Consider the following 56,519-nt stretch of genomic DNA (forward strand, 5'->3'; position numbering starts at 1 on the left):
TGAGCGTTTTCGGATTTCAGTTGGGTAATGAGCTCGCGGTATTCAGGGAACATAAAGGCCTCTTGAGGAACCGGTTGACGGGACCGACGATGCGCCTGGCTCGACGCCCTCATCAGCGTCAAGCCCATGACACGCCAACGCCAACGGCTTGTCAACCTCAGGGACCGCGGCGCGCCTCCCGCCCGTTGATGGGGCGCAAGGGCTGCCTTGAAATGAGTCATTCTGTCGCGTACGTTCACCTTTCATTACAGGACGCCCTGTCCCCGGCGATACACTCGCTTCCCTTTGGACTGTCCCAGAACACCCATGAAAGAGCGTGCCCCGGTCTACCGCAGAGTGATGGACCTTTTCAAACAGGATGGCCGGATCCACCCCGGCACCGGCATGATGAGCGGCGTGATCGCGCTTTTCCTGGCGATCCTTTCGGTGCTGGGCGTGCTGGCGTTCCACTTTCCCGCCTATCTCACCACCCCGGAGCTGCGCAGCTTCTATTCGGTGGAGGCAATGCGCACGCTGCTGTTCAGCGCGCTGCTGGTGTCGGGCTCGATCGCGCTGGCCAATACCGTGCTTGGCCGTCAGCGCTGGCTGAATATCTCGGCCTTCGTGCTGGTCTGCTGCGCGGTGGCCGCGGGCGGCAGCCAGGTTGCCGTCACGGCATCGAACGCAGGCGGCCACCCCTATCTGGGACTCGATTGGTTCATCCTGGACCTCTTGGCGTCCAGCACCGTCTTCATCATTTTCGAAAAGCTGACACCGCTCTATCCTGGCCAGCCCGTATTCCGGGGCGAGTGGCAGGTGGACATGAAGCACTTCCTCTTCAATCACCTGTCGGTGGGGGCCGTGCTGCTGTGCATCAACTTTTTCATTCACCGCCTGTTCTCCTGGGCGGCTTATGAACCGCTGCAGCAAGCCATCCAGTCCATGCCGTATCTGCTCGAGCTATTCGTGGCGGTGCTGGTGGCGGACCTGGCGCAGTACGCCGCGCACCGTATCTATCACGAGGTGCCGTTCATGTGGCGCTTCCATGCGGTGCACCACAGCACGCGCACGCTGGATTGGCTGGCCGGCTCGCGGCTGCACATCGTGGAACTGCTGATCACGCGCGTGGCCGTGCTGGGCGTGCTGTTCGTCCTGGGGTTCTCCAAGGCGGTGCTCGACGCCTACATCATCATCGTGGGTTTCCAGGCGGTGCTGATCCATTCCAACGTGAAGCTGCCATGGGGTTGGCTGCGCTACATCATCGTCACGCCGGACTTTCACCACTGGCACCATTCGTCCGATACCGAGGCGATCGACAAGAACTACGCGGCGCACTTTTCCTTCATCGACTACCTGTTCGGCACCGCGGTGCGCGGGGTGGGCAACCGGTTGCCACAGCACTACGGCATTCTGGACAACGACATGCCAGGGACCTTCCTGGCGCAGCAGGCGTATCCCTTTGCCCGCAAGGCGAAATGACGAAGGCCCAGGCATATCGCCTGGGCCTTTTTCATTGCCGTCTCAGCGGGTTACGGCCGGCAGTCCGGCCGCGCGCCTTACTTTGCCGCCTTGAAGGCCGAATACGAAGCCATCAGGTTGCGGTAGTCGGGGATGTGGTTGGCGAACAGGGTGCCCAGGCCTTCCACGTCGTTGCGCCAGTCGCGATGCAGTTCGCACGCCACGCCGAACCACGACATCAGCTGTGCGCCGGCCTGCTCCATGCGTCGCCACGCCGCATCGCGGGTGACTTCGTTGAAGGTGCCCGACGCATCGGTCACGACAAACACGTCAAAACCTTCTTCGATGGCCGACAGCACGGGGAAGGCGACGCAGACTTCGGTCACGACGCCGGCGATGATCAGTTGCTTCTTGCCGGTTGCCTTGACCGCCTTGACGAAGTCTTCGTTGTCCCAGGCATTGATGTTGCCGGGGCGGGCGATGTACGGCGCGTCGGGAAATTTGTCCTTCAGCTCCTGGACCAGCGGGCCGTTGGGGCCGTCTTCGAAACTGGTCGTCAGGATGGTGGGGAGCTTGAAGTATTCGGCCAGGTCGGCCAAGGCCAGCACGTTGTTCTTGAATTGATCGGGTTGGAAATCGCGCACCAGGGACAGCAGGCCCGCCTGGTGATCCACCAGCAGAACGGCGGCTTGGGACTTGTCGAGCTTAACGTAGGGCTTGGTCATGGCTGATTCCTTTGGTCGATTCAGTTTTGCGCAGTGGTGCGCGGTGTTGAGAACAACGCTGAGTGCGTAGAAGGAATACTAATTTCAGGACGATACAGCCGGTAGTCGGGTGATTTGCACCTCAGCGTTCTATAAATTGAACGCCGGCGATAGCGCGTTCAGCGTGGGAATGCCGTGGCGCGCCTGGGTTTCAGCCTCTCGGCGCGCGTTTTCACGATACTCCGCGCCCATGAAATCCAACAGTTCGCGCACGGCCGGCAGCAGGCCGCGGCGCGACGGAAAGACGGCATGCACGCTGCCCGGCTCGGGTTGCCAGGGGGCGCCAACGGTCACGAGCGTGCCCGCGTCAAGTTCCTCGCGGATCATCAAGAGGGGCAGGGCCACGACGCCCACACCGCGCAGCGCGGCCTGCTTGAGCGCCAGCATGTCGTCCGTGACCAGCCTGGGCATGAAGGGAACGGCAAGGCGCGCGTTGCCAGGGCCCAGCAGGCGCCATTGGCATTCGCGCTGTTCGGTCCCAAGCGCCAGGGTGGGTTGCCGGCTGATCGTCTGCAAGTCGGCGGGGTCGGGCAACGAGCGGGCCAGCGCGGGGCTGGCGACCAGGCTCTGGCAGCTCATGCCCAGGTTCTTCATCACGAGATCGCTGCTTTCGATGGCGCCAAAGCGCACCCGCACGGCCAGGTCAAAGCCTTCACGCAGGACGTCCACGGGCCGGCTGAAGCTCTTCAGGTAGACGTTCACCTTCGGGCACTTTTCCATGTAACGCGCCACCACGTTGCCCAGGAAGTAGTAGATGAGCGCGGGCGGCGCGGCGATGCGGATGGTGCCTTGCGGTTCAGCGTGGGTGCGGTCGATGACATCCTGCGCCGCTTCGGCGCCCGCCAGCATTGCCAGGCACTGGTCGTAGTATTCCTGTCCAAGTTCGGTCACGGCGAACGTCCGCGTGGACCGCTGGATCAGGCGCACGCCAAGGCGCTCTTCCAGTTGGGCAATGCGCCGGCTCAGGCGCGATTTCGGGATGTTCAGCGCCCGGCCGGCCGGCGCGAATCCGCCATGCTTGACGACCTCCACGAAGAAATAAAGGTCATTCAGGTCGTGCATGCAAAATCCTCTCAGGTCGTCGGTGGGCCGCCGAGCATATTAAGGCGCGCGGCGCCGATTCCCTAGAAATGCGGCATTACGCGGACAAATCCCGGTCGTCTTCGAGGCTTGGGGGGAGATCGGCTTGGGACCCGCGGGTCGGGGCAGCGCTCAGGCGGCCAGCGCGGTCTCGTCCTTCCAGCGCTGCTTGTCGCGCAGCGGCGGCGCACCGAAAAGGCGGCTGTACTCGCGGCTGAACTGCGAGGAACTCTCGTAGCCCACGGCATGCGCGGCCAGCGCAACGCCGGCATCGTCCGTCAGCATCAGCCGCCGCGCTTCCTGCAGCCGCAGGTGCTTCTGATATTGCAACGGGCTCATGGCGGTGGCCTGCTTGAAATGATGATGCAGCGACGACACGCTCATGTGCACGTCGCGCGCAATCTCTTCCACCCGCAACGGTTGCGCGAAATTGTCGCGCAGGATGCGGATCGCCTTGGCCACGCGGTTGAGCTGGCTGTCTTGCAGCACCGTCTGGCGCAGCACGACACCCTGGCCGTTCATGAGCAGGCGGTACAGCAGTTCGCGCTTGATCATCGGCGCCAGGATCGGAATGTCGCGGGGCGTGTCCAGCAGCCGCAGCAGACGCAGCACGACGTCCAGCAGGGTGCTGCCCAGCGGGTTGACGCACAGCGCGCGCGAGGCTTCCAAAGAAACCAGCGGCGGCAGGTTTTCATCGCTGATGAGCGCGGTGATCTCCTCGGGGTTCAGGTCCACCCGCAAGCCCAGATAGGGCAGGGTGGGACTGGCGACGGACACCTTGGCCACCACGGGCAGGTCCACCGACGAGATCAGGAAATGGAAGGGATCGTATTCATAGGTCTCGTCGCCGATGAGCAGGCGTTTCGACCCCTGGGCAATGACCGCCAGCGCCGCCTTCTGCAGGACCGGCTTCGCCCCGGACGGCTGCGACAACCGGTGCAGGTACAAGCCTTCGATCGGCGTATCCAGCGCCCCTTCCAGGTTGCCGGTCATGCGTTCCAGCATGCACAGCAGCTCGGACCGCGCCAGTTCGCAGGCGGCGTCGTGACCGGCGCCGGTGGGGGCGAGCGATCGGGCAGGATTCAGGGACATTGACGGGCTCTCGCAGGCGCACCGTTCGTCACCTTGAGAGGCGACGACGGCGGAGGATTGGGTGTCCGCCAGTGTATTGCCATCTCGGGCCTCAGGTGGCGTGTTCACTTGGGGGAATGGAGAATCAGGCAGGAATTCCGGAGAAAACGACGGGTCGGTCCGGCCTGGCCGCCGTGCCGGAGAATCAGGCAAAAAAAGGGCAGGATCAAGCAGCGCGTGCCGGGCCCGCAGGTCGCATACTGTCCGCACCCCGGCAGGCTGCCGCAGCGGCGTTCCGTCCCGGAACCCGGCGCGCCCGCCAGCCCCTGAAGGAGCAAACATGCGATACAAGAAATTCGGCAGCACGGGCCTGTTCGTCTCGGAGCTGTGCCTGGGCACCATGACCTTTGGCGGCGAAGGCGAGCTCTGGAGCAAGATCGGCAGCCTGCAGCAGGAGGACGCCAACCGCCTGGTGGGACGCGCGCTCGACGCAGGCATCAATTTCATCGATACGGCGGACGTCTACTCCGAAGGACGCTCGGAAATCATCACGGGCCAGGCCCTGCGCGATCTGAACATCCCGCGCGAAGATGTCGTGATTGCCACCAAGGTCTTCGGACCGACCGGCGCGGGCGTGAACGCGCGGGGCAATTCGCGCGTGCACATCCTGGACGGCGTGAAGAAAAGCCTGTCGCGCTTGCAGCTCGACCATATCGACCTCTATCAGATCCACGGCTTTGACCCGGCCACGCCCATCGAGGAAACCCTGCGCGCGCTGGACACGCTGGTGCAGCATGGCCATGTGCGCTATATCGGCGTGTCGAACTGGGCCGCCTGGCAGATCATGAAGGCGCTTGGCATTTCCGAACGCCTGGGGCTGGCGCGCTTCGAGTCGCTGCAGGCCTATTACACGGTTGCCGGGCGCGATCTGGAACGCGAGCTCGTCCCCATGCTGCAAAGCGAGGGCGTCGGGCTGATGGTGTGGAGCCCGCTGGCCGGGGGCCTGCTCAGCGGCAAGTACGGCCGGGACGGCGAAGCCGAGGCGGGCAGCCGCCGCGTGGCGTTCGATTTCCCGCCCGTGAACCGCGAACGCGCCTACGACAGCATCGACGCGCTGCGGCTGATTGCGGATGCGCGCGGCGTGTCGGTGGCGCAGGTTGCGCTGGCCTGGCTGCTGCACCAGCCGGTCGTCACCAGCGTCATCATCGGCGCCAAGCGCGTGGATCAGCTCGAGGACAACCTGGCGGCCACGGACATCCGGCTGACCGGGGTGGAACTGGCCGCGCTGGACAAGGTCAGCGCGCTGCCGCCGGAATACCCGGGCTGGATGCATGTGCGGCAGGGCGAATACCGGCGCCAGCAGTTGCGCGAATCGGGCGAGGCCTGACCCGCACCGCGCTAGGGAAATCCTCGCGGGCCGGCGTCCTGCCGCCGGTCCGCGCCGGAGGGATGCCGCGCAGCCTCATGGAGAAGGCCCAGGACAAACGCCGTAAATCAACGGCGGTCGGCCATCTTGGCCCGGCGACGATTCACCGCTCGCTAGTAGAATCGGACCAGTCCCTTTTTCCTTGAAGCATCACCATGAGCGAGTTTTTCACGTCGGCCGAACTGCAGGCCTTGCGCGAGCACGGCATCGCGGTGTTCGCGGACCGCCTGCTGATCGATGTGCAGCCGCCATTGCCCGACGCCCGTATCGCCGAGATCCAGGCCCTGTGCGAAGGGCCGCTCCCGCCCGCGCTGCTCGACCTGTGGCGGCTCACCGCCGGGGGCGAACTGGCGTACGACCTGCGCGCCCAGATGGATGGCAATGAAGAGGCCCTGAGCTGGTCCGAACTCTTCTATGACGGCAGCGATCACTATCGTGACCTGCAAGGCTGGATCGAGCACGAACAGGAGTGCGCCCAGGACGCCGCCGCCGAGGACGGCGCCACCTGGAACGGGAAGTTGCGCTATCTGCCTATTGGCGGCTTCGAATACTGCGACCGCATCTACGTCGCCGTGGAGCCAGGCCCGCAGGCCGGCAGTGTGGTCGCGTGGAAGCAGGGCCTGCCGGGCTGGACGCACGCCTTGCAGCAGGACGGCATCGCCACGATCGCCCCGGACCTGCACGCGGCCTTTGCCGCGCTCCGCCTGGAAACCGACCCCGGCGAAGACGAGAACAGCACCGGCCTGCGCGTGCTGGAGTATCTGGATGAACGCGTGTCGGACCATGGGATGCCGCAGGCGCTTGCCGACCGCGTGGCCGCGTTCCACCGGCGGGCGCTGGTGGACTGGCGCGGCCCGCTTGAGGCCGGCACGCTGGCCGGCACCCCCAGTCTTGCCACGCTGGCCTTGCAGCACGCGTTGTCGCACGACGACGCCGGGCTCGTGCATCGCCTGGCGGCGCAGGGCATGCGCTTCGATGCGCCGCTGCTCGGCAGCGCCCAACCGCTGGACGTGGCCCTGATGCAGCATGCGTACTCCGCGGCCCAGGCGCTGCTGGACGCGGGCGCGCCGGTCAGCCCGACGGCCCTGCACCGGTTCGACCGGCAGCCGCCCGTCGCGCTGGTCGCCGCGCTGCTGGCGCACGGCGCCGTGCCCGATGCGCTGGGTATGGCGCGCTGCGTTGCCTGCGGATCCCCGGAGGCCGCGCGTCTGATCGCCAAGGCGTGCGGGGATGGGCTTGCCGACGCCTATGCCCAGGTCCGCGATTCGATGGCCAGCCGCTACCAGGAAGACATCAAGCGCGTGCGCGCGGGCTCGCTGGGGCACTACCTGGGCGCGGAAGGCCTGGCTGAGCGGGTCGCCAACCTGCGGGAATTTTCGCTATGAATCGCCGCCTGGCCGCGCTGGCGCTGTGCCTCTCGCTGGGCAACGCGGCGGCATGGGCGGCCGGCACGGCCTCCTTCGATTGCGCCAAGGCGCGCACCGAGGTCGAAAAGGCGATCTGCGCCGATGGCGCGCTGGCCGGGCAGGATGCCAGCATTGCCAGACACTTCGGCAAGGCCAGGATGACCTTCGATGCCGCGACGGGCAAGGCGCTGACGCAAGATCAGGGCTGGTTCGTTCAGGTGCGCGACGAGGCGTTTGCGTCGCCGCCCGGCAACGATCCGCCGCAAAAGGAACTTGCCGACCGCCTGAAGTACCGGGATGCCTTTCTTGCGTCGCTGGTGCTCAAGCGGCGGCAGGGCTTCGAGGGAGACTGGGAGAACCTCGCGGGCGGCGTCTCGATCAAGCGGCAGCCCGACGGCAGCCTGTCGTTCGACGGCTCCGCGGCGCATCCGGAAAACGGCCGTTGGGTGTGCGATGTCCGGGGCACGGGCGCCATCAAGAACAAGGTGCTGGTCGTCGAGACCGTCGATGCCGAGGGCTGGACGCTGACGTTGTCGCGCAAGGGGTACGGCCTTGTGGTGTCGGAAAACCCGCCGGCGGGGGTGGCCGATGCCGCGGGCCGGCCGTACTGCGGTCTGAACGGCGCGCTGGGCGGTGTTTACTATCCCGTATCCAGGCCTTGATCGACCCCACCCCGGCGCGTCTAGAATGTTTTCCGAATCGCAGTGAATACGCTCTTCTGTTGAAAGGACTGGCGTGACCATCCCGTATCTGCGCCGGCTGACCGCCGTCAGCCGAAGCCCGCAAGCCAACCGCCATCTCGCCTATCTGCTGACCTTTACCGCCGGCGCCGTCAACGCGGGCGGTTTCCTGGCGGTCCAGCAATACACCTCGCACATGTCCGGCATCGTCTCCATGATGGCGGATCACATGGCGCTCGGCGGAGTGATCGTGGTGCTGCAAGGCTTGGCGGCGCTTTTGTCGTTCATGGCCGGCGCCGCCAGCTCGGCCTTTCTGATCAACTTTGGCCGCAGGTCCCGGCTGGCCAGCGAATATGCGTTGCCGCTGCTGCTCGAGGCCGTGCTGCTGCTCGTCTTCGGCCTGTTGGGCGCCAACCTCGAAACGCTGCGTTGGTTTTACGTTCCCGGCACGGTGATGCTGCTGTGCTACATCATGGGCCTGCAAAACGCGATGATCACCAAGGTGTCGCGGTCCGAGATCCGCACGACGCATGTCACGGGCATGGTGACCGACATCGGCATCGAGCTTGGCAAGCTGTTTTACTGGAACGTCGCCAAAGGCGATCCGCAGACGATGCCGCGGGTGCTGGCCGACCGCGGCAAGCTCATCGTCCTGAGCCTGATGGTGACCCTGTTCTTCGTGGGCGGCGTGACCGGCGCGTATTCGTTCTACAACTTCGGTTTTGGATCGACCTGGCCGCTGGCGCTGTTGCTGATGCTGCTGGCCGCGGTGCCGATCCTGGACGACATCCGCAGCTTCATGCACCGCGCAAAGGGCGCCTAACGCTGCCGCTTCGGCTTGGCGGCAGCGGAATGGCGCAGGAACACCTGCAACGCGGCAAGCGTTTCGGCATGCAGCCGTGCCAGGCGGGCGTCCTTGGCGGGTTCGGTGACCGCATAGCCCCTGGCATCCAGCGGATAAGGCGCTTTGAGCAACCGCGCCATGTCGATTTGATAGAAGCTCGCGCCGCCGTACGGCCGCTTGCCATCGATGTAGGGCATGGGCCAGAAACGATCGCCTTCGCCCAGCACGGCCTGTAACGCCGGCCCCTCGGCCTCGCGCCAGTCGGCGGCGCGCAGCAGGATCAGGTGCGCATCGCGCAGCGCAAACGTGCCGTCCGCGCCCACGCCGCTTTCCGGAAAGTCGAAGGCCTCGCGCATTTCGGCCGGCACGTCATAACGGCCCGGCGACAGCTTGCCAATCGCGCGCACATAGCGCGGCACCAGCCGGCAGACTTCGGCCATCCTGCGCACCGCCAGTGCATCGTCGGCGGTATCGAGCGTGCGGCGGACGATGGCCAGCGTATCGTCGCCGCCCAGCAGGGGCTGCTCGAAATCGATGGCGGGCGCCCCGGACTCGACCGGCATCCACTGCACGCGCAACAGGCGCATCAGCGCGGCGTGCTGCGCGGTGTAGGGCAATCCGTCTGCCGGCGCCGAAAACACGCCGCGGATGATGGCGTCTCGGCTGGGCGATGCCAGGGCGCGCAACGGTGCGGCGATCAGGCTGGCCAAGGTCAGGAGCAGGGGGCGGCGTTGCATGGGGCTCAGAGAAGTGAACGCGAGGGGACATAAGATACCGAAAAGCGCGGCGCGCGGGGAAAAGCGCGCGGGTGCCGGGCCGGGAATACAATCCAGCGATCGTCCTGCGCGCAACGTGTGCGACACGGATCCTTTGGAGGAGCAGACAAGTCATGGACGCGGAATTCTGGCTGGAACGGTGGCGCGAAGGGCGCACGCATTTTCATCAGACGCGGGTCACGCCGTTATTGCAGAAATATTGGCCGTCGCTGGACGTGCCCAAGGGCGGCAAGGTGCTCGTGCCGCTTTGCGGCAAGTCGCTGGACATGGTGTGGCTGGCCGCCCAAGGCCATCAGGTGCTGGGCGCGGAACTGTCCAAGCTTGCCGTCGAGCAATTCTTTGACGAGAACGAGCTGCGGCCGGTGATTCACGATTCGGTGTACGGGACCCATTACGTGGCCGGCAACATCGAGATCGTCTGCGGCGACATTTTCAAGCTGGATGCCCAGGTGCTGTCGCATTGCGTGGGCGTCTATGACCGCGCGGCGCTCGTTGCGCTGCCCGACGCGATGCGTGCCGACTACGTGCGGCACGTCTACGGTCAGCTGTCGCCGTCTTACCGGGGCCTGCTCATCACGCTGGACTATCCCCAAGAAGAGATGGCCGGTCCCCCGTTTTCCGTGGTGGACAGCGAGGTGCAGGCGATCTTTTCCGGCGTTTCGCCCGCGGTCATCATCGACCGCCGCGACATCCTCGACAAGGAACCCAAGTTCCAGTCGGCGGGCGTAAGCCGCCTGGACACCGTGGTCTACCGGCTGGGCGTGCAGGCCTGACCCCGTGCGCCCCGGTAAAAGGCCCGTTCGATTCGAACGGGCCTTTTGCTAGGTCATGAGCCAGCCGCCGGCCACGTCCAGCACCTGGCCGGTCACGAAACGGGCCTGATCTGACGCGAAGAACAGGCACGCGTCCGCCACTTCCTCGGGCGTGCCCAGCCGCCGCAGCGCGGTCACGGACGCCACGGCGTCGTTGATTTCCTGCGGCACGCTTTTCAGCAAGGGCGTGCTGATGCGGCCCGGCGCCAGCGCATTCACCGTCACCTGGTGCTCGCCAAGCTCCGCCGCCCAGTGGCGCGTCAGCCCGATCAGACCGGCCTTGGTGGCCGCATAATGCGCCGCCACGATATCGCAATACGCCCTGCCGGCCACCGACGACATGTTGATGACGCGCCCCTGCCGCGCCTGCACCATGTGCGGCGTGGCCAGATGCGTCATGTAGAACACGCTGTTCAGGTTCACCGAGACGACGTTGTTCCACTCTGCCGGCGGCATTTCCCAGACCTTGAGCGCGCGGCCGTTGGTTTTGGGCGAGATGCCGACGTTGTTGACCAGGATGGTCGCGGGGCCCAGATCGCGCGTGATGCGATCATAGGCCGCCTGGCACTGATCGAAATGCGCGACATCGGCCGGCACGAAGCACGCGTCGTGGCCGCGCTGGCGAAGTTCCTTTTCGTACGCCTGGCCCGCCTGCGCGTTGAAGTCGACAAGACCGACACGCCCGCCTTCGGCCAGGAATGCCTCGACGATGGCCGAGCCGATGCCTCCCACGGCGCCCGTGACGATGACGGTCTGGTCCGCAAAGCGTGCGCTCATGGCTTCACCTGCAGCATGATCTTGCCAATGTGCTTGCTGCTTTCCATCAGTTCGTGCGCGCGCGCGGCCTCGGCCAGCGGGAAGACTTCGTGGATCAGCGGCAGGCACTGTCCTGCCTCCATGAGCGGCAGCACCTTCTGTATCAGCGATTGTGCGATGGCGGCCTTGTCCTCGTCCGAGCGCGGGCGCAGCGTGGACCCTGTGAATTGCAGGCGCTTGGTCATGATGGGCAGCGCGTCGATCTCGGCCTTGCTGCCTTCCAGGAAGGCGATCTGCACCAGCCTGCCGTTCAGCGCCAGCAGCCGCAGATTCTTGTTGATGTAGGCGCCGCCCACCATGTCCAGGATCACATCGACGCCGGCGTTGCCGGTGCCCTCGCGCACGGCGGCCTCGAAGTCCGCGTCGCGGTACAGCACGGCATGATGCGCCCCGGCCTTGAGGCACGCCTGCGCCTTTTGCGCGTTGCCCACGGTGGTCCAGACTTCGGCGCCGAACGCGCGCGCGAGCTGGATGGCGGTCAGGCCGATGCCGCTGGAGCCGCCGTGAACCAGGAATTTCTCGCCCTGCGCCAGGCGCGCTCGGTCGAACACGTTGGTCCAGACGGTGAAATAGTTCTCCGGAATGGCCGCGGCTGTCAGGAGGTCGATGCCGCGCGGCACCGGCAGGCAGTGCCGCTCGTCGGCCAGGCAGAACTGCGCATAGCCGCCGCCCGGCGTCAGTGCGCAGACCTGGTCGCCCACCTTCCAGTCACGCGCCTCGGGCCCGGTCGCGACGATGGTGCCGGACACTTCCAGGCCAAGATACGGAGAAGCACCCGGGGGCGGGGGATACGAGCCGGAGCGTTGCAACACGTCGGGGCGGTTCACGCCCGCGTAGGCAACTTCGATCAGCACCTGGCGTCCCGTGGGCGCTTCCATGTCGCGTTCGGCGACGCGCATGCAATCGGGCGCGCCGCCCTTGCCATGGTCGATGAATGTGCAGCGTTGTGACATGAGACGATGGTCCTTGGATTTCAGTGGCCCAGGTAGGCCTTCTTGACATGGGGATCGCTGAGCAGCTCGGCGCCGGTGCCCGTGCGCACGATCGCGCCGTTCTCAAGCACGTACCCGCGATCGGCCAGGCGCAGCGTGCGGAACACGTTCTGCTCCACCAGCAGCACCGTGACGCCATGCGAGGTGACGTCGCGGATGATGTCGAACATCTGTTGCACCAGCAGCGGCGACAGGCCCAGCGAGGGCTCGTCGAACACCAGCAGTTTCGGATCGGCCATCATGCCGCGCGCGATGGCGACCATCTGCTGTTCGCCGCCCGACAGCGATCCGGCGTACTGGCTCAGCCGTTCCTTCACGCGCGGGAAGATGCGCAGCACTTCCTCGAGCTTGCGCTCGACGATCGGGCGGGCCGCCCGCTTGTACGAGCCCATCAGCAGGTTGTCGCGCACCGTGAAGTGCGGAAAGAGCTGGCGGCCTTCGGGAATCATCGTGATCCCGGCATCCACGATGTCGTAGGGCTGGAGGTTGGTCAGATCCTGGCCTTCGAATTCCACCTTGCCTTGCGTGGCGGCGATCACCCCGCACAGCGTTTTGAGCGTGGTGGTCTTGCCCGCGCCATTGGCGCCAATCAGCGTGACGATCTCGCCCGCGTGCACCTCGAAATTCAGGCCGTTGAGCACCTGGCTCTTGCCATAGCCCGACGTCAGATTCGACACCTTAAGCATCCTGATACTCCTTGCCCAGATAGGCTTCGATGACGGCCGGATTCTCGACCACGTCCTTCGGGGCGCCGCTGACCAGCACGCCGCCTTCGTTCAGGACGATGATGCGGTCGGACAGCGCCATCGTCGCCTGCATCATGTGTTCGATCAGCAGCACCGAGACGCCGGAATCGCGGATGCGCCGGATCATCTGGATCGATTTCTCGATGTCCGTGGGATTCAGGCCCGCCATCACTTCATCCAGCAGCAGGATGCGCGGCTTGATCGCCAGCGCCCGCGCCACCTCCAGCCGCTTCATGCCGCCCACCGTGAGGCTGCGCGCCTCGGTGTTCAAGTACTTCACCAGGTCGGTCTGCTCGGCCACCTTCAGGGCGATCTGCTCGGCTTCGTCGCGGTCGGACGTGTGAATGAAGGCGCCCAGCATGATGTTCTCCAGCACCGTCAATCCCGTGAACGGTTTGGCGATCTGGAACGTGCGGCCCAAGCCCTTGTGCGCAAAGGCGTCGGGCGTCTTGCAGCTGACCCAGTTGCCTTGCTCGTCGCGCATCGTGATGTCGCCCTTGTCCGGCGACAGAAAGCCCGACAGCAGGTTGAACACCGTGGTCTTGCCGGCGCCGTTGGGGCCGATCATGCCCAGGATTTCGTGCTGGTTGAGGGTCAGCGACACGTCGTTGGTGGCGCGCAGGCCGCCAAAGCTCTTGAACAGGCCCTCCGCTTTCAGCACGGGCTGCTCGCTGAGCGTGGCGTTGCGGATGCGGATCTCGTCGGCGAGCTTGCGCTTGGCCGGGGGCGTGCCCAGGTAGGGCAGGCGCGCCAGCATGCGCTCGATGAAGGGCCCGAACGCGCCGGCCAGACCGCGCGGAATCGTCAGCACCACCGCCACCAGGATCAGGCCGTAGATCAACCCGTGCATGCCGTTGCCCACGCTGCTGAGCCAGCCGCGCGCCAGTTCCGCAATGGGCAGCACGAGGAAGGTGCCCGCGATGGGGCCGGACACGGTGCCCAGTCCGCCGATCAGCGCAAACATCGCGACCTGGATGGACAGCTCGAGCGAGAACGCGGAACTGGGGTCGACGAAGGTCAGATACGTGATGTGGAAGGTGCCGATGATGCTGGTCAGCACGGCCGACACGACGGCGGCGATGATCTTCACGCGCACGGTGTGGATGCCCACCGCCAGCGCCGCATCCTCGCGTTCGCGGATTGCGATCAGGTAATGCCCGATGCGTGACTTGCGGATGTACCACGAGACCCAGGTCACCAGCACGAACAGGCCGAACGCGATGATGACGTAGTTGATCTTCTCGCGGAACACGATCCAGGCCCAGCCGATGTTCAAGGGCAGGCTGATGCCGCTGGAACCGCCCGTCCAGCTTTCCTCGTGGATGACCAGGAGGCGCACGACTTCCAGGATGGCGATGGTCGCCAGCGCAAAGAAGGGACCCCGCAGGCGCAGCGTGGGATAGCTGATCAGGATGGCGACGGCGGCGGAAATGGCCGCGCCCGCAAACATGCCTATCCACGGCGAGATGCCGAAGTTCTGCGTCAGCAGGGTGGCCGTGTAGCCGCCGATGCCGTAGAACACTGCGTGGCCAAGGGACAACTGGCCGGCATAGCCGCCCACGATGTTCCAGGCGACCGACAGCGCGGAAAACACGAACAGCAGGACAAAAGGTTGGTCCAGAAAGGCGTGCCCATGACGACGGGCACGAGGAACATCGTGATCAGCAGAATGAGGCTGACGTAGGCTTTGGGATGTCGAAAGTCGGGAAACACGTCTTGCTCCTTGTTGTTCTGGTCACTCTGTGCCGATGCCGAACAGACCGTTAGGCTTCAGGACAAGGATCAAGAGGAAGATCCCGAAATAGACGACCTCCTTCAGGTCGGGCGCGATGTAGAAACCCGCCAGCGTGTCGACGATGCCGATGATCATGGAGCCGGCGACCGCGCCGTACAGGCTGCCCAGGCCGCCCAGCACCACGATGACAAACGCGGTCAGCACGAAGTACGTGCCCACCGTCGGGAACACCGGATACTGCGGCGCAAGCAGACCCGCGGCGATGCCCACGAATGCGGTGCCCAGGCCAAAGGCGATGGCGTACACGTTGTTGACGTTCACGCCCATCAGCGTGGCGGCATAGCGGTGCTGCGCCACGGCGCGCAGCGCGCGGCCAAGATAGGTGCGGTGCATGAACAGGTGCAGCAGCACGGCCAGGGTCAGGCCGATGACGAAGGTGACGAGCTGGCCGGTGACCATCGAGAACGGGCCGACGTCGATGGCGTTGGTGCCCAACTCCACCGGCGCGCGGTACACGTTGGCCCCGAAAATCACGAGCGCCAGGTTCAGCAGGATGGTGGATACCCCCACCGTGGCGAAGATCTGGATGTGCTGGTCGGCGTGCAGCAACGGCTGGATGATGCCCTTCTGCGTCAGCGCGCCCAGCGCGAACAGGATCACGGCGACAGGAATCAGGCCGGCGTAGGGGTGGATGCCGAACTGCGCCGCGATCAGATAGACCATGTACATGCCGATCATAAGGAACTCGCCGTGCGCGAAGTTCACGACGCGCACGACGCCGAAGATGAGTGTCAGCCCCAGGCTGATGATCGTGTATGCGCCGCCCAGCAACAGGCCATTGATGACCAGTTGAATGAATAATTCCATTGTGCAACCTCTAAGTGCGGGAGGCGCCCCGTCCCCGTCCCGCAGCTTCCAGGGACGGGGCGCTCGAACCCCGGGTAATGCCGGACGCGCGCCGGGGCTGCAAGCCCCCCGCGTCCGGCCGCTGGCATCGCGCTTTATTTCTTGAAGATGGGCTTGCCGAGAGCGAGGTTGTCAGGACCGATGGTGACGAGCTTGCCGTCCTGCCACTGCATCACGTAGAAGGTGGACGCGTTGTTCTGTCCGTCTTCGCCGAAGTCGAATCCCCAGCCATTGGCCGTCTGGCCCGCGGGCTTCTTGTAGGCCAGCACCGCGGCGCGGATCTTGTCCTTGTCCGTGGACTTGGCGTTGCCGATCGCTTCAAAGAACGCCTTGGCGCCGACGTAGTTGGTCAGGCTGTGGCCGGATTGCGGATCGCTCTTGTACGTGTCCTTGTAGGCCTTCAGGAACTTGTCCAGCCCCGGCGCGCCGGCCGGGTTGATGGACGCTTGCGGGAAGTCCAGGTCGAACACGCCGTTCATGTCGGCGCCGACAGCCTTGGCGGTGTCGGCAAGCGAATAGCCGCCGCCCGCGCCGATCACGACCTTGGGCTTGAAGCCCGCCGCGCGCGCCTGGCTGAAGAACAGGATGGCGTCGTTCTGGTAGGCCGTCTGCAGCACCACGTCGGCCTTGGCGCCCTTGAGGCGCAAGATCAGCGAAGACAGGTCAACGGTCTTGGCCGAGTAGGGCAGAACTTCGACGACGTTGTAGCCAAGTTCCTGCGCGCGCTTCTTTTCGGTGGCCGCCACGTCGGTCCCATACGGGCCGTCTTCGTGAATGATGCCAATCTTGATGTCCTTGGGGTTCAGGCCCATGCCGGGCGCGATGGTCTCGTGCAGCGCATTCACGACCGACACGCCGTACAGCGCGGTGTTGGGATTGCTGCGGAACAGGTACTTGTAGCCGCGCGTGGTGATCTTGTGCGCGGTGGCGCCCAACTCGAAGTAGGGCACGCCGGCCAGCTCGGTCACCGGCGAGGCGGCGTACGAAATGCCCGACGCGTAGCTGCCGAAGACGCCGACCACGTTGGCCGAGATCAGACGCTTGGTTTCCGACACGGCCTGCGTGGGATCCACGGCGTCGGCCTTGATGATTTCGATCTTTTCGCCGTTCACTCCCCCCGCGGCGTTGATCTCGTTCACGGCCAGTTCCAGTCCGCGATAGCTTTCCTGTCCAAGCAGCGCAAGCGCGCCGCTGAACGGGAACAGGGCGCCCACCTTCATGTCGGCTGCTGCGGTGCCGCTTGCCAGCGCGCCGCACACACCCAGCGCCAAAACAATTTTGTTGAACTTGAACACTGTCTACGCTCCTTTGTCGGTATGGGATGCGGACTGGATCCTGAGGTCCGTCCGTCTTTTGCTATATGATATATGTGCCGGCGGGGCGTGAAACCCTCGCCTTGGATTCTAGTGGCGGTCGCTGCATGCCGAATCAGGGAATTCCCTGAAACCGCATGAATAAAGCCTTAGCGGCCGATATACAAGAAAAAACCACACTTGATTCCGTCTGGCGGACCACGCCTTTTGTACGAGGTTAGGGCCGCTTGGCGGATCACAGCATAGCCGGTTTTATCATATATCGTATATGATGATTCGCGCTCATAAGAACGATCCGAGGAGACAAGAGCATGTTCGAGGAAGTCGATTTCAACGGCAAGAAAGTGCTTATCACGGCCGGCGCCGATGGACTGGGTCTGGAAATGGCCAAGGTCTTTCATCATGCCGGCGCCACCGTGTTCGTGTGCGATGTCAATGAAGCGCGGCTGGCAGCCTTGCCCACCGAATTGCCCGGCGTGCACGTGGCGCATGCCGATGTGTCTGACGAGGCCAGCGTCGAGCAGCTCTTCGCGGCGGTCCGCCAGACGCTGGGCGGCCTGGACATCCTGATCAACAACGCCGGCGTCGCCGGTCCCACGGGCTTTGTGGAAACGCTTTCCAAGGCGGACTGGGATCGCACCCTTGCCGTCAACATCACGGGACAATTCCTGTGCGCGCGCCAGGCCATTGCGCTGCTCAAGGAGTCGAAGGCGGGCGTAATGATCAATCTGTCGTCGGCGGCCGGGCACCTCGGGTTCGCCGGCCGGTCGGTGTATTCGGCATCCAAGTGGGCGGTGATCGGTTTCACCAAGTCGCTTGCCATCGAACTGGGTCCCCATAACATCCGCGTCAACGCCATTCTGCCCGGCGCGGTCGAAGGTCCCCGCATTCGCGCGGTGATCGCCGCCAAGGCCGGCACACTGGGCCGGCCGGTTCAAGAGATCGCGGCCCAATACGAAAACCAGGCCGTGCTTGGCCGCATGGTCACCGCGCGCGATATCGCCAACATGGTCCTGTTCAACGCCAGCGAAGCCGCCCGCAGCGTCACCGGGCAGGCCATCGTGGTGGACGGCTTCACACAAAAGCTCTACTGATGGGCACGGAAAACGCCGTGCGGCGCGCCGCCATCATTGGAACGGGATTGATCGGGCAGGGGTGGGCCATTGTCTTTGCGCGCATGGGCTGGGAAGTGCGGCTTCACGACGTCAATGCCGCCATGCTCGCCGAGGCGCGCACCCTGATCCTGCAGCAGCTGCGCGTGCTGCAAGCGCAGGGCTTGCTGGACGACGCCGATGCCATCGTCGATCGTGTGCAGGTGTCTTCCAGCCTGCAGGAAGCCCTGGCCGGCGCCAGCTACGTCCAGGAGAACTCACCGGAAAAAGTGGAGATCAAGCGTGCGCTCTTTTCCGAACTGGATGCCTTGGCCGAACCGCACGCCATCATCGGCAGTTCCACGTCCAGCATCCCGGCAAGCCAGTTCACCGAGCATCTTGCCGGCAGGCGTCGGTGCCTCGTCGCTCATCCCGTCAATCCGCCTTACCTGATTCCTGTGGTCGAACTGTGTCCGGCGCCCTGGACCAGTCCCGAAGCGCTGGCGGGTGCGCGGGAAATCATGATCGGCATCGGCCAGAAGCCCGTGCTGGTGCGGCGCGAAATCGAAGGCTTCATCCTGAACCGTCTGCAAGGCGCGTTGCTGCAAGAGGCCTTCCGTCTTGCAAGCCAGGGCATCGCCAGCGCGCAAGACATCGACACCACGGTCAAGGACGGACTTGGCCTGCGCTGGTCCTTCATGGGCCCCTTTGAAACCATCGATCTGAATGCGCCGGGCGGCATCGCGGATTACTGCCGGCGTTACGGCGGCCTGTACCAATCCATCGGCGCCACGCAAGGCGATTGCGTGGCCTGGGAAGGCGCGCTGGTCGACTCACTGTCCGACGAGCGGCGCGCCTTGCTGCCCGAAGAGGATCTTGCCGCACGCCGCTTCTGGCGTGACGAAAAGCTGATGCGCCTCATGCGTCACAAACAATGCAACGGAGACAACAATGGCTAAGCCCAAATCGAAAGTCGTCATCACCTGCGCCGTGACGGGCGCCATCCACACGCCCAGCATGTCGCCGCATCTGCCGGTCACGGCCGACGAGATCGCCGAGGCCGCCATTGGCGCCGCCAAGGCCGGCGCTGCAGTGCTGCACCTGCATGCGCGGGATCCCCAGACCGGCAAGCCCTCGCAGGACCCGGCGCTGTTCAAGCCCTTCCTGGAACGCATCAAGCGCGAGACCGACGCCATCATCAACATCACCACGGGCGGCAGCCCGCACATGACGGTGGAAGAGCGCATGCGGCCCGCCACCACGTTCCAGCCGGAGCTGGCGTCGTTGAACATGGGTTCCATGAACTTCGGCCTCTTTCCCATGCTGGACCGCTTCTCGGAGTTCAAGCACGACTGGGAGCGCGAGCATCTGGAAAACAGCCGCTCGCTGATCTTTCGCAACACGTACCAGGACATCGAATCCATCCTGACGCTGGGCAATGCCAACGGCACGCGGTTCGAATTCGAGTGCTATGACATCAGCCATCTCTACAACCTGGCCCATTTCGTGGACCGCGGTCTGGTCAAGTCGCCGCCCTTCATCCAGTCCGTGTTCGGCATTCTGGGCGGAATCGGTCCGCATCCGGAAGACCTGATGCACATGAAGCGCACGGCGGACCGCCTGTTTGGCAACGACTACGAGTGGTCGATCCTGGGCGCCGGACGCAACCAGATGCCGCTGGCGACCATCGGCGCGGCCATGGGCTCGAACGTGCGGGTTGGGCTGGAGGATTCGCTGTGGATCGGGCCGGGTCAGCTGGCCGAATCCAACCGCGTTCAGGTCGAACGCATCCGCGGCATTCTCGAAGCCTTGAACCTCGAGGTCGCCACGCCGGACGAGGCGCGGGCCAAGCTGGGGTTGAAAGGAAAGGACAACGTCGCGTTCTGACCGGGCAAGCGGCGCGGGCGGGCGGTCAGCGCCGCCCGCTTTTTTGCGCTAAGCCGGATCAGGCGTGGCGCCGCAAGGCCTCAGCCAGCGTGCTCACATCCAGCGTGCGATCGAAGTTGGCGGCATGCCTGGCTTTCAGGCTGAGGTCCGCCGCCATCGTCAATTCCGCGTCCGTCGGCATGCCGGGCGCGCCGAGTTCGCGCAGCGTGGTCGGCAGGCCGACCTGGGCGTACCACTGTTGCAGATCGGCCAGCATGCCATCGCCGCGGTTTTCCAGGTCCAGCTGCACCAGCAGGCCCACCGCGACTTGCAGGCCATGCAGCGCCGTCGCGATGCCGTTGATCTTAGGCAGCCCGCGCGTCAGGGCGTGGGCAATGGACAGGCCGCCGCTTTCGAAACCGAGACCGCTCATGAGGATCGTCGCTTCCACCACGCGCTCGAACGCGGGCGTGGGCTGGCCGGTTCCCGCCACGGCCACGGCGTCAGCGCCGTCCGCCATCAGCGTGCGCAGGCAGCCGTCCGCGATGAGCTGGGCCGTGAGCAGCGGCGCCGCGTCATACATGTTCTTGCCGCCATTGCGCTGGCATTGCTCGGCTTCGAACTTCTTGGAAATCGCATCGCCCAGTCCGGCACGAAAGAAATGCACCGGCGCGGTCGCGATGATCGCGGTGTCGACCAGCACGATGGTGGGATTGAACAGCATGTGCTCGACGGCAAGGAGATTGTGATGCGTGTCGTAAAGCACGTAGTTCTTGCTGGTGGGCGCGTCGTTGGACGCCACCGTGGGAACGGTGATCAGGTGACAGTGGGACGACTTCGCAACGGCCTTGCCCGCATCCAGCGACTTGCCGCCGCCCACCGCAATGACCATGTCGATGCCCGCGGGCGCGGCCTGCGCGCGCAAGCCGTCAATGACCTCGGGCGTCAGGTCGCCTTCCACGATCAGCGGGACAAGCGTCACGCTGTGCCCGGCGCACAACGCCTCGATTCTTGGACCCAGCACGCCATGGACATAGCTGTCGATGACGAGCGCGGCGCGTCTTCCGAACAGCGCCGCATATTGTCCCAACGTTTCCAGGGCGCCCGATCCCTGGATGTAGCGGCTGGGCGCTCCAAAAATCTTCAGCATGGCGTCTTCCTATTTGCGGGCCCCGGGGGGGCGGTAGTCGAGTTCTTTTTCCCGTTCGACCAGCCAGTCGATCATGATCTTTCCGCCCCAAACCAGGTCGGCCTGAATGGCTTCCCGCGCCGCTTCCGAATCGCGCGCCTCAAGGGCCTCGATCACGGCCTCGTGGCGATGTTCGTTCTGCGAGTAATCCAGCCCCGCTGTCTTGACGTGGAATACCTTGAGGATGGGGCCCGTGATGACCCAGAACGACTCGACCGTGTTGCGCAGGATGGGCTTGTTGCTGGCTTCCAGGATGGCGAAGTGGAACTTGCGGTTCAGGTAGCTGGCGCGTTTGGGATCGGTGGAAGTGCACGAGATGAAATCGCGCTGCAGCGCGATCAGGTTGTCGAGCTGCTTGCGCGTGATGTGCTGCGCGGCCTCGGCGGCGCCCATGCCTTCCAGGTGAAAGCGGATCTGCTGGATCTCGCGCAGCTTTTCCGAGTTGACGTACGGAACGTACACCGCGGTAGCGGCCTGCATTTCCAGGCCTTGCTCGCTGATGAGCCGGAAGATGGCTTCGCGAACCGGCGTGATGGACACGCCCATTTCCTGTGCCAGTTCGCCAATGATCAGGCGTTCGCCAGGTTCGTACTGCCCGTTGATCAGGGCATTGCGGATTTCGTTGTAGACCCTGACGGAAAGGTTCTCTTTTTTGACCGGTTTGAGGCTGGGCATGGCGTTTCTGGCTTGCTGTATAGGGGATGCGGGACGAACCCAGGAGCGATTCTAGCCCGGCGTAGCCAATTCGAGCGCAATGGGTATATTATATATCATATATCCATACAACACGAGGAGGCGCGATGCGCAAGGAGCAGGGGACCCCTACCGCAGGGGAAATCGCGATGCTGCGGGAAAAGGCCCGCCATATCAGGCTTGAGACGATCCGCCTCATCGAAATTGCAAAGGTCGGGCACTACAGTTCCGTGTTCTCGTGCGCCGAGATCTTCGCGGCGCTTTACTACGACGTGATGCGCCTGCGCCAAGGCGAGCCCCAATGGCCGGATCGCGATCGTTTCCTCATGGGCAAGGGCCACGCCGCGGTGGGCTTGTTCCCGGTGCTGGCCGATCTTGGCTTCATCGACCGTGAGCTGCTCGACGGCTACACGCGGCTGGGCAGTCCCCTGGGCGACCACCCCGACATGAGCAAGGTGCCCGGCGTGGACTTCAGCTCCGGTTCCATCGGCCACGCCCTGTCCAACGGCGTGGGCATGGCGGTGGGCGGGCGCATGAACGGACGCGACTTCAACGTGTTCGTGATGCTGGGCGATGGCGAAATGCAGGAAGGGCAGGTCTGGGAAGCCGCGCTCTTCGCGGCGCACAATCGATTGTCCCGCCTGATTGCTATCGTTGATCGCAACGGCTATCAGCTCGACGGCAAGGTCGACGACGTCATGGGCGTGGAATCGCTGAAGGAGAAATGGCAGGCGTTCGGCTGGGAGGTCCACGAGGTCGACGGCCACAATCTTGCCGAGCTGACGGCGTTGCTGCGCCGCCTGCGCGACGACGACTCGCGCGCCAGGCCCGCCTGCGTGATCGCCCGCACCGTCAAGGGCAAGGGCGTGACCTACATGGAAACCGAACCGGGCTGGCACCTGGGCTACCTGGCTCCTCAAGATGCGCAAAGCGCTGTCGAAGAAATCCTCTCCCGCGAGATCTGAATGGCACAGGCACAAGTCCTCTCTCCCGATTCCTGGCAGTACCGCGCCCTCAATGCGGTGAACCCCGGGCTGTCTTATCTTTCTGACGCGCTGATCGAGCTGGCGAAGGCGGGGCATCCGGTCGTGGCCGGGTCGGCCGACCTGCAGTACTCGAACGGCTTGAACCGTTTCGCCCAGGCCTACCCCGATCGCTATGTGCAGTTCGGCATCTCCGAGCAGAACATGGTGTCGGCGGCGGCCGGGCTTGCGACGACCGGCATGATGCCGTTCGTCGCCACCTTTGCCTCGTTCCTCGGCCTGTTGTGCTGCGAGCAGATCCGGATGGATGTCGCCTACACCCGGCTGCCGGTGCGCCTTATAGGCCATCACACCGGAATCAGCCTGGGCTTCTATGGCACCTCCCACCACGCCACCGAAGACATCTCCACCATGCGCGCGCTTGCGGGACTGACGGTGGTGTCGCCTGCCGACGGGCCGCAACTTGCGTCCGCCATCAAGGCGTCCGCGGACTGGCCCGAGCCCATCTACTTCCGTATCGGACGCGGACGCGATCCGCAGGTCTATGAAGACGGCACGCCGTTCCAGTTTGGCCGGGCGATTCTCCACGATGTTGGTAGCGACCTGACGCTGATCGCGTGCGGCATCACGCTGCACGGCGCGCTGGCCGCCGCCCGGCAGTTGCGCGAAGAGGGCCTGTCGGTAGGCGTGATCGACATGCCCACGATCAAGCCGCTGGACCGCGACGCCATCCTGAAGGCTGCGGGCCAATCCCGGCTGATGATGACGGTCGAAGAGCACAATGTGCTGGGCGGCCTCGGATCGGCGGTCGCCGAGGTGCTGGCCGACGCAGGCACCGGTACCCGGCTGCGCCGTCATGGCATCTATGACGAATACAGCCTCATTGCGCCGCCGACCACCCTGTACGCCCATTACAAGCTCGACGCCGAAGGCATTGCCGGCGTCGCGCGGGAATTCATCAAGCTTTGATCCGGAGACATTCATGAACGAAATCAGCGGCAACACACGCTTGTTCGGCATCCTGGCCGACCCCATTCACCATGTGAAGACGCCGCAGCGCATGAACGAGCATTTCGCCAAGATCGGCTATGACGGGGTTTGCGTGCCGTTTCACGCGCGGCCGGACAACCTTGCTGCCGTGGTTGAAGGCCTGCGCCGGCTGGAAAACCTGGGAGGCGTGATCGTCACGGTGCCCCACAAGACGGCCATCCTGGAATTGGCCGACGAAGCCACGCCTGTCGCGCGCAAGATCGGCGCGGCCAACGTCCTGCGGCGCGAGGCCGATGGGCGTCTGGTGGCGCATATGCTGGACGGCGAAGGTTTTGTCCGCGGTCTGCGCAGTTGCGGCGTCTCGCCGGAAGGCAAGAGCGTCTATCTGGCCGGCGCGGGCGGCGCGGCCAACGCGATCGGCTTTGCACTCGTGCAGGCTGGCGTGTCGCGCCTGACCATCGCCAACCGCACGCCGGCCAAGGCCGAGGACCTCAAGGCCCGCATCCTGTCGCTGCATCCGGACGCGCAGATCTCAGTGGGCAATGCCGATCCGTCCGGCCACGACCTGGTCGTCAACGGCACGTCATTGGGCATGAAGGAAGGCGATCCGCTCCCGCTGGACGCCAGCCGCCTGACGCCGGATCAACTGGTCTGCGAGGTCATCATGCAGCCCAAGGACACCGCGTTGCTCGTCGCGGCGCAGGCGCGCGGCTGCAAGGTCCATTACGGCGCGCCGATGCTGGCCTGCCAGATCGAACTGATGGTGGAAACGCTGGGCGTGACGGCCGCGCGCTAGGCGCGCGGCGCATCTCTGGAACCCGGTGGAAAAAGATGGGCGACTACGATTTCATCATCGCGGGCGGCGGAACGGCCGGCTGCATCCTGGCCAACCGCCTCAGTGCGGATGGCAGGTATCGCGTACTGCTGCTGGAAGCCGGCCACGAGGCGCGCAGCATGTGGATTCCGATTCCAGCGGGCTTTTCCAAGCTGCTGGTCGATCCGCAATACAACTGGCGCTTTGCGACCGAGCCCGAGGACAACGTCCACGGCCGGGTCATCGCCGTGCCGCGCGGCAAGGGCTTGGGCGGATCGACGCTCATCAACGGCATGATCTACGTGCGCGGCCAGCCCCAGGATTACGACGGCTGGGTAGCGGCCGGCGCGGCAGGTTGGGGCCGCGACGTGGCCGAGCGCATCTACCGCAAGATCGAGAACTACGCGCCGGGGGGCGAGCACCGCGGCAAGGATGGGCCGATGCACCTCGAAGAGGTCGCCGAACGCTTCCCCGTGTCGGATGCCTTCCTGCAGGCCGCGCGCGAAGACGGTCAGCCGTTCAATCCGGATTACAACAGCGGCGATCAGGAAGGCGTGGGCTATTACCAGGTGCTCCAGCACCGCGGCCGGCGCTGGAGCGTCGTGGACGGCTACCTGAAACCGGCGGCCGGCCGGCGCAATCTCAGTGTCGAATGCGGTGCCCATGTCACGAGGCTGGTATTCGAAGGAAAGCGCTGCGTCGGCGTGGCCTATCGCAAGAACGGGCAAGAACACACGGTGCGTGCGCGCCGCGAAACGTTGCTTTGCATGGGTGCGGTGCAGTCGCCGCAATTGCTGGAATTGTCCGGCGTGGGCAATCCGGCCCTGTTGAAGGCGCATGGCATCGACCTCGTGCACGCGCAACCGTCGGTGGGCGAAAACTACATCGACCACTTCGCCACGCGCATGAACTGGCGCGTCAAGAACACGGTGACCTTGAACGAGATGTCGCGCGGCTGGCGGCTGGCGCAGCAGGTGGCGCGCTATTACCTGAGCCGCAAAGGCATCCTGACGCTCGGCACGGGGTTGGTGCACGGCTTCGTGAAAAGCCGTCCCGGCCTGCCCACGCCGGACGTGCAGTTTTTCTTTGTGCACGCCAGTTACGCCAACGCAGCCGAACGCATTCTGGATCGCCACCCCGGCATGACCATCGGCGTGGCCCAATTGCGTCCCGAGTCGGTCGGGTCCATTCACATCAAGTCGGCCGATCCCATGGCCGGACCTGCCATCCGGCCCAACTTCCTGTCCGCGCAGGTCGACCGCGATAGCCTGGTGGGCGGCATGCAGGTGGCCCGGCGCATCGTGGGCCGGCCCGCCATGCAGCGCTATGTGCAAGCGGAAATCAGCCCGGGGCCCGATGTGGACACCGACGACGACTGGCTGGATTTCGCCCGGCGCAACGGTCAGACCATCTATCATCCCATCGGCACCTGCCGCATGGGGACGGATGCGGCGGCCGTCACCGACGTGCGTTTGCGGGTCAATGGGCTGACGGGCCTGCGCGTGGTGGATGCGTCGGTCATGCCGAGAATGGTTTCCGGCAACACGCAGGCCGCTGTCATGATGGTGGCCGAACGCGGCGCCGAATTGATTCTTGAAGACGCGGCGCAGGGGTAAATACACGACCCCAGCATGAAAAAGCGCGCAGGCCCGCCGTCTGCGCGTTTTTTTATCGCCGCGTTTTTTCGCGTCTGCGGCATGCGTCTTGCTAACAGCCGACTGCGGCTGCAGACTGCAGATTCGGCTGCGCCAACTGAAAGGAGACCGTATGACTTACGACCTTTGGTATTGGGATGGCATTCCCGGACGGGGAGAATTCGTGCGCCTGGCGCTGGAAGCGGGCGGCATTCCTTATCGGGAGCGGGCGCGTGATCCAGGCGCCGACGAAGGCACGTTGATCGAGGACATGCGATCCGCCCGCAAGCATCCGCCGTTTGCCCCGCCTTATCTGGTGGCCGGAAAAATGACGCTGGGGCAGACGGCCAACATCCTGCTTTTCCTTGGCGAGAAACATGGCCTTGCCCCTGAATCGCTCGAAGGACGATTGTGGGTAAATCAGCTGCAACTCACGATCGCCGACATGGTGGCCGAAGCGCACGACACCCATCACCCCATTTCCGCCAGCGATTATTACGAAGACCAGAAGGAAGAGGCTGCTCGTCGCGCCCGGGTCTTTCGCGAAGAGCGTATTCCGAAGTTTTTGGGATACTTCGAGCGGCTGCTGGACGGGACGGATGCCTGGCTGGCGGGAGGCGGCAAATGGACATATGTCGACCTGTCCTTGTATCACCTGGTCGACGGGCTGTTGTACGCCTTTCCCAAACGCATGGCCACGGTGGCGGCGGATTATCCCAATGTGTTTGCGCTGCACGAACGCGTGACTGCGCTGCCCGAATTGCAGGCGTATTTTGCAAGCGGACGCCGTCTTCCATTTGGCGAAGGGATTTTCCGTCGGTATCGCGAGCTGGATGCGGCTTGAACCCGGGATTACCCGGGGTGTGCGTCATGACGACGATTTGGATTTATTTTTGACCGATCCCAAAAAACGCGATGAGCCGTGATAATTTCTGGGATTAATAGTATCTATTAGATACACGTGTACCAGGCACGCCGGCAAACTCACCCCTGGAGGTCACCATGCTTTGGCATACTCTTGGCCGCTTCATCCGTGGATACCGCGGTACCGACAAAGCAGATCTGCTCGGACAAATCGACGCGATCCATAAATCGCAGGCGGTCATCGAGTTTGATCTGAACGGCCACATACTGACGGCCAACCAGAATTTCCTGGACACCATGGGCTATGCGCTCGACGAGATCCAGGGACAGCACCATCGTATGTTCATCGCGCCGCAAGAGCGCGGGTCGGCGCAGTATGCGGCCTTCTGGGAAAGGCTGGGGCAGGGCGCCCATGATTCCGGCCGCTACCGGCGAATTCGCAAAGACGGATCGGATGTTTGGCTGCAGGCGTCCTACAACCCCATATTTGACAAGCGCGGGCAGCCACTGAAGGTCATCAAGTACGCCACGGACATCACCGAGCAGCAACACCGGCAGGCGGATTCCGAAGGCCAGCTCGCGGCGATCTCCAAGGTTCAGGCGATCATCGAGTTCGAACTGGACGGCACCATCATGCGCGCCAACGACCTGTTCCTCAGTGCGGTGGGCTATCGCGCGGACGAGGTGCTGGGCCGGCACCACAGCATGTTCGTAACTGCCGACGAGGCGAGAAGCACGGCCTACAAGGATTTCTGGCGCAGACTGCGCAATGGCGAACATGACACGGGTCAGTACATGCGCCTGGGCAAGGGCGGCCGCCAGGTGTGGATCGAAGCCAGCTACAACCCGATCTTCGACGCGCACGGCCGGCCCTTCAAGGTCGTGAAATTTGCCACCGACATTACCAAGCGGTTTACGGCGGCGCAGACGTTGCAGGTCGCCGTGCAAGGCCTGACGGAGAACGCCGAACGGGCGCGGCAGGCCAATAGCCTTGCGCAGGACGCAAGCCGCGTCGCGGAAACCGGTGGCGACACGATGCGCGAGGTGGTGGCCACGATGGAAGCCATCACCGGCAGTTCGCGCCGAATTTCCGAAATCATCGGGGTCATGGACGGCATCGCATTCCAGACCAACATCCTGGCGCTGAACGCCGCGGTCGAAGCGGCGCGCGCGGGCGAACACGGCAAGGGGTTCGCGGTCGTGGCGTCCGAGGTCCGCAACCTGGCGCAGAGCAGCGCCGCCGCCGCCAAGGAGATCAAGGCGCTCATCACGACGTCGGTCGCGCAGGTCGAAGGTGGCGCGGTGCACGTCCAGTCAGCAGGAGGCACGATGGAGGGCATCGTCGCCTCATCGCGCCGCGTCACCGAAATCATGGGTCAGGTCGTTGAAGTGTCGCTCGCGCAATCGGCCAAGCTGGCCGGCGTCACCGAAGACCTGACCGAAACCCGCGTCGAGGCTACGGCACGTCTGCGCGCCGCGTGACGCGGCCCAGCCCGCGCGAAGCGGGTCCCGATTGCGCTATAAAGACGGCATTGCCGATCCGCCGTGGCCCGCGCGGGCAGTTTCCGCCGCGGGCCACGCCATTTGCCGCCGATGTCCATGACCGAATCCGAAGCCCTAGCACTTGCCACGCACCGCCACTACAAGGGCGGCCTGTATCGCTATGTGGGCACTGCCCGCCATTCCGAGACCGAGGAGTCGATGGTGGTGTACGAACATCTTTGGCCGCACGCGCGCGGTCTGTGGGTGCGACCGGCCGAGCTGTTCTTTGGCAAGCTTGCCGACGGTTCGGACCGCTTCGCAGCGCTGCATCCCGCGGAGTAGGCCCGTGAGCTTTTTCTATCGGCGCACGCCTTCGAGCGGCGCATCACCGGCACGCTCCTCCCGGCCGGCGGCCCGAGTTCAGGCCGCGGTCACGCAAGCCCTTGACGCGTTGGGCGGCCCGTTCATCGTGGCCGACCTTGAAACGACCGGCCTGTCCACTGCCAGTTGCGAAATCCTTGAATTCGCGGCGGTCAGGGTCGGCGAGGGCGGCGTCGTGGTGAACGAGTACACACAGGTCGTGCGGACCTGCGCACGCGTGCCCTCCTTCATTTCCCGCCTTACCGGCATCACGCAGGCCGAAGTCGATCGCGACGGCATACCGGTCGCGCAGGCCTTTTCTTCGTTCCTGGCGTTTGTCGAGGACCTGCCGGTGTTTTTCCACAACGCTTCGTTCGATCGGCGCTTCCTCAGCGCGGCGGCAGACCAGACGGGGATGCTTTTCTCGAACGCCACCCACTGCACGTTGGCGCTGGCGCGCCGCGCGTGGCCCGAGCTGACGTCGCACAAGCTCGACATCCTTGCGCGGCACGTGGGCGCTTCGCAGCCCACCCACCGGGCCTTGGCCGACGTGCGCACGACGGTTGCGGTTGCGCTTGCGGCCAGCGCTCGGCTGGCCTCGGTTTAGCGCGGCGTCATTTTTGTGGGAGTTTCCATGTCAGACCTGCATGAGATCCGGCTTGCCGTGCGTCAGTTCACGGCCGAACGCGAATGGCAGCAGTTCCATTCGCCCAAGAATCTGGCCATGGCCCTGGCGGGCGAAACGGGCGAGCTGGTTTCGCTGTTTCAGTGGCTAAGTGAAGACGAGTCGCGAAATCTGCCTGCTGCCCGCCTTGCGGATGCCGCTGACGAGATCGCCGATGTGCAGATGTACCTGGTGGCGTTGGCGGATCAACTGGGCATCGATATCTCGCAGGCGGTTGCCGGCAAGATGGTGAAGAACGCCAGCAAGTACCCCGCCGACGCGTTCCGGCGCAGCGCGCGAAAATACGACGAGCCGCCGCAAGATTAGCGCCGGGCGGTGCTGCCGCCCGGCCCGCCGCAGAGGCGTTCAGATCACTTTCTGTTCGTGGTGCACCTGGGGCGGCTCGACGAAAAAGCCGCCCACCAGCTTGCGCCATTCCTGGAAATCGGGCGATTCGCGGAAATCCACCATGTGGTTTTCGACCGTTTCCCAGTCCACCACCAGCGTGTAACGCTGCGGCTGCTCGATGCTGCGGTACAGTTCCATGCCATGGCAACCCTTGGCGCGCAGAAAAAGCGGCTTCGCCTGAGTCACACCGGCTTCGAACAGCGCTTCCTGTCCTTCGCGGACGTGGATGCTGGCAATCTCCTGAATCATGGTTTTGTCTCCGATTGAAGGGGGAGGGGGGCAAGGCCGGGAGTAGTATGGCCGAAATTTCCGCTTCCAGTCCGATTGATGAATCACCGAGCCGTTACCTTGACTCGTCTCATTTCCCTTCGCCTGCTCTGGTATGTGGGCGTCGGCATGATCGTATTGATGTCCCTGTTCCTGCATACCCAGTTCGCGGTCGACGTGCTGCTGTCGGCCATCGCCATTTACATCCCTCTGTCGATGCTGAGCCTGCCGCTGGTGGCGTGGTTGTGCCTGTCGCGCCGCCCGCGAGCCGTCGCGTCCGGGGTGCCGCCCGCTTGGCCCGCATATCTTGCCGGCGTCACCGGCATCGCCCTGCTGGCGACCTATCAAGTTGTCGCCAATCTGAATCTGGCCGAGTGCGGATTCCTGCTGGTCATGGTTGCCGTGGACCTGATGCTGGCGCGGCGCGAGACCGGCTGGTGGCTGCGCCTGGCGCAAGAGGAGGCTCGCCCTCTTGCGCGCTAGATATCATGCGCGAGCCGCCCGCGCGCACACCCATCCTTTGAGCTGACAGCCGCCCGGACGGCGGGTCTTCGCGCACGCTTGGCGTCATCCATACGCATGGCCGCATGGGCCCGGCGTCTCCTCTTTCAGGTTTGTGTAATTCGCGCGTCCATCCGCCAGAAAGACCCGGTCGTTCGTTTAACCGATACCGACCTGCCTAGGACGGCGCAATCATTCCGTACCAATACGAAAGTCCCACGCCCTGGCCCTGGACGGGCGCAGTACTTGGGGGAGTAACGGTCCGCGCCGGTCGGTCTCCGGCACCTGTGCATCCGTGCAGACGGATCAGGAGGAGCTCAAATGAAAAAGCTCGCAGCAGTCGCCGCGTTGTCATTGTTCGCCGCATCGGCTTACGCCACTGGCCCGGGCCAGGTCGGAGGTTCGGTAACCGGCCACGCCGGCGCCATCAACGGTACCGCGTCATCCATCTCCACCGGCAGTTCGGTGGTCGCCACCCAGATCAACGGCTACGGCTCATCGAGCCAGACGTCGTTCGGCAGCACGGGCGGCATCGCGGAGGTCGGCGGCACGTTCAGCCGCGACGGCACGCAAGTCGTCACCAGCACACGGCAATACGCCAATAGCGAGTCTTACGGGCATGTGTCGGGCAACGCGCCGATCATGGTCGGCGACAGCATCGCGAACGGCGGCGCCACATTCGGCAAGACGGAAACGAGCGCATCGGCGACGGGGACGTTCCATGCAGCGAACATCGGCGCTTTCGGGTCGATACACGGCATTGGCGCGGTGGGCCATGTCGGCGGGTTCAATCGCTGACCGAATTATCCGGACGGCTTCGGCCGTCCGGGCGAGGGGACATCATGAAGACCATAGTTCTAGCCATTTCCCTGTCGCTTGCCGCCATGTCGGCCGGGGCGCAGACCAGCACGTCCAGCTCCTCGACCTCGGCATCGTCCGGGTCGACCAATGCGGGCAACAACCAGGGCATCACGCTCAATTCCAGCAATAGCGGCACCAGCACGTTGCGCAGCGCGCCGCCGGTCGGCGGCCAGAGCTTCTACGGCTCGTTCTCATCCGACAGCTGCATGGTGTCGGCGGGCGGCGGCGGTTCCGTCGTGGGATTCGGGATGAACGTTGCGATTCCGATCGAAGACCAAAAATGCAGCCTTCGCCGCAACTTCGAGCGCACGATGCAGGCGGCGGCTTCGACCAAGGACGCGGACCGCTCGCGGCGTCTGGAAACGGCAGCCATCGATATCCTGTGCCAGACCGACGACCGCACCAAGGCGGCGCTGGTGGCGCAGGGACTCTGCACCAATCCGGCCTTGACGACGGCGGATCACCGGTTCGACAGCGGCGCCGTGGCGCAGGTCGCGCCGCAAACGCCCGTCCAGACGGCGGGCCCCGTGCCCGTCGCGCCCCAGGCGCAGGCACCGCAAGGCTATCCCGTGATGTCGGCTCGCAGCGCGGCGTTTACCGCGCCGCCGCTTCGCAATCCCCGCCTGGAGCGTCAGCAGTTTGCCGACCTGTATTCGCCCGGCTGAGACGGCGGGGCCGGGGCCGGATGGCCGCGCGGGCAATCAGGGTGAAGCGGGCGGGGCTACCGCGATGGGCGCAGGCGCCTGCGCGGGCTCCGGCGCCGCCGCAATCAGCATCGTCGGCGGCGACGACACTTCGAGCTTGGCCTCGTCCAGCCGCTTGAGTACCGTGAACAGCAGCGCGCTTCGCACGCCGTACGCCGCACGGGGCGAGGACACGTAGCCCCGAGCGTTGAAGATCAGGTGGCCTGCATCGATCCCGTCCAGGAATACGTTGGGCGCAGGCGACTCCAACACGTCCTCGTGATCGGCAAAGGCCTGCAGCATCAGCTCGCGCACCTTTTCGGCATCCGTCGACAGCGGCATGGGCAGCTTGATCTGCACCAGCCCAAGCGGGTTGGACCGCGTCACATTGCGCACCGTCTTCGTCACGAATTCGGAATTGGGCACGATCACCGTGGACCGGTCGCCCATCTGGATCTCGGTGGCGCGCACGTTGATGCGCAGGATGTCGCCTTCCACGCCGCCGAGCGACACCCAGTCGCCCACCTTCACCGGCCGCTCGGCAAGCAGGATCAGGCCCGACACGAAATTCTGCACGACGGCCTGAAGGCCGAAACCGATACCCACCGACAGCGCGCTCGCAATCCACGCGACCCGTTCCAGACCGATCCCGGCCGCGGACAGCGACAACGCCACCGCCAGCACGAAACCGCCGTAGCCGAAGAGCGTCGCGGCAGACAACTGCATGCCCGGATCCAGTTCGGTCGTGGGCAGGTAGCGGTTCGAGAGCCACCGCTTGAGCATCTTGACGCTCAGCAACGACAGCGCCAGCACGATCAGCGCCTGCAGCACCGCGCCCGGGCGGATCTGTGCCTCACCGATGGCCAGACCTTTACGCAGCTGGTCAAAGCGCTGCACCAGATCCATCGGCGCCTCGCCGAAGGGCGCCAGCACCAGAATGATGGCGAGCAGCGCGATCGCCACGCGGCCAAGGCCCGACAGCAGCACCGCGGCCTGATCGCGCATGCTGGGCCCTTCGCCTTCGCCACCCTCGCGATGCGCCGTCCCCAGCAGTGTGCTGAAACCGTCCTCGATCAGCGTGGAGGCCAGGTAGGCCGAGGCCAGCACGATCAGCACCCACAACACCTGCTTGACCAGGAAGCTGCCAAACGCCACGTACCCCGCCAGCAGGCTGGCAAGGCTGACGATCAGCACCGTCCAGATGGCGGCCAGCATCAGCGAGACCCACAGCGGGATCGGCGCTTCGCTGTCCTGCATGACCTGCCGGCGCAGGCGACGGCTGATCGCCAATACGGCGGCCAGCATCGCCATGCTCAGCACGCCCACGATGCCGGTCAGCGTAATGGTCGTCGTCAGGCTGGCGTCGAGCAGCACGGGCAACCTTTCGGCGAGCCAGATCAGGACCACCAGCACGCCCAGCGTGCCGGGGAGCCAGCGCAGGCGGTTCGCCACGATGTCGCTGACCGGCGGCAGGCGCCAGGAAGGACGTTTGGTCGACAGCAGCGCGAAGCCCAGCCCCGAAACGAACCCGCCAAAACACACGGTCGCCACCAGGTTGGTCAGGAGTGACGCGGTGCGGTCCGAAAGTTGCGACCGCCAGTCCAGGCCGGCCTGGATCAGCAAGGCGATCACGCCGGGCGTCGCGACCGAGAGCGCGACGAGGGCCACGGCCAGGAAAGAACGGCGCAGCCGGCCAGGCGGCACGCGCGTTGCCGTCAACTGCAGCAGGTAACGGCCAACCCAGACGCGCAGGGCAATCGCCAGACCGGCAACGACGGCGAGCAGCAGCCAGCCCCATTTGGGCGTCTGTCCGACGGCGGTAGCCAGGTCATCGCGCAAGGCTTCCAGCCGCTCCAGATCCCGGGGGAATTCCTGGCGGAATTCGGTCCAGAACTGGCCAGACAGGAAGGAATCGCGACGCTCGCCCAGGCGCGCCTGGAACTGCTTGCGCCGCTGGGCCGATATCTGTTCGGCGGTCTGTCCGGCGTCTACCGACAGCAGCCGCGCCAGCTTGAGTTGCGCGTCCAGGGCGCGGCTGTTTTTCTCAAGCTGCGTGCGCTGTGCCGCCACATCGGGCGCTTCCTTGGCGCCGTCCGGCGGCGTGCCCAGTTCGCTCAGGCGCGCCGTCACGCTGGCCAGCTGCGGCGTCAGCGCCTCCGTGGCGGCATCCGCCTTCGATTGGATGTCCAGCGCCTCGCCACGCTGTTTGAGCAGCACGGCGTCGTCCGTTTGGTCGGGGATTTGCTTGCGGATCTCGTCGATCTGTTTACGCGCGGAGGCCAACACGGCTTCGGTGTCGGCTGGGGGGGCGGGCGGCGCCGCAAAGGCGGGCAGCAAGCTGAACACCAGCAGCAGCGCGGCAAGCAGCGCCGCCAGGTTGGGCGCGCGAACGAGGCGGGCGCGCATGAGCAGAGGGTACGTGGTGGGGATCATGTTCTTGGGGCGAGTTGCTCGCGTCGAGGCGGCAGCATAACAAGCTGCCGGGCTGCCCGTTGCAACAAAAATGCCGTTGCGTCCCTATATTTCAGAGCCCCTGCCTGCGCGGTGAATAACGCCGTCGGCGGGAAGAAAAACGGGGCCGGATTTGCGGCGCTTGCGCCTCGCCCGCGGGCGGCCATGGCCACCTCGCAACCCCTGTTTACGAGCCGAACGTTTGGATTCAACTCCCAGAGCCGTGGGGGGCGCGCGCCGCCCGGCTCCGAGGCTTGCCCAGCACGGCATCGCACACCTCCAGCCAGGCGCGGGCGGCGAACGACAGATAGCCGGATTGCAGCCAGATATGCCCAACTTCCCACTGCATGCCGGACTTCGCCAGCTTGGCGGTGCTAAGGCCCCGCGTCTTCATCCGCTGCATCAGGGGTTCGGGCAGCAGGGCCACCCCCAGCCCTGCCGATGCCATCGCAACCAGGAAATCCCAGTGAGCGCTCTGCGCCGCGATGCTGGGCTGCAGTCCCGCATCGGCAAACGCCTGGCGCAACCGCCGGGTGATCGCGAAGTCGTCGGTGGGAATCAGCAGCCGCGCGTCGCGCAACGCGCTCAGCGGCAATGAGGTCTTTCCGGACCATGGCGCGTCGGGCGGTCCAATCACCCAAATCGGATAGCTGCCAAACGCTTGAGCAACCAGGCCGCCGTCGGGGGCGACCGGCAGGATGGTGGCTCCAACCTCCAGTTCGCCGCTGGCCACCAGGCCTTCCACGGCCTGGCCGGTCCCTTCGCGCAGCGTCAGATGAATGCCGGGATGCAATTCGCGAAACCGCTTGACCACCGGCGTGAACAGCAGATTGATCATGGGGGGGATGCCGACCTCCAGCGCGCCGCGCCCCAGTTCCGCGGTTTGCCGCAGTTCTTCCGACAGCTGGCGCATGGTCTCCAGCACCTGCAGACCGCGCTGGTACATGACCCGGCCTGTATCGGTGGGGCGGGCCGTATGCCCATCGCGAATCAGGAGCGGCGTACCGGCTTCTTCTTCCAGCTGCCGGATCATCTTGCTCACCGTGGACTGCGTGACGAACAGCGCCTTCGCTGCCTGCGTGAAGCTGGCATGGCGGACGGTTTCCACGAAATACCGCAAAGCGCGCACGTCCATGGGAAAGCTGACCCCTTCGCGCGATGCGCGACAAAAACGCAAATGATGAAAAAAACGACTGGATTGGATGATTTTAAGTCATTACGAGATTTGCGCCCGCGTTCCTATACTGCCGAAAAATCGTTCCATCGCCCGCATCCGCGGCCCTTGGAACCTCGGGAAACGCCGCGTCAGACGGTGCCCGGGCGCTGAAGATCCTTCGCCGCGCCCGGCCCTAAGCCGCAAGCCTTTGAATTTGGAGACAACATGCCTTTCGACCGGATCCGCAACCCAGAACTGCACGCCCGGATCACCACAGCCGAACAGGCCGCCTTACTGATTCAGGACGGAATGACCGTCGGAATGAGCGGATTTACCCGGGCGGGCGACTGTAAGTCGGTGCCCGCCGCGCTGGCCGCGCGAGCCGAACGCGAACCGCTCTCCATCACCTTGATCACCGGCGCATCGCTCGGGCACGACACTGACAAGATGCTGGCGCAGGCCAATGCGCTCGCGCGGCGCCTGCCGTTCCAGGTCGACACGACCCTGCGCCGCAAGATCAATCAAGGCGAAATCGCCTTCATCGACCAGCACCTGTCCGAAACGGTGGAACAATTGCGGGCCGGTCACCTGGGCCCCATCAACGTGGCCATCATCGAGGCCGCCGCCATCACCGAAACCGGCGCGATCGTGCCGACGATGTCGGTGGGCAATTCGGCGTCGTTCGTGCAACAGGCCGACAAGATCATCGTCGAACTGAACACGAGCGTGCCCGCGGCCATCGAAGGTCTGCACGACATCTACATCCCCGGCGATCGTCCCGCCCGCCAGCCCATCGGACTGGTGTCGGCAGACCAGCGCATCGGCCAGCCCTTCATCGAGGTGGATCCTTCCCGCATCGCTGCCATCGTCATCACGCAGGAGCCCGACAGTCCCTCCAACGCGCTGCCGCCCGATGCAGAAACCAACGCGATCGCGGGCCACATCAACCAATTCCTGCGCGGCGAAGTCAACGCCGGCCGTCTGACCAATTCGCTGCTGCCGCTGCAGGCAGGCATCGGCACCATCGCCAATGCGGTATTGCACGGCTTCGAGTCATCCAACTTCGAGAACCTGGTCATGTACTCCGAGGTGCTGCAGGACAGCGCCATCGAGCTCCTCGACCAGGGCAAGCTCGCATTCGCATCGGCGTCCTCCATCACCGTCTCCAAGCCGGTGTATGAAAAGATCCTCGCCAACATGGAACACTACCGCCAGCGCATCGTGCTGCGCCCGCAAGAGATCAGCAACGCGCCTGAAATCGTGCGGCGTCTTGGCATCATTGCCATCAATACGGCGCTGGAATTCGACATTTACGGCAACGTGAATTCCACGCACGTTGGCGGCACGCACATGATGAACGGCATTGGCGGCTCAGGCGACTTCGCCCGCAACGCGCATATCTCGATCTTCGTGTCCAAGTCGATGGCCAAGAGTGGCGACATCTCCAGCGTGGTCCCGATGGTGTCCCATGTCGATCACACCGAGCACGATGTCGATGTGCTGGTCACGGAATGCGGTCTGGCCGACCTGCGCGGTCTCGCTCCGCGCGAGCGCGCGCGGGCCATCATCCAGAACTGCGTGCATCCGTCTTACCGCGCCGCGCTGCAAGACTACTTCGATCGTGCCTGCGAACGCGGCGGCCAGACGCCGCACCTGCTCGAAGAAGCATTCTCGTGGCATCAGCGGTTCAACGAAACCGACTCGATGCAGCCGGTCGCCGCATCCGCCCGCAAGGTCGCCTGATGCGGGACTAAAGATTGACTGCCGCCGTCGCGGCGTCCGCCTGGGTTTCGAGCGAAGCGAACCCAGGCTATTTGAGGCTAGGTCCTGCCGGACGCCGTGTTTTGGTCAAGGTAAAGCGGCTGCATGCTGCTTTACCTTTTTTTTCACTGGGCCTCGTTCTCGTCCTCGGACTTGGAGGTCACCAGAGTCTGGCGCGAAATTTCCAGTTCGTCGCGCAGCCACTGCTTGAACTCGGCCAGGGGCGCCCAGTCCCGCAAGCTTGGCCGATAGACCAGGTGATAGGTCTGCGCCAATTCGTAGTGCACCCGCACCGGCGACACCTGCACAAGCCGCCCCGCGCACAGCGCATCCGCCGCCAGAAGTTCTCGGCCCAACGTAATCCCCAGCCCCTGCTCAGCTGCTTGCAGCATCATCCCCGCATCGTTGAATGACGCCACAGGCGTGACCTGCGTCGGAAATCCGGCTGCTGCAAACCAATGCTGCCATAGCTCACGTTCGCCCAGCAGCGGTTGGCGCGCCAACGTTTGGGGGGAGTTGTCGGGCAGGGCGGCCATCGTCTCGGGCGAAGCAAGCACGATGAGCGGCAAGGGCACATCGAACAGCGGCTCAGATTCCACGCCGGGCCAGGGCCCTTGCCCGATTCGAAGCGCGGCATGAAATCCGTCGCGCAACAAGTCGACCAATTGCTGGGACGTCTCGATCTCCAACGCCAGGCCGGGATGCCGTGCGCGCCAACGCGCCATGCGCGGAAGCAACCACCGCTGGGCAAACGAAGGCAGCACGGACACCCGCAGCCTTTGCTCGCTGCCGGACGCAGCCGCGCTCGCAGTCATGAGCCCTTCATCGAGCAGCGCCATGGCGCCTTGCACGCTGCACAGAAGTGCCGCGCCCGCGGAGTTGAGGACGATGCCGCGCCCGCTGCGCTCGAAGAGCGGAAAACCAATCTGCTCTTCCAGCACCTTGATCTGCTGGCTGACCGCGCTATGTGTAAGGTGAAGGCGCTCCGCCGCAGCGCGAAGGTTCTGCAATTCCGCGACAACGCGAAACGCAGGAAGCGTATTGAGGGGCAATCGCATGGCAGATCCAGACTGGAATTCGACTGGTCATCGTAGCTTACCGATCATGCCAAAACAATTAGATTTTCAGGCGGATATTGGGCGACTACGCTTACCAAAACGGATCAGCAAAGGAGCCCGTGATGACCGCTCAGCCTTTCATGCCGCCTGTCACCTTGGCCGGTGCACCCCCCAAAGCCAACCTGGCGCACGCCGAACCGGTCGCCGTGCTGGAAAGCGCCCAGGCGCCAGACCGCAGTTTCATGGCGCGTCTGTGGAACGCCTACTGCATTCGCCGCAACGAGCGGCGTATGCGCAACCTCGCGCAAGACATGGATACCCACCTGCTAAATGACGTGGGCGCGCCCCAATGGCTGGTGAACGAAGTCGCTCTGAGCCGCGATCTCGCGCGGTTGCGCAACAATCATTACCTGCGCTGGTAAATGACCCCGCCCGCCGCGTCCGCCGCCTACCACCCACTGGCTTCTCGCTGGTTCGCTATATATAGACAGCGAATCGCGTTACCCGTGGTCGGCGGCTCCTCGCCACCGACGGCACACCAAAAATTTGCGACACTGGCATGACAGCCCAAAATTCTGTGCTATAGTCTCGCTCCTTCGCAGCTCAGACAGTTTTGAGACGCGAAGCCAAGCAAGTGCAACAGGTGGCGGGGCAACCCAATCTCACCTGCCGCAACGGCACTCGGTAATGAACGCCAAGCGGTTATTGCAAGGATCGACGCAAATCAGGCGGAAGCCAGTTGCAAGATCTGCAAAAATTGTGCTATAGTTTTGGGCTTGGCAGTTACTGAAAAATTAGGGTTTACCCTGACGTTTCAATAGCTGCTAGGGCAGGACGAAAGTCCTGGCGAGACTTGAAGAGGTCGCCGCAAGTAAGTGACGCAACAGCGTAAAGCAAAAAGCGAAGCTGACTTGACAAGCGATAAAAACTTCTTCATAATCTCGTTTCTCTGCTGCAACAACAGCAACAACAGCGACGACGCAAAAGCGAAGTTAGCCGAAGTTGAGAGCAGAAACCAGTAGTACAGAATTTAGCAGTACCGCTCTTTAACAACTAAACAACCGATAAGTGTGGGCGCTTGATGCGAGTGCAGCGATTAGGTTTCGGCCTTATCGCAAGCACAAGAAATCAAGTGCTCACTAGAAGTGAAGTACCTTAGACGTCAAGTTTAAGAACATACCTCACTTCCTTTGAGTAGCGACGTATGACCTGGTTTGGATTTATTCAGACCAAGAATACGAAACAAATACAGAGATTAAACTGAAGAGTTTGATCCTGGCTCAGATTGAACGCTAGCGGGATGCCTTACACATGCAAGTCGAACGGCAGCACGGACTTCGGTCTGGTGGCGAGTGGCGAACGGGTGAGTAATGTATCGGAACGTGCCTAGTAGCGGGGGATAACTACGCGAAAGCGTAGCTAATACCGCATACGCCCTACGGGGGAAAGCAGGGGATCGTAAGACCTTGCACTATTAGAGCGGCCGATATCGGATTAGCTAGTTGGTGGGGTAACGGCTCACCAAGGCGACGATCCGTAGCTGGTTTGAGAGGACGACCAGCCACACTGGGACTGAGACACGGCCCAGACTCCTACGGGAGGCAGCAGTGGGGAATTTTGGACAATGGGGGAAACCCTGATCCAGCCATCCCGCGTGTGCGATGAAGGCCTTCGGGTTGTAAAGCACTTTTGGCAGGAAAGAAACGTTCCGGGTTAATACCCCGGGAAACTGACGGTACCTGCAGAATAAGCACCGGCTAACTACGTGCCAGCAGCCGCGGTAATACGTAGGGTGCAAGCGTTAATCGGAATTACTGGGCGTAAAGCGTGCGCAGGCGGTTCGGAAAGAAAGATGTGAAATCCCAGAGCTTAACTTTGGAACTGCATTTTTAACTACCGAGCTAGAGTGTGTCAGAGGGAGGTGGAATTCCGCGTGTAGCAGTGAAATGCGTAGATATGCGGAGGAACACCGATGGCGAAGGCAGCCTCCTGGGATAACACTGACGCTCATGCACGAAAGCGTGGGGAGCAAACAGGATTAGATACCCTGGTAGTCCACGCCCTAAACGATGTCAACTAGCTGTTGGGGCCTTCGGGCCTTGGTAGCGCAGCTAACGCGTGAAGTTGACCGCCTGGGGAGTACGGTCGCAAGATTAAAACTCAAAGGAATTGACGGGGACCCGCACAAGCGGTGGATGATGTGGATTAATTCGATGCAACGCGAAAAACCTTACCTACCCTTGACATGTCTGGAATGCCGAAGAGATTTGGCAGTGCTCGCAAGAGAACCGGAACACAGGTGCTGCATGGCTGTCGTCAGCTCGTGTCGTGAGATGTTGGGTTAAGTCCCGCAACGAGCGCAACCCTTGTCATTAGTTGCTACGAAAGGGCACTCTAATGAGACTGCCGGTGACAAACCGGAGGAAGGTGGGGATGACGTCAAGTCCTCATGGCCCTTATGGGTAGGGCTTCACACGTCATACAATGGTCGGGACAGAGGGTCGCCAACCCGCGAGGGGGAGCCAATCCCAGAAACCCGATCGTAGTCCGGATCGCAGTCTGCAACTCGACTGCGTGAAGTCGGAATCGCTAGTAATCGCGGATCAGCATGTCGCGGTGAATACGTTCCCGGGTCTTGTACACACCGCCCGTCACACCATGGGAGTGGGTTTTACCAGAAGTAGTTAGCCTAACCGCAAGGAGGGCGATTACCACGGTAGGATTCATGACTGGGGTGAAGTCGTAACAAGGTAGCCGTATCGGAAGGTGCGGCTGGATCACCTCCTTTCAGAGCTTACGTGCTCGTGTTAAGCGTCCACTCTTATCGGTTGTTTGTTGTAGCTGGCGTCAAGGTTTGGCGTAGCGTAGAAACTAACTGATAGCGCTGCTTGCAGCGTTATCAGTTGGGTTTTACCCAACAGCTATATTTGTTCTTTAACAATCTGGAAGAAGCACAACGAAAATGTGTTCATCGAGTAATCAGCGTTGCTGATGAAGATGGGCACGGGTTGTGATTGCATTATTTTTTGTTCCAAGTTCTCAAGACTGGGGTGATAAGCCTCAGACTGCTTTGAAACTTATGAACGGCACAAACGCTAATACTCAGGTCCTATAGCCTACAGCGTTATAGGATCAAGCGACTAAGTGCATATGGTGGATGCCTTGGCGATCACAGGCGATGAAGGACGTAGTAGCCTGCGAAAAGCTGCGGGGAGCTGGCAAACAAGCTTTGATCCGCAGATATCCGAATGGGGAAACCCACTGCAGCAATGCAGTATCCCTAGCTGAATACATAGGCTAGTGGAAGCGAACCGGGTGAACTGAAACATCTCAGTAGCTCGAGGAAAAGAAATCAACCGAGATTCCGAAAGTAGTGGCGAGCGAAATCGGATGAGCCTTTACGTTTTAGCGCGCAGGATAGTCGAACGGAATGGAAAGTCCGGCCGTAGCAGGTGATAGCCCTGTAGACGAAATTCTGTGTGTGGAACTAAGCGTAAGACAAGTAGGGCGGGACACGTGAAATCCTGTTTGAAGATGGGGGGACCATCCTCCAAGGCTAAATACTCGTGATCGACCGATAGTGAACCAGTACCGTGAGGGAAAGGCGAAAAGAACCCCGGAAGGGGAGTGAAATAGATCCTGAAACCGTATGCATACAAACAGTAGGAGCCTCCTTGTGGGGTGACTGCGTACCTTTTGTATAATGGGTCAGCGACTTACATTCAGTGGCAAGGTTAACCGAATAGGGAAGCCGTAGCGAAAGCGAGTCCGAATAGGGCGATTTAGTCGCTGGGTGTAGACCCGAAACCAGATGATCTATCCATGGCCAGGTTGAAGGCACGGTAACACGTGCTGGAGGACCGAACCCACTAATGTTGAAAAATTAGGGGATGAGCTGTGGATAGGGGTGAAAGGCTAAACAAATCTGGAAATAGCTGGTTCTCTCCGAAAACTATTTAGGTAGTGCCTCAAGTATTACTGCGGGGGGTAGAGCACTGTTATAGCTAGGGGGTCATGGCGACTTACCAAACTATGGCAAACTCCGAATACCCGCAAGTACAGCTTGGGAGACAGAGCACCGGGTGCTAACGTCCGGACTCAAGAGGGAAACAACCCAGACCGCCAGCTAAGGTCCCGAATTATCGCTAAGTGGGAAACGAAGTGGGAAGGCATAGACAGTCAGGAGGTTGGCTTAGAAGCAGCCATCCTTTAAAGAAAGCGTAATAGCTCACTGATCGAGTCGTCCTGCGCGGAAGATGTAACGGGGCTAAGCGATAAACCGAAGCTGCGGGTGTGCACTTTTAGTGCACGCGGTAGGAGAGCGTTCTGTAAGCCTGCGAAGGTGGCTTGTAAAGGCTGCTGGAGGTATCAGAAGTGCGAATGCTGACATGAGTAGCGATAAAGGGGGTGAAAAGCCCCCTCGCCGTAAGTCCAAGGTTTCCTGCGCAACGTTCATCGGCGCAGGGTGAGTCGGCCCCTAAGGCGAGGCAGAGATGCGTAGCTGATGGGAAGCTGGTTAATATTCCAGCACCGTCGTACAGTGCGATGGGGGGACGGATCGCGGAAAATCATCAGGGTGTTGGATGTCCCTGTTGCTGCATCGAAGATGGCGCTTAGGCAAATCCGGGCGCGTAAATCAAGGGTGTGGCACGAGCGAGCATTGCTTGCGAAGTGATCGGAAGTGGTTCCAAGAAAAGCCTCTAAGCTTCAGCTGTACGAGACCGTACCGCAAACCGACACAGGTGGACGGGATGAATATTCCAAGGCGCTTGAGAGAACTCAGGAGAAGGAACTCGGCAAATTGATACCGTAACTTCGGGAGAAGGTATACCCCGGTAGTGTGAAGCGCCTGCGCGCTTAGCATGATGGGGTCGCAGAGAATCGGTGGCTGCGACTGTTTATTAAAAACACAGCACTCTGCAAAGACGAAAGTCGACGTATAGGGTGTGACGCCTGCCCGGTGCCGGAAGGTTAAGTGATGGGGTGCAAGCTCTTGATCGAAGCCCCGGTAAACGGCGGCCGTAACTATAACGGTCCTAAGGTAGCGAAATTCCTTGTCGGGTAAGTTCCGACCTGCACGAATGGCGTAACGATGGCCACACTGTCTCCTCCTGAGACTCAGCGAAGTTGAAGTGTTTGTGATGATGCAATCTACCCGCGGCTAGACGGAAAGACCCCATGAACCTTTACTGTAGCTTTGCATTGGACTGTGAACCGGCCTGTGTAGGATAGGTGGGAGGCTTTGAAGCGTGGTCGCCAGATCACGTGGAGCCATCCTTGAAATACCACCCTGGTTTGTTTGCGGTTCTAACCTTGGTCCGTTATCCGGATCGGGGACAGTGCATGGTGGGCAGTTTGACTGGGGCGGTCTCCTCCCAAAGTGTAACGGAGGAGTTCGAAGGTACGCTAGGTACGGTCGGAAATCGTGCTGATAGTGCAATGGCATAAGCGTGCTTGACTGTGAGACTGACAAGTCGAACAGGTGCGAAAGCAGGACATAGTGATCCGGTGGTTCTGAATGGAAGGGCCATCGCTCAACGGATAAAAGGTACTCTGGGGATAACAGGCTGATACCGCCCAAGAGTTCATATCGACGGCGGTGTTTGGCACCTCGATGTCGGCTCATCTCATCCTGGGGCTGTAGCCGGTCCCAAGGGTATGGCTGTTCGCCATTTAAAGAGGTACGTGAGCTGGGTTTAAAACGTCGTGAGACAGTTTGGTCCCTATCTGCCGTGGGCGTTGGATACTTGACGGAGCCTGCTCCTAGTACGAGAGGACCGGAGTGGACGTACCTCTGGTGTACCGGTTGTCATGCCAATGGCATTGCCGGGTAGCTAAGTACGGAAGAGATAACCGCTGAAGGCATCTAAGCGGGAAACTCGTCTGAAGATTAGGTATCCCGGGGACTTGATCCCCCTGAAGGGTCGTTCGAGACCAGGACGTTGATAGGTCGGGTGTGGAAGCGCAGTAATGCGTTAAGCTAACCGATACTAATTGCCCGTGAGGCTTGATCCTATAACACTGATGGTTATGACCTGGTGATATAGCGTTCCAAGTGTCGTTCAATACAAAATACTGGCTGCACCGTCAGCAGCCAGCCAACACAATTACACCCCACCGTGCGCCGATCATCGAGCCCCAGGCTCTGATCGTCACGCGTTGCGCTTCTTCCAAGATTGGAGCCGTTGCCTAACCCGCAACTGCTCAACCAGTTACGCCTGACGACCATAGCAAGGTGGTCCCACTCCTTCCCATCCCGAACAGGACAGTGAAACGCCTTTGCGCCGATGATAGTGGACGGACGTCTGTGAAAGTAGGTCATCGTCAGGCTTTTATTGCTCAAAACCCCGCAGGTATCCCCTGCGGGGTTTTGTTTTTGTGGCGTCGGGATTACTGCATTGAGATTCCAATATCGGAAATGCGGTATCAGGGATGCAGCAACGGGAATGCAGGATCGGAATTTATTAAAACCCCCCTCGCGGCTGGCGCCGCGAGGGGGGTTTGTTTATGGCTGGATCGGGTGCTCTGCTGTTTGAGTCGGATGCTTTTCTGACTACGGAAGCTGGCGGCGCAGCGCTGCGAAAAATAGCTCGGATTGCAGGCGTTCGCTTTGAATCTGGGCCGCAACCTTGGCGGCGAGGTCGGCGTTGACGGGAACCAGGGGACGGCCGGTGGATTGTGCCAAGACCTGGGCGGTACAGGCCCGCTCGAGGAAGAAGAGATCGTCGTAGGCGTAGTCGAGACGTTCGCCGCAGACAACGACGCCGTGGTTGCCGAGGAAAACGATGTCCACGCCTTGCATGGCGTGCGCGATGCGTTCGCCTTCGGACACGTCCAACGCCAGTCCGTTATAGGCGTGGTCGATGGCGAGGCGGCCGTGAAAGCGCATGGCGTTTTGGGACAGGGTGGTGTCCAAGCCGCGATCCGTGGTGAGCGTGAGTGCCGTGGCGTAGGGCATGTGGGTGTGCAGCACGCAGGCCTTGCCGGCGATGCGGTGGATGGCGGCGTGGATGAACATGGCGGTGGGCTCGACTTCGTGGCGGCCGGCAAGCTTGTTGCCGTGCGCGTCGACCAGCACGATGTCGTCCGCCTGCACCTCGTTCCACATGAGGCCACGTGGGTTCAGAAGGAAATGATCGGGATCGCCCGGCAGTGCCACGCTGAAATGATTGCAGACGCCTTCGCCCAGTCCGTGGGCCGCAGCCGCACGTAGGGCCAGCGCCAGGTCCGTGCGTAGAGCGGTGACGGGATCTGCATGGAAGAGTGCGTTGGCAAAACCGGGTTCCTGGTTCATGACAACCTTCAAGGGATGGGTTGGGGATCAGAGCCAGCCGGCTTTACTGAAAACGTCCAGCACGCGATCCAGAGTTGCTACGGTAGCGTCAGGCCGATAGTCAGGCAAGGGTTTGCGGCCGGTGCCGCGGTCGATCCAGATGCAGCGAAAGCCAATGTCGCGTGCTGCAGCGAGATCCAGATGAGGGCTGGCGCAGATATGCACGACGTCTGCCGGGGTGACGCCAAGCTTTTGATGAGCATGGGCGAAGATGGCGGGTGAGGGTTTGTACGCGCGGGCCTGTTCAGCTGAAATGACGCGGTCGATATGGCCACCCATTTGGGCCACGTTGCCCGCGATGATGTTGTCATCGGTGTTGGAGATGATGCACAGGCTAAATCCGGCTTGTTTGAGCCTAGCGAGCGTGTCGACGACTTCCGGAAAGGGCGGCATGCGGGAAATGCTGCCCGTGAGTGTCTCCGCGTCTTCGGGCCGGTACTCAAGGCCGTAATGCGCCATGGTGAGGCGTAAGGATTCGCGGGTGACCTCGGCGAAGTTGCGGTAGGGCGGCGTCCGTTCAAGGTGGTGCTCGTGCCCATCGTATATATGCAGAAACTGCGCGGCGGTCGGCCGGTTCATTGCGGCCTCGCGGCCCGCGAGGATCTTTTCCACCGCGGCTTGCAAGCCTTCGTCCCATTGAATGAGCGTGCCGTAGCAGTCGAAAGTCAGCCATTGCGGGCGGGGAGCTTGGTTAAAAGGCATGTCGGTGCTCGGAGAGAGTTCGGAGCTTCAGCGTAAGGCCCGCTGCTATAAGTTGTAAAATTAATTAATGCGCTTACCTTAGTTGTGCAGCCAATGAGGTGCGGTATGCTTATCAAGCGCCGTAGTGCATGGGTGGCTCCGCTAGCAAGAAGGGCCGTCCCATCCAGCTGATGAGCCGCACGCCGCGAGTGCGCAAACGGCGCTGGGGGAAGGGCCCCACGCCGACGTACAAGCGCGCCGCGCCCGACCTGCTTTGTTGTCTAGGTGTAGAGGTTAGATGCCAGGGCTAGCCGAGCCGGTCAGGGCGGGAAGATTTGGAAGCGATCCAGCTCGCTCGTGAGCGGCACTTCAACATCAATTAATCAAAGCCGATGCTCGATCTTGAACTATTGAAGACGCTGGTTTGCGTCGTGGACGAAGGCAGTTTCACTCGGGCGGCCAGCCGTGTTCATCGCACGCAGTCGACGGTTAGCCAGCAGGTGCGCAAGCTCGAACAGAGCGTGGGCAAGACCTTGCTGCTGCGGGACCGCGCCGGCGGCAATGTGTCTGCGACCGAGGACGGCGAAGTCATGTTGGCGTACGCGCGGCGCTTGCTTGCGATTGCGGGGGAGGCCGAGCATGTACTGTCAGCGCCGAGAAGCGCTCGCGTGATTCGATTGGGCGTGCCTGAGGACTTCGATGTGTCGCGGTTGACGGTGCTGTTGGCGGAGTTTGCGGCGCGGCATGCGCAGGTGCGGCTGGAAACGTTGAGCGGCATGAGCACGGATCTTCGGGCGGGGCTGGCGGCCGGCGAGTTCGATCTGGCGCTGGTCAAGCGGGATCCGGGTGAAGGGCCTTGCCTTGCGGCTTGGCCGGAACGGCTGGTGTGGGTGGGCGGACAAGGGCGCAATCAAGCGGCGGCCGTCGTGCCACTGGTTCTTTTTCCGCAGGGATGCGTCTATCGCAAGCGGATGATCTATGCGCTGGAGAGCACCGGGCGGCCGTGGCATATCGCCTACCACAGCCACAGTCTGGCCGGCGTGCAGGCGGCCGTGGCAGCGGGGCTGGGCGTCAGTCTGTTGCCGGCTTCGGCGCGCCTTGATACGCATGTCGAATTGGGCACCGCGGACGGGTTTGCCGATGTGCCGCCGACCGAGCTCGCGATCGTGGGAGACGCGCGCGCCCTCGGCAGTGTTGGCCAGGATCTGGTGGGTGCGCTGAAGCAGGCGATTGGTGGGGAGATGAAGCAGCCGGTGACGTAGCAGGGACGTTTTGGATGGTCGGGCTAAGCGGGAGAGGCCGCGCGGTGTAGAGTCAAATCCACGCCGTGGTGACGGCCTCAGCACAAGCGACAGTCATGGTGGCGGTCACGGCGGCGGTCAGGGATACAGTCGCGGCAGCGGTCGTGGTAGCAGTCACGGCGACAGTCACGGGCACCATCATGGCCACAGTCGTGGTCCCAATCCTGGACCCGATCGCGGCCTCACCTGCTGCGATACTCGCGGCAACATCGCGGCCTCAAACACTGCGTCAGTCGCGGCACCATTGCGGCGCCAAACACTGCGTCAGTCGCGGCACCATTGCGGCGCCAAACACGGCGTCAGTCGCGGCACCATTGCGGCGCCAAACACGGCGTCAATTGCGGCACCATTGCGGCCTCAAACACCGCGACATTCGCGGCAGCATCGCGGCCTCAAACACGACGTCAGTCGCGGCAATATTGCGGCGTCAAACACGGCGTCAATCGCGGCAACATTGCGGCGTCAAACACGGCGTCAGTCGCGGCAACATTGCGGCGCCAAACAGGGCGTCAATTGCGGCACCATTGCGGCCTCAAACACCGCGACATTCGCGGCAGCATCGCGGCCTCAAACACGACGTCAGTCGCGGCAATATTGCGGCGTCAAACACGGCGTCAATCGCGACAACATCGCGGCTTCAAGTACGGCGTCAATCGTGATCTCATCGCTGCCTCATCGCGGCTTCAAATTCGGCGTCAAATTTGGCGTCAATTATGGCCGCGATCGTGGCGGGAGGTTTCCCTTCAGCGTACGTCGCCGTCTAGGTAGAACCACTGTCCGCTTTCTCGCAGGAAGCGGCTGGTCTCGTGGATGCGGCTGGCGCGGCCGTCAAGGCGGCTTCTGGCCACGAACTCGACGGTTGCGTGTTCTGCGTCCTGATTTGCCGCGGCCTTGATTTGCAAGCCCAGCCATTTCAGGCCGGGCGGGTTGGGATCGAGTGACGCAGGGCGCGTGCGCGGGTGCCACGTTGCCAACAGATAAGGCAGGTTGTCCAGCACAAAGGCGCTGTATCGTGAGCGCATGAGGGCTTCGGCCGTAGGGGCTTGCAGCGCCTGCGGGCCGTCGTGCCAGCGGCCGCAGCACTCGGCGTAGCTACGGGAGCTGCCGCAGGGGCAGGAGGGATTGGAGGGGCTTGGTTGCTTTGGCACGGTTTGGGGCAATTGGATCCGGACGCGGATCAGAGAATCAGAAGTGTTCAAGCGGTCAGCATAACGGATCGAGGCGACCGGCAGATAAAACCAATTTGGAAGCGAGGCCGGAAGCCCGCTCGATTCGTCAGATCTAGGCTTCTGACGATACGGCAGAACAAAAAACAAGGGGTCGCTTCACCTGGGCCGCGAGAGGCTGAGGCGATTGATATGGCCGCTAGACAGGGCATCAAATCGAGGCAAGCAATCGAGGCGACGCGGCTCGAGGCAACGGACCGAGGCAACGGATCGAGGCAGCGAGTCGAGGCAACGGATCGAGGCAACGGACCGAGGCAACGGACCGAGGCAACGGATCGAGGCAGCGAGTCGAGGCAACGGATCGAGGAAACGGACCGAGGTAACGGACCGAGGCAACGGATCGAGGCAACGGATCGAGGCAACGGATCGAGGCAGCGAGTCGATGCGACGGACCAAGGCAGCGAGTCGACGCAACGGATCGAGGCAATGGATCTGGCCCGCAAGTCGAGGCAAGAGATCGAGACAACGGGCCCAGGCAGCGGATCGAGCCAGCGAAACGAGCGAGCGAGTCGGGGCGGAGGATCGAGGCAACGGATCGAAACCACGGATCGAAGCAACGGATCGGGGAGCCGATCGAGGCAACGCAATCGTGCGAGAAGAGCTCGTGCCTGATCACCGCAACAAATAACGGCAACCCCGCGGGACGACGGGCAAACCTGCCAAACCGAGCGCCGCTGCGACTGCAGCCAAGATATGGCGCAGGCGGAGGGCATTCTGCATTAGCGCCAGGTCGGGCGAAAAGGACTCGCAGGTAAAGGCGGAGAACGGATCGGGAGATCGCGTCAGGCCAGCAGGTCGGCGTATTCGGGATGGCGTCTGATGTAGGCGTCGGCGTAGGAACAATAGGGCTTGACCTTCCAGCCGTTTTTGCGCGCGGTCAGCAGGGCTTGTTGGGTCAGTTCGGCGGCGATGCCGCGGCCGCCGACCGCGCTGGGTACGCCTGTGTGCGTGATTGCCATGGCGCCGTTTTGCAGTTCATAGTCCAGCACGCACAGCACGCCGTCGACGGTGGCGGTGAAGCGGGAGCGGTCGGTGTCGTGTATTACGGAAATCATTCAAGAAACTCCTTGGGTGGCGGCTGAGCGGGCTTTGTTGAGGCCTGCGCCGCATTCACAAACAACGCGCTAATTGAGGATCGCGCCGGGCATAAATCGTGCACACCGCGTGCGAGTCACACCGGGCAGCCCCGCTCCGCTTCGAACGCGTTTCAAACCCCTCTCGCGGGCAGAACGGCAACCCCGCTCTGTAAACCGGGAAAGGATGGCCTTCAGTTCAGCGAGCAAGTTTCGAGCCCGCGCCCAGGGTGGCCGACTCGGAAATCCGCCGCCGTGGCGCCAGGCGTTTGCCATCGTATACAAGACGCCGTCAAAAAAAGCCGCGCCCGGAGTCGGTTCGCCGGGTGCGGCCCCGGGGATCGGCGGGCGATGGCGGATGGCCATAACGATGACGGGTTCCCAGATATTAGCGCCGACGGCGCGCAGCTCCGGCTCAATGCTGAGGGCTTTACCGGTGCAGCACCTTGATCAACGCGGTAAGTTGCGCGTCGCGGGTTTCGACGAGGTCGGCGATGTTGCGGTGGCCGGCCTCGGCGTTGACGCCTTCGATCAGGCGTTGCTGCAGCGCTGGCGTGACCTCGGGTGCGCCTAGGTCGTCCCACCAGGTTTGCACCGGGCCCAGGAGGTGGTGCATGAAATGCGCCAGACCGCCTTCGCCGCCGCCCAGGTTGAACGTCATGTGCGGGCCGAAGAGCGCCCAGCGCAAGCCGGGGCCTTGCGATACCGCGGCGTCGATGTCCGCGACGCTGGCGACGTTTTCGGCGGCAAGGTGGATGGCCTCGCGCCACAGGGCGGCTTGCAGGCGGTTGGCGATGTGGCCGGGGACTTCCTTGTTCAGGCGGATGGGGTATTTGCCCATGCTGCGATAGAAGTCGATGGCGCGGTCCATGGTGTCGGCGGACGTCTGGTCGCCGCCGACGACTTCGACCAGTGGAATGAGGTGCGGCGGATTGAAGGGGTGGCCGATCACGAACCGTTGGGGATGGCGACAGCGCGATTGCAGCCGGCTCATGATGAGGCCCGATGAGCTCGATGCGACGATGACGTGCGGGGGCAGGACGGCGTCGATGCGGGCAAACAGGTCCGTCTTGAAGTCTTCGCGTTCGGGCGCGTTTTCTTGCACGAAATCCACGCCGGTCAACGCCTTTTCGAGATCGGGTTCGAAGCGTAGCGCGTCGGCGGTGGCGCCGGGGCGCACGTGGCCAAGTTCGGCCAGGACCGGCCAAGCCGCCTGCACACGGGCGATGGTTTGGGCTTCGGCATGCGGGCTGGGATCGCTGACCACGACTTCAAGTCCGCGCGCGAGAAACAGCGCTGCCCAACTGGCGCCGATCGTGCCGGCGCCGACGATGGCGACGCGGTGGATGGGGATGGCGGTGGATGAAGCGGAGCCGTGCAAGTCAGACGGCGACGACGGCGGGTTTGACGAAGCAGAGCTGGACGAAGCAGAGCTGGACGAAGCAAGGCTGGACATGCAGGTCTCCGTTGTTGGGTTTGCTTCATTGTGAAGCAAAGCCGATGCCGTTGCCACGCAAGCCGAGCGGCGGCAAGATAGGGCTTTTCGAAAATCGCCAGGAGGCTTGCATGCGTCCGACGCCTGCGCGCGCGACCGTACCGTATTTCTGCCAATGGGAATCCGCGCATCGGGCGGGCGAGATCATTCGCGGGGAACTGGCGCTGGCTGACGACCCCGCGTGGCGCAATTCCGGGGCGCGGGATCTGGACGAGTACGTGCGTTGGGCCAGCCATGTGTGCGGGATGGCGTGTCTGAAGATGGTGCTTGCGGCGCGCACCGGCCACGCCCATCCGACCCTGGGGCTGGCGCGGGGCAGCTTGTCTTACGGGGCGTACGTCGAGGAACCGGACGGAAGCATCAGGGGCCTGATCTACGCACCGTTCGTGCAATACGTCGCGGAAGTCTTTGGCATGCGTGCGCACGTGCGCGTGGACTTGCCGGCTTCAGGCCTGCCTGAGCTGATGGCGCGGGCGGATTACTTCATGGCCTCGGTACATCCGTCGATTCGCTGGCCCGCTGTGCAGCCGCCGAAAAAGGGCGGGCATCTGGTGCTGGTGACGCGCGCCACGCCCGACGCCGTGACGTTTCATAACCCGTCGGGCGAGCCGGGCTCGCAGGCGGACGTGGTGCTGCCGCTGGCCGACTTCGACAGGTTCTATGCCGGCCGCGGCGTGGAAATCCCGCCCGCTGGTTGACGAGGCTTACATGCCGGCTCAGGCGTTGCGGGTGCGGCGCAGATAGCGCCATGCGAGCACAACCGTGATGCCATAGCTGGCGGTGATGACGCCGTAGGCGGCAGGCAACGTGGCGTGCCAGTCTGGCAGCAGATGCAGAAGGGTGCCCATCACCGCGACGCCGACCAGCGCGCCGGACTGGCGATTGGCATTCAGGGCGGCGGCCGCGCTGTTGGCGTGCTGGCGGCCGGATACCTGCATGACGATACTGGTCATCCCCGGCACGGCGATCCCTACGCCCAGGTTGGCCAGTGCGACGACGATGGCAAATGGCCAGTACGCGACGCCGGGAGTGAACGCGGCGATGCCGACGGCGCTCATTGCGGCCGCGAGCGAGACGCCGCCGAGCAGCGATGCCGACACGTTCCACCGCGCCGACACGCGCCCCGAGATGAGGTTGCCGATGGAGAATACCGCCAGCATCGGCACCAGCTCGATGCCGGTCTGCAACGCATCGGCGCCGCGTGCATGCTGCAGGAACAGGCTGAGCAAGAACAGTTGGCCATACGACGCGAGGTTGATGAGAAACCCCACCGCGTTGGCCGCGGAGAATTGCGGGGTGGCGAAGAGCGTCCGCGGGAGAATGGGTTCGGCGTGCTGCCGTTCGCGGTGCACCAGAAGCGCGGCGGCGGCCAGGCCCAGAAGCATCGTCGCTGCGATGGCCGGGGAGGTCCAGCCATAGGCGTTGCCCTGGATCAGCACGAAGCACAGACTGGACAGCGCCACGACGCCGAGCACGTGGCTCATGGGGTTGAGCGCGCGGGCGCGACGTGGCGCGGACGCGATGCGGCGGCGGGCGAGCCACAGGCCTGCCAGGCCCAGCGGGATGTTGATGAGGAAGATGCCGCGCCATCCAAATTGGTGGATCAGCGCGCCGCCCAGCAACGGTCCCGATGCGCCAGCGACCGCCACGATGGCGGACCAGGCGGCCAGCATTCGGTTGCGCACGCTTTCGTCGTCATAGGCGTGTGTGAGCAGGCTGAGCGAGCTTGGCATGAAAAGCGCCGCGCCGACGCCTTGCAGCATGCGGGCCGCGATCAGGGTGTCGGCGTTTGGCGCCAGGCCGCAGAGCAGTGACGCGGCGGTGAACACCCCCAAGCCGGCAAGGTAGAGGGTCTTGGCGCCGTAGCGGTCGGCCAGCGCGCCGGCGACCAGCAGCAGGGCGGCGAACGTCAGCGTGTAGCCGTCGACGATCCACACCAGGTCGGTCAGCGGGACGGCGAACTGGAGCGCGATGCTGGGAATCGCCACATTGACCACGGTTACGTCGAGCATGGCCATGACGAATCCGATGGCCAGGGTGACAAGCGGCACCCATCCCGTGGCGGCGGCGGGCAGCGCGTCTTGGGCGGCGATGGGGCGGCAGGCGGATGACATGATGGGACTCTTTTCGAGGGGGCGGGGAGCGGGAGGTGCAAAGCTTAGGCGCTTGTTGTGATGCAAAAAAGCCGCATAACGGCTTTATAGTCATGCAAAAGTGCATCAAGGACATCAAATGGATTGGGACAACGCGAGGATATTTCTGGCCATCTACCGCGTGGGAACGCTGCGCGGGGCGGCGGCGGTGCTGCAGATCGACCAGGCCACCGCTGGCCGGCGCCTAGCCGCGCTGGAGGCGTCGCTGGATGCGCGCCTGTTCCTGCGCACGCCCGGTGGCTACGTCCCGACTTCGGCGGGCGAGCTTGCGTTTGCGGCCGCCGAACGCATGGAGCAGGCGGCGGACCAGCTGCAGCGCCAGATGCAGGGGCTGGACCATCGGCTGTCGGGGGGGGTTCGCGTGGCAGCCTCGGAGACGGTTGCCCGTTATTTCGTGATGGAGGCCATCAAGCGGGTCCACGCCGAACACCCTGACATTCGCGTGGTGCTGACGACCGGCATCCAGATCAGCAATCTGACGCGCCGTGAGGCCGATCTGGCCATCCGCAACATCAAGCCCGACAACCCCGATCTGATCCATCGCCACTTGGCGCGCAAGGAGGTCGGCCTGTATGCGTCGCGCGCGTACCTGGACGCGCACGGAGAGCCCAAGCCCGGCACCGCGTTCGCGGGGCACACCTTGATCGCCTATCAGCAAGCCGTGCTGCCGGGCTGGTCGGATTCCCTTTGCGGCGAACCCACGCGCAATGGCCGCATCGGTGTCGAGGTGAATTCGGGGTTGATGATCATCGACGCGGTCGTGGCGGGTCTTGGCATTGGCGAGCTGCCCACGCACATGGCGCCCGACCATCCGGACCTGGTGCGCATCTGGCCAGCGCGCGCCGAGGCGTATGACCTGTGGCTGGTGATGCATGGCGACCTGAACCGCACCGCGCGCGTGCGGGCCGTGGCCGACGCGATTGTCGAGGTCTTTGAAGAGAGCAATTAGCGGCAAGCCGAGGCTTGTCGCGCGGCGCGACTGGCGCTAAGGTTTGCTGGCCCGCAGGAAAACCCACGACCTCAGGAGTTGCGCGTGTCCGATCTTTGGCGTTTGTCCGCAGTTGAGCTTGCCGCCCTTGTCCGCAAGCGTGAAGTGTCCGCCGTGCAGGCCGCGCAAAGCGCGCTGCAGCGGCTTGATGCCGTCAATCCCGCGATCAACGCGGTGGTGGATCATCGGCCGGAAGACGTGCTGGCGCAGGCGGCCGAGGTGGACGCGGCAATCGCGCGCGGAGAAGATCCCGGCATGCTGGCCGGCGTGCCCGTGACCGTGAAGGTCAACGTGGATCAGGCGGGCTTTGCTACGACCAACGGCGTGCGATTGCAGAAAGACCTGATTGCCGAACGGAACAGTCCGGTCGTCGACAACTTGCGGCGGGCCGGCGCGGTGATTTTGGGCCGCACGAACACGCCGGCGTTTTCCCTGCGCTGGTTCACCGGCAACGTGTTGCATGGCGACACGCGCAATCCGCGGAATCCGGCGCTGACGCCCGGCGGTTCGTCGGGCGGCGCCGCGTCTGCCGTGGCGGCAGGCATTGGGCATCTGGCGCATGGCACCGACATCGCCGGGTCGATCCGTTACCCCGCCTATGCGTGCGGCGTGCATGGCCTGCGTCCATCGCTGGGCAGGGTGGCGGCCTACAACGCCTCGCTGCCGGAGCGTTCGATCGGCGGGCAGATCACCGCCGTGTCGGGACCGCTGGGCCGCACGATTGCCGATGTGCGGGTGGGGCTGGCCGCGCTGGCTGCGCCGGATCCGCGCGATCCGTGGTGGGTGCCGGCGCCGCTGACCGGCCCGGAGGCGCCGCGGCGCGCTGCGCTGTGTCTGAACCCGGAAGGCATGGATACCGATCCCGCAGTGGTGAAGGCGTTGCAGGAAGCGGCGCGGCGGCTGAGCGAGGCGGGTTGGACAGTCGATACGCTGGAAGCGTTGCCGCCGATGCAGGAGGCCGCCGACCTGCAGATCCGCATGTGGATGGCCGACGGCTACGACGCCATGCTGGCGGCTGCGGAAAAAGAAGGCGACCCGGGCGCGTTGGTGGCGCTGGCCGGGCAACGCGACAAAGCGGCGGGCGCGGATCTGACGACCTTTTCGGCGGTGCTGACGCGTCGCGCCACGCTCACGCGTTTGTGGGAGATGTTCTTTGCCGAGTATCCGGTGCTGCTTTTGCCGGTGTCGGCCGAACTGCCATTTCCCGACAACCTGGATCTGCAAGGCGACGCGGCCTATGCGCGCGTGTGGCGCGCGCAGATGACCCAGATCGGTCTGCCGTTCATGGGCTTGCCGGGACTGTCCGTGGCGATGGGTAGCGCCATGAGCAGCGCGGGCCCGAGTCCGGTGGGCGTGCAGGTGGTGGCGGGGCGGTACCGCGAGGACCTGTGCCTGGCGGCCGGCGAAATCATCGAGGCGGCCGGCGAGCCGATCAGTATCGCCGGGCCTGCGCCGAAGTAATTGGCGGTTGGTGGATAACGGCGGGGCTGCCTGAAGGTGGGACGGCCAGAAGGTGGGCCAGCCTGAAAGTGAGGCGGCCTGAAGGTGGCCGTCCGTGCGGCCTTAGCCGCCGAAGCGCACCTTCAGCACGCCCAGATCGCCGTACGCCAGTTCGATGTCTTGATTGGCGGGCACGTCCAGAAAGCCCGCGTATGAGCCGGTGATGACGTGCTGGCCGGCCGTCAGCCC

49 protein-coding genes, 3 rRNA genes and 2 pseudogenes (2 of these 54 cut by a window edge) are annotated in these 56,519 nt (G+C 63.4%); 30 read left to right on the plus strand and 24 right to left on the minus strand.

Annotated elements, in window-relative coordinates:
* Window positions 1-53, minus strand: partial view of a YdcH family protein gene (locus tag FBY20_RS18665; protein WP_056326879.1) — the start only. The gene continues 190 nt to the left of window position 1, outside the view; only the first 53 of its 243 coding nucleotides appear in the window; it begins with the start codon at window positions 51-53; its stop codon lies beyond the left edge, outside the window.
* A gap of 253 nt (window positions 54-306) precedes the next feature.
* Between FBY20_RS18665 and FBY20_RS18670 the strand changes: the two genes are divergently transcribed.
* Window positions 307-1,458, plus strand: a complete 1,152-nt coding sequence (locus FBY20_RS18670; RefSeq protein WP_056326880.1) for a sterol desaturase family protein — start codon at window positions 307-309, stop codon at window positions 1,456-1,458.
* A gap of 77 nt (window positions 1,459-1,535) precedes the next feature.
* Here FBY20_RS18670 and ycaC read toward each other — a convergent pair whose 3' ends face one another.
* The 3 genes from ycaC to FBY20_RS18685 all read right to left on the minus strand — a co-directional run bounded on the left by ycaC (window position 1,536) and on the right by FBY20_RS18685 (window position 4,373).
* Complete coding sequence (gene ycaC, locus FBY20_RS18675; protein ID WP_142053899.1) at window positions 1,536-2,162, minus strand: isochorismate family cysteine hydrolase YcaC; 627 nt, start codon at window positions 2,160-2,162, stop codon at window positions 1,536-1,538.
* A 129-nt stretch (window positions 2,163-2,291) separates the two neighbouring features.
* The gene (locus FBY20_RS18680) at window positions 2,292-3,263 is read right to left on the minus strand and encodes a LysR substrate-binding domain-containing protein (RefSeq protein ID WP_062841754.1); all 972 of its coding nucleotides are present in this window, start codon (window positions 3,261-3,263) and stop codon (window positions 2,292-2,294) included.
* Window positions 3,264-3,413: 150 nt separating this feature from the next.
* Window positions 3,414-4,373, minus strand: a complete 960-nt coding sequence (locus FBY20_RS18685) for an AraC family transcriptional regulator (protein WP_062841755.1) — start codon at window positions 4,371-4,373, stop codon at window positions 3,414-3,416.
* Window positions 4,374-4,692: 319 nt separating this feature from the next.
* Between FBY20_RS18685 and FBY20_RS18690 the strand changes: the two genes are divergently transcribed.
* From FBY20_RS18690 to FBY20_RS18705, 4 genes and pseudogenes are all read left to right on the plus strand, one after another.
* Window positions 4,693-5,739, plus strand: a complete 1,047-nt coding sequence (locus FBY20_RS18690) for an aldo/keto reductase (RefSeq protein ID WP_056326889.1) — start codon at window positions 4,693-4,695, stop codon at window positions 5,737-5,739.
* 194 nt (window positions 5,740-5,933) lie between these two features.
* Window positions 5,934-7,163 (plus strand): SMI1/KNR4 family protein, encoded by a 1,230-nt coding sequence (locus tag FBY20_RS18695; RefSeq protein ID WP_142053901.1) that lies wholly within the window; start codon window positions 5,934-5,936, stop codon window positions 7,161-7,163.
* On the plus strand, window positions 7,160-7,846 hold the full coding sequence (locus FBY20_RS18700; protein WP_142053903.1) for a lysozyme inhibitor LprI family protein: 687 nt from the start codon (window positions 7,160-7,162) through the stop codon (window positions 7,844-7,846). The genes FBY20_RS18695 and FBY20_RS18700 overlap by 4 nt, the downstream gene beginning before the upstream one ends.
* A gap of 73 nt (window positions 7,847-7,919) precedes the next feature.
* Window positions 7,920-8,672, plus strand: a pseudogene (locus FBY20_RS18705) (YoaK family protein); the annotation flags it as partial.
* 11 nt (window positions 8,673-8,683) lie between these two features.
* Here the strand turns inward: FBY20_RS18705 and FBY20_RS18710 are convergent.
* Window positions 8,684-9,445, minus strand: a complete 762-nt coding sequence (locus tag FBY20_RS18710) for a hypothetical protein (protein ID WP_142053905.1) — start codon at window positions 9,443-9,445, stop codon at window positions 8,684-8,686.
* Window positions 9,446-9,597: 152 nt separating this feature from the next.
* Here FBY20_RS18710 and FBY20_RS18715 point away from each other — a divergent pair, with 152 nt between their 5' ends.
* Window positions 9,598-10,257: a thiopurine S-methyltransferase gene (locus FBY20_RS18715; protein ID WP_056326898.1), complete on the plus strand. Its 660-nt coding sequence runs from the start codon at window positions 9,598-9,600 to the stop codon at window positions 10,255-10,257.
* 48 nt (window positions 10,258-10,305) lie between these two features.
* Here FBY20_RS18715 and FBY20_RS18720 read toward each other — a convergent pair whose 3' ends face one another.
* The 6 genes and pseudogenes from FBY20_RS18720 to FBY20_RS18745 form a co-directional block, all read right to left on the minus strand.
* On the minus strand, window positions 10,306-11,073 hold the full coding sequence (locus FBY20_RS18720) for an SDR family NAD(P)-dependent oxidoreductase (protein WP_142053907.1): 768 nt from the start codon (window positions 11,071-11,073) through the stop codon (window positions 10,306-10,308).
* Window positions 11,070-12,065 carry an NAD(P)H-quinone oxidoreductase gene (locus FBY20_RS18725; RefSeq protein ID WP_142053909.1) on the minus strand — a complete coding sequence of 332 codons (996 nt, stop codon included), beginning with the start codon at window positions 12,063-12,065 and terminating at the stop codon, window positions 11,070-11,072. Before FBY20_RS18725 ends, FBY20_RS18720 begins: the two co-directional genes overlap by 4 nt.
* A 20-nt stretch (window positions 12,066-12,085) precedes the next feature.
* Complete coding sequence (locus tag FBY20_RS18730; protein WP_062841762.1) at window positions 12,086-12,790, minus strand: ABC transporter ATP-binding protein; 705 nt, start codon at window positions 12,788-12,790, stop codon at window positions 12,086-12,088.
* Window positions 12,783-14,563, minus strand: a pseudogene (locus tag FBY20_RS18735) (ATP-binding cassette domain-containing protein). The gene FBY20_RS18730 and the pseudogene FBY20_RS18735 overlap by 8 nt, the downstream one beginning before the upstream one ends.
* A 22-nt stretch (window positions 14,564-14,585) precedes the next feature.
* Window positions 14,586-15,452 (minus strand): branched-chain amino acid ABC transporter permease, encoded by an 867-nt coding sequence (locus FBY20_RS18740; protein ID WP_056326907.1) that lies wholly within the window; start codon window positions 15,450-15,452, stop codon window positions 14,586-14,588.
* Window positions 15,453-15,586: 134 nt separating this feature from the next.
* Window positions 15,587-16,786 (minus strand): ABC transporter substrate-binding protein, encoded by a 1,200-nt coding sequence (locus FBY20_RS18745; protein ID WP_056326909.1) that lies wholly within the window; start codon window positions 16,784-16,786, stop codon window positions 15,587-15,589.
* 329 nt (window positions 16,787-17,115) lie between these two features.
* Here FBY20_RS18745 and FBY20_RS18750 point away from each other — a divergent pair, with 329 nt between their 5' ends.
* Genes FBY20_RS18750 through FBY20_RS18760 form a run of 3 tightly spaced genes read left to right on the plus strand, consistent with a single transcriptional unit; the run spans window position 17,116 to window position 19,782 of the window.
* Window positions 17,116-17,898, plus strand: a complete 783-nt coding sequence (locus tag FBY20_RS18750; protein ID WP_142053911.1) for an SDR family oxidoreductase — start codon at window positions 17,116-17,118, stop codon at window positions 17,896-17,898.
* Window positions 17,898-18,854 carry a 3-hydroxyacyl-CoA dehydrogenase gene (locus tag FBY20_RS18755; protein WP_142053913.1) on the plus strand — a complete coding sequence of 319 codons (957 nt, stop codon included), beginning with the start codon at window positions 17,898-17,900 and terminating at the stop codon, window positions 18,852-18,854. The genes FBY20_RS18750 and FBY20_RS18755 overlap by 1 nt, the downstream gene beginning before the upstream one ends.
* Window positions 18,847-19,782, plus strand: a complete 936-nt coding sequence (locus FBY20_RS18760; RefSeq protein WP_056326915.1) for a 3-keto-5-aminohexanoate cleavage protein — start codon at window positions 18,847-18,849, stop codon at window positions 19,780-19,782. The genes FBY20_RS18755 and FBY20_RS18760 overlap by 8 nt, the downstream gene beginning before the upstream one ends.
* A gap of 58 nt (window positions 19,783-19,840) precedes the next feature.
* On the opposite strand, the gene FBY20_RS18765 is transcribed toward FBY20_RS18760, so the two are convergent.
* Window positions 19,841-20,911: a glycerol dehydrogenase gene (locus FBY20_RS18765; protein WP_142053915.1), complete on the minus strand. Its 1,071-nt coding sequence runs from the start codon at window positions 20,909-20,911 to the stop codon at window positions 19,841-19,843.
* Between the two features lie 9 nt (window positions 20,912-20,920).
* Window positions 20,921-21,625: a GntR family transcriptional regulator gene (locus FBY20_RS18770; RefSeq protein WP_063953167.1), complete on the minus strand. Its 705-nt coding sequence runs from the start codon at window positions 21,623-21,625 to the stop codon at window positions 20,921-20,923.
* Between the two features lie 167 nt (window positions 21,626-21,792).
* On the opposite strand from FBY20_RS18770, the gene FBY20_RS18775 reads away from it, so the two are divergent.
* The 9 genes from FBY20_RS18775 (at window position 21,793) to FBY20_RS18815 (ending at window position 29,761) form a co-directional block, all read left to right on the plus strand.
* Window positions 21,793-22,608, plus strand: coding sequence for a transketolase (locus FBY20_RS18775; protein ID WP_142053917.1), 816 nt, complete (start codon window positions 21,793-21,795; stop codon window positions 22,606-22,608).
* Window positions 22,609-23,595: a transketolase family protein gene (locus FBY20_RS18780; RefSeq protein WP_142053919.1), complete on the plus strand. Its 987-nt coding sequence runs from the start codon at window positions 22,609-22,611 to the stop codon at window positions 23,593-23,595. It abuts the gene before it with no gap.
* A gap of 13 nt (window positions 23,596-23,608) precedes the next feature.
* A complete protein-coding gene (locus tag FBY20_RS18785; RefSeq protein WP_056326924.1) occupies window positions 23,609-24,412 on the plus strand; it encodes a shikimate dehydrogenase in 804 nt (267 codons plus the stop codon).
* A gap of 35 nt (window positions 24,413-24,447) precedes the next feature.
* Window positions 24,448-26,046, plus strand: a complete 1,599-nt coding sequence (locus tag FBY20_RS18790) for a GMC family oxidoreductase (RefSeq protein WP_056326926.1) — start codon at window positions 24,448-24,450, stop codon at window positions 26,044-26,046.
* 151 nt (window positions 26,047-26,197) lie between these two features.
* Entirely contained in the window at window positions 26,198-26,908 is a 711-nt protein-coding gene (locus FBY20_RS18795; protein ID WP_056326928.1) for a glutathione S-transferase, read from the plus strand.
* A gap of 158 nt (window positions 26,909-27,066) precedes the next feature.
* Complete coding sequence (locus tag FBY20_RS28070) at window positions 27,067-28,410, plus strand: methyl-accepting chemotaxis protein (protein ID WP_142053921.1); 1,344 nt, start codon at window positions 27,067-27,069, stop codon at window positions 28,408-28,410.
* 117 nt (window positions 28,411-28,527) lie between these two features.
* Entirely contained in the window at window positions 28,528-28,752 is a 225-nt protein-coding gene (locus FBY20_RS18805) for a DUF1653 domain-containing protein (RefSeq protein ID WP_062841788.1), read from the plus strand.
* 4 nt (window positions 28,753-28,756) lie between these two features.
* The gene (locus tag FBY20_RS18810; RefSeq protein ID WP_174245429.1) at window positions 28,757-29,377 is read left to right on the plus strand and encodes a PolC-type DNA polymerase III; all 621 of its coding nucleotides are present in this window, start codon (window positions 28,757-28,759) and stop codon (window positions 29,375-29,377) included.
* Window positions 29,378-29,404: 27 nt separating this feature from the next.
* Entirely contained in the window at window positions 29,405-29,761 is a 357-nt protein-coding gene (locus tag FBY20_RS18815; RefSeq protein WP_142053935.1) for a nucleotide pyrophosphohydrolase, read from the plus strand.
* 39 nt (window positions 29,762-29,800) lie between these two features.
* On the opposite strand, the gene FBY20_RS18820 is transcribed toward FBY20_RS18815, so the two are convergent.
* Window positions 29,801-30,091 carry an antibiotic biosynthesis monooxygenase gene (locus FBY20_RS18820; protein ID WP_056326936.1) on the minus strand — a complete coding sequence of 97 codons (291 nt, stop codon included), beginning with the start codon at window positions 30,089-30,091 and terminating at the stop codon, window positions 29,801-29,803.
* 99 nt (window positions 30,092-30,190) lie between these two features.
* Between FBY20_RS18820 and FBY20_RS18825 the strand changes: the two genes are divergently transcribed.
* The 3 genes from FBY20_RS18825 (at window position 30,191) to FBY20_RS18835 (ending at window position 32,136) form a co-directional block, all read left to right on the plus strand.
* Window positions 30,191-30,592, plus strand: coding sequence for a hypothetical protein (locus tag FBY20_RS18825; protein ID WP_255452398.1), 402 nt, complete (start codon window positions 30,191-30,193; stop codon window positions 30,590-30,592).
* A gap of 339 nt (window positions 30,593-30,931) precedes the next feature.
* On the plus strand, window positions 30,932-31,408 hold the full coding sequence (locus FBY20_RS18830; RefSeq protein WP_056326939.1) for a hypothetical protein: 477 nt from the start codon (window positions 30,932-30,934) through the stop codon (window positions 31,406-31,408).
* Window positions 31,409-31,452: 44 nt separating this feature from the next.
* Window positions 31,453-32,136: a hypothetical protein gene (locus FBY20_RS18835; RefSeq protein WP_056326941.1), complete on the plus strand. Its 684-nt coding sequence runs from the start codon at window positions 31,453-31,455 to the stop codon at window positions 32,134-32,136.
* A gap of 36 nt (window positions 32,137-32,172) precedes the next feature.
* Here FBY20_RS18835 and FBY20_RS18840 read toward each other — a convergent pair whose 3' ends face one another.
* Window positions 32,173-34,587, minus strand: a complete 2,415-nt coding sequence (locus FBY20_RS18840; protein ID WP_142053941.1) for a DUF3772 domain-containing protein — start codon at window positions 34,585-34,587, stop codon at window positions 32,173-32,175.
* 226 nt (window positions 34,588-34,813) lie between these two features.
* Window positions 34,814-35,740, minus strand: coding sequence for a LysR family transcriptional regulator (locus FBY20_RS18845; protein WP_142053943.1), 927 nt, complete (start codon window positions 35,738-35,740; stop codon window positions 34,814-34,816).
* A 246-nt stretch (window positions 35,741-35,986) separates the two neighbouring features.
* Between FBY20_RS18845 and FBY20_RS18850 the strand changes: the two genes are divergently transcribed.
* Window positions 35,987-37,504: an acetyl-CoA hydrolase/transferase family protein gene (locus FBY20_RS18850; protein WP_142053945.1), complete on the plus strand. Its 1,518-nt coding sequence runs from the start codon at window positions 35,987-35,989 to the stop codon at window positions 37,502-37,504.
* A 143-nt stretch (window positions 37,505-37,647) separates the two neighbouring features.
* Here the strand turns inward: FBY20_RS18850 and FBY20_RS18855 are convergent, their stop codons facing one another.
* Entirely contained in the window at window positions 37,648-38,580 is a 933-nt protein-coding gene (locus tag FBY20_RS18855; protein ID WP_142053947.1) for a LysR substrate-binding domain-containing protein, read from the minus strand.
* 122 nt (window positions 38,581-38,702) lie between these two features.
* On the opposite strand from FBY20_RS18855, the gene FBY20_RS28010 reads away from it, so the two are divergent.
* The 4 genes from FBY20_RS28010 to rrf all read left to right on the plus strand — a co-directional run bounded on the left by FBY20_RS28010 (window position 38,703) and on the right by rrf (window position 44,910).
* On the plus strand, window positions 38,703-39,002 hold the full coding sequence (locus FBY20_RS28010) for a hypothetical protein (RefSeq protein WP_255452399.1): 300 nt from the start codon (window positions 38,703-38,705) through the stop codon (window positions 39,000-39,002).
* Window positions 39,003-39,837: 835 nt separating this feature from the next.
* A 16S ribosomal RNA gene (locus FBY20_RS18865) occupies window positions 39,838-41,368 on the plus strand.
* Between the two features lie 342 nt (window positions 41,369-41,710).
* Window positions 41,711-44,595: ribosomal RNA gene (locus FBY20_RS18870) — 23S ribosomal RNA — on the plus strand.
* 202 nt (window positions 44,596-44,797) lie between these two features.
* A 5S ribosomal RNA gene (gene rrf / locus FBY20_RS18875) occupies window positions 44,798-44,910 on the plus strand.
* Together the 16S, 23S and 5S rRNA genes form the textbook arrangement of a ribosomal RNA operon.
* 223 nt (window positions 44,911-45,133) lie before the next feature.
* Here rrf and FBY20_RS18880 read toward each other — a convergent pair.
* Window positions 45,134-45,874, minus strand: coding sequence for an aldolase (locus tag FBY20_RS18880; protein WP_142053949.1), 741 nt, complete (start codon window positions 45,872-45,874; stop codon window positions 45,134-45,136).
* Window positions 45,875-45,901: 27 nt separating this feature from the next.
* Window positions 45,902-46,615, minus strand: coding sequence for a haloacid dehalogenase type II (locus FBY20_RS18885; RefSeq protein ID WP_142053951.1), 714 nt, complete (start codon window positions 46,613-46,615; stop codon window positions 45,902-45,904).
* A gap of 371 nt (window positions 46,616-46,986) precedes the next feature.
* On the opposite strand from FBY20_RS18885, the gene FBY20_RS18890 reads away from it, so the two are divergent.
* Window positions 46,987-47,856, plus strand: a complete 870-nt coding sequence (locus FBY20_RS18890; protein WP_142053953.1) for a LysR family transcriptional regulator — start codon at window positions 46,987-46,989, stop codon at window positions 47,854-47,856.
* Between the two features lie 782 nt (window positions 47,857-48,638).
* Here FBY20_RS18890 and FBY20_RS18895 read toward each other — a convergent pair.
* The 3 genes from FBY20_RS18895 to FBY20_RS18905 form a co-directional block, all read right to left on the minus strand.
* Window positions 48,639-49,043: a YchJ family protein gene (locus FBY20_RS18895; protein WP_142056074.1), complete on the minus strand. Its 405-nt coding sequence runs from the start codon at window positions 49,041-49,043 to the stop codon at window positions 48,639-48,641.
* An 860-nt stretch (window positions 49,044-49,903) separates the two neighbouring features.
* Entirely contained in the window at window positions 49,904-50,176 is a 273-nt protein-coding gene (locus FBY20_RS18900) for a GNAT family N-acetyltransferase (RefSeq protein ID WP_142053956.1), read from the minus strand.
* Window positions 50,177-50,624: 448 nt separating this feature from the next.
* Entirely contained in the window at window positions 50,625-51,575 is a 951-nt protein-coding gene (locus FBY20_RS18905) for a 3-hydroxyacyl-CoA dehydrogenase NAD-binding domain-containing protein (RefSeq protein ID WP_142056076.1), read from the minus strand.
* 185 nt (window positions 51,576-51,760) lie between these two features.
* Here FBY20_RS18905 and FBY20_RS18910 point away from each other — a divergent pair, with 185 nt between their 5' ends.
* The gene (locus FBY20_RS18910; RefSeq protein WP_142053958.1) at window positions 51,761-52,387 is read left to right on the plus strand and encodes a hypothetical protein; all 627 of its coding nucleotides are present in this window, start codon (window positions 51,761-51,763) and stop codon (window positions 52,385-52,387) included.
* An 18-nt stretch (window positions 52,388-52,405) separates the two neighbouring features.
* Here the strand turns inward: FBY20_RS18910 and FBY20_RS18915 are convergent, their stop codons facing one another.
* Window positions 52,406-53,803, minus strand: a complete 1,398-nt coding sequence (locus tag FBY20_RS18915; RefSeq protein ID WP_142053960.1) for an MFS transporter — start codon at window positions 53,801-53,803, stop codon at window positions 52,406-52,408.
* A gap of 118 nt (window positions 53,804-53,921) precedes the next feature.
* Between FBY20_RS18915 and FBY20_RS18920 the strand changes: the two genes are divergently transcribed.
* Both FBY20_RS18920 and FBY20_RS18925 read left to right on the plus strand, forming a co-directional pair.
* Entirely contained in the window at window positions 53,922-54,791 is an 870-nt protein-coding gene (locus tag FBY20_RS18920) for a LysR family transcriptional regulator (RefSeq protein WP_142053962.1), read from the plus strand.
* An 84-nt stretch (window positions 54,792-54,875) separates the two neighbouring features.
* Window positions 54,876-56,291 (plus strand): amidase family protein, encoded by a 1,416-nt coding sequence (locus FBY20_RS18925; RefSeq protein ID WP_056324488.1) that lies wholly within the window; start codon window positions 54,876-54,878, stop codon window positions 56,289-56,291.
* Window positions 56,292-56,393: 102 nt separating this feature from the next.
* Here the strand turns inward: FBY20_RS18925 and FBY20_RS18930 are convergent, their stop codons facing one another.
* A protein-coding gene (locus FBY20_RS18930; RefSeq protein ID WP_142053964.1) for a 2-keto-4-pentenoate hydratase crosses the window boundary here: on the minus strand, window positions 56,394-56,519 show its 3' end. 660 nt of this gene lie beyond the right edge of the window; 126 of the gene's 786 nt are visible here — the last part of the coding sequence; the start codon falls outside the window, past its right edge; it ends in the stop codon at window positions 56,394-56,396.

It is taken from the genome of Achromobacter sp. SLBN-14 (assembly GCF_006715415.1).
GTDB lineage: Bacteria > Pseudomonadota > Gammaproteobacteria > Burkholderiales > Burkholderiaceae_B > Achromobacter > Achromobacter mucicolens.

Excerpts from the sequence above, each read along its gene's own strand:
- FBY20_RS18670 (WP_056326880.1), top strand. The coding sequence starts at position 307 with ATGAAAGAGCGTGCCCCGGTCTACCGCAGAGTGATGGACCTTTTCAAA.
- ycaC (WP_142053899.1), bottom strand. The coding sequence starts at position 2,162 with ATGACCAAGCCCTACGTTAAGCTCGACAAGTCCCAAGCCGCCGTTCTG.
- FBY20_RS18680 (WP_062841754.1), bottom strand. The coding sequence starts at position 3,263 with ATGCACGACCTGAATGACCTTTATTTCTTCGTGGAGGTCGTCAAGCAT.
- FBY20_RS18685 (WP_062841755.1), bottom strand. The coding sequence starts at position 4,373 with ATGTCCCTGAATCCTGCCCGATCGCTCGCCCCCACCGGCGCCGGTCAC.
- FBY20_RS18690 (WP_056326889.1), top strand. The coding sequence starts at position 4,693 with ATGCGATACAAGAAATTCGGCAGCACGGGCCTGTTCGTCTCGGAGCTG.
- FBY20_RS18695 (WP_142053901.1), top strand. The coding sequence starts at position 5,934 with ATGAGCGAGTTTTTCACGTCGGCCGAACTGCAGGCCTTGCGCGAGCAC.
- FBY20_RS18700 (WP_142053903.1), top strand. The coding sequence starts at position 7,160 with ATGAATCGCCGCCTGGCCGCGCTGGCGCTGTGCCTCTCGCTGGGCAAC.
- FBY20_RS18710 (WP_142053905.1), bottom strand. The coding sequence starts at position 9,445 with ATGCAACGCCGCCCCCTGCTCCTGACCTTGGCCAGCCTGATCGCCGCA.
- FBY20_RS18715 (WP_056326898.1), top strand. The coding sequence starts at position 9,598 with ATGGACGCGGAATTCTGGCTGGAACGGTGGCGCGAAGGGCGCACGCAT.
- FBY20_RS18720 (WP_142053907.1), bottom strand. The coding sequence starts at position 11,073 with ATGAGCGCACGCTTTGCGGACCAGACCGTCATCGTCACGGGCGCCGTG.
- FBY20_RS18725 (WP_142053909.1), bottom strand. The coding sequence starts at position 12,065 with ATGTCACAACGCTGCACATTCATCGACCATGGCAAGGGCGGCGCGCCC.
- FBY20_RS18730 (WP_062841762.1), bottom strand. The coding sequence starts at position 12,790 with ATGCTTAAGGTGTCGAATCTGACGTCGGGCTATGGCAAGAGCCAGGTG.
- FBY20_RS18740 (WP_056326907.1), bottom strand. The coding sequence starts at position 15,452 with ATGGAATTATTCATTCAACTGGTCATCAATGGCCTGTTGCTGGGCGGC.
- FBY20_RS18750 (WP_142053911.1), top strand. The coding sequence starts at position 17,116 with ATGTTCGAGGAAGTCGATTTCAACGGCAAGAAAGTGCTTATCACGGCC.
- FBY20_RS18755 (WP_142053913.1), top strand. The coding sequence starts at position 17,898 with ATGGGCACGGAAAACGCCGTGCGGCGCGCCGCCATCATTGGAACGGGA.
- FBY20_RS18760 (WP_056326915.1), top strand. The coding sequence starts at position 18,847 with ATGGCTAAGCCCAAATCGAAAGTCGTCATCACCTGCGCCGTGACGGGC.
- FBY20_RS18765 (WP_142053915.1), bottom strand. The coding sequence starts at position 20,911 with ATGCTGAAGATTTTTGGAGCGCCCAGCCGCTACATCCAGGGATCGGGC.
- FBY20_RS18770 (WP_063953167.1), bottom strand. The coding sequence starts at position 21,625 with ATGCCCAGCCTCAAACCGGTCAAAAAAGAGAACCTTTCCGTCAGGGTC.
- FBY20_RS18775 (WP_142053917.1), top strand. The coding sequence starts at position 21,793 with ATGCTGCGGGAAAAGGCCCGCCATATCAGGCTTGAGACGATCCGCCTC.
- FBY20_RS18780 (WP_142053919.1), top strand. The coding sequence starts at position 22,609 with ATGGCACAGGCACAAGTCCTCTCTCCCGATTCCTGGCAGTACCGCGCC.
- FBY20_RS18785 (WP_056326924.1), top strand. The coding sequence starts at position 23,609 with ATGAACGAAATCAGCGGCAACACACGCTTGTTCGGCATCCTGGCCGAC.
- FBY20_RS18790 (WP_056326926.1), top strand. The coding sequence starts at position 24,448 with ATGGGCGACTACGATTTCATCATCGCGGGCGGCGGAACGGCCGGCTGC.
- FBY20_RS18795 (WP_056326928.1), top strand. The coding sequence starts at position 26,198 with ATGACTTACGACCTTTGGTATTGGGATGGCATTCCCGGACGGGGAGAA.
- FBY20_RS28070 (WP_142053921.1), top strand. The coding sequence starts at position 27,067 with ATGCTTTGGCATACTCTTGGCCGCTTCATCCGTGGATACCGCGGTACC.
- FBY20_RS18805 (WP_062841788.1), top strand. The coding sequence starts at position 28,528 with ATGACCGAATCCGAAGCCCTAGCACTTGCCACGCACCGCCACTACAAG.
- FBY20_RS18815 (WP_142053935.1), top strand. The coding sequence starts at position 29,405 with ATGTCAGACCTGCATGAGATCCGGCTTGCCGTGCGTCAGTTCACGGCC.
- FBY20_RS18820 (WP_056326936.1), bottom strand. The coding sequence starts at position 30,091 with ATGATTCAGGAGATTGCCAGCATCCACGTCCGCGAAGGACAGGAAGCG.
- FBY20_RS18830 (WP_056326939.1), top strand. The coding sequence starts at position 30,932 with ATGAAAAAGCTCGCAGCAGTCGCCGCGTTGTCATTGTTCGCCGCATCG.
- FBY20_RS18835 (WP_056326941.1), top strand. The coding sequence starts at position 31,453 with ATGAAGACCATAGTTCTAGCCATTTCCCTGTCGCTTGCCGCCATGTCG.
- FBY20_RS18840 (WP_142053941.1), bottom strand. The coding sequence starts at position 34,587 with ATGATCCCCACCACGTACCCTCTGCTCATGCGCGCCCGCCTCGTTCGC.
- FBY20_RS18845 (WP_142053943.1), bottom strand. The coding sequence starts at position 35,740 with ATGGACGTGCGCGCTTTGCGGTATTTCGTGGAAACCGTCCGCCATGCC.
- FBY20_RS18850 (WP_142053945.1), top strand. The coding sequence starts at position 35,987 with ATGCCTTTCGACCGGATCCGCAACCCAGAACTGCACGCCCGGATCACC.
- FBY20_RS18855 (WP_142053947.1), bottom strand. The coding sequence starts at position 38,580 with ATGCGATTGCCCCTCAATACGCTTCCTGCGTTTCGCGTTGTCGCGGAA.
- FBY20_RS28010 (WP_255452399.1), top strand. The coding sequence starts at position 38,703 with ATGACCGCTCAGCCTTTCATGCCGCCTGTCACCTTGGCCGGTGCACCC.
- FBY20_RS18880 (WP_142053949.1), bottom strand. The coding sequence starts at position 45,874 with ATGAACCAGGAACCCGGTTTTGCCAACGCACTCTTCCATGCAGATCCC.
- FBY20_RS18885 (WP_142053951.1), bottom strand. The coding sequence starts at position 46,615 with ATGCCTTTTAACCAAGCTCCCCGCCCGCAATGGCTGACTTTCGACTGC.
- FBY20_RS18890 (WP_142053953.1), top strand. The coding sequence starts at position 46,987 with ATGCTCGATCTTGAACTATTGAAGACGCTGGTTTGCGTCGTGGACGAA.
- FBY20_RS18900 (WP_142053956.1), bottom strand. The coding sequence starts at position 50,176 with ATGATTTCCGTAATACACGACACCGACCGCTCCCGCTTCACCGCCACC.
- FBY20_RS18910 (WP_142053958.1), top strand. The coding sequence starts at position 51,761 with ATGCGTCCGACGCCTGCGCGCGCGACCGTACCGTATTTCTGCCAATGG.
- FBY20_RS18915 (WP_142053960.1), bottom strand. The coding sequence starts at position 53,803 with ATGTCATCCGCCTGCCGCCCCATCGCCGCCCAAGACGCGCTGCCCGCC.
- FBY20_RS18920 (WP_142053962.1), top strand. The coding sequence starts at position 53,922 with ATGGATTGGGACAACGCGAGGATATTTCTGGCCATCTACCGCGTGGGA.